Here is a 57671-nt window from a genome sequence, read left to right as displayed (position 1 = left end):
TTTAGTGGCGGTGATGCGAGTGTATTTTTTTAAAACTAGAACCAAAGGTTTTGTATTAACAGCTAAAAATTTGGGCGTACCAACTTATAAAATTATTTTTCGTCATCTTTTGCCTAAGGGTTTAATATTGACTTTGGCGCAACTGCCTTTTATGATTGCGATGAATATGACAGCTTTAACGACACTGGATTTTTTGGGTTTTGGACTGCCTTTTGGTCAAGCAAGTTTAGGGGAATTGTTGTATCAAGCAAAAAATCATCTGCAAGCTCCCCATTTGGCTATTGTTTCGGTTTTTGTGTTGGGATTTCTTTTGACATTATTGATTTTTGTTGGTGAAGGCATGATGCGAGCGTTGGAAGTTAAAGATGGTAGAAACGTTACTTGATGTTCAAAATCTAAGCATTTATACTCAAAAACCAATTGTAGAAAACCTAACATTTACACTTTGCGCAGGCGAGATGCTGGCTGTTATCGGACGTTCAGGCAGCGGAAAAACATTGGTGATGACGAGTTTTTTGGGGTTAAATGAACAGATTAAAATCACTGGAGATATCTATCTACAAAAAACCAAACTTCCCATTCACAGCACACAAACAAAAGATTGGCAACAGATACGTGGTAAAAAGATTGCGTATATTTTTCAAGATCCAAAACAAACATTAAATCCACTACATACCATCAAAAAAGCATTTTGGGTTATTTTTAAACAAATTAATGTTCCAAAAAGACAGCGTTTAGAATACATTCATCAACTGCTTGCTCAGGTAGGGCTCTTTGTTCCTTTAAATCGTTATCCTCATCAATTATCAGGTGGCGAAGCTCAAAGACTGGCAATCGCTTTAGCATTGGCATTTAACCCTGTCCTGATAATTGCTGATGAGCCAACCAGCAGTTTGGATGATAAACACAGTCAAGATATTTTAACGTTATTTCAAAAACTTGCAAATGATGGGCGTACAGTTGTGATTATTAGTCATCAGACGCAGTATTTGCAAAACTTCCATCAGATTTTATGGTTAAAAGATAATGCATTTATTTTAGGAAATTATAATTACATTTTACAGCAATTACCTCAAATAGATTTTGGAATGCCGTCATCATGGCGCAATGACAACGATATTGTTTTGCAAATCCAAAATTTAACATTAGGGTATAAAAAACCATGGCAGGGCAGACAACCGCCAATTATACAAAATTTTTCTTTAAATATACAGCACCAGCAAATTGTGGGATTGGCTGGAAATTCAGGAGCTGGTAAAAGTAGCATTGCCAAAGCAATAACCCGTCTGGATGATGATTTATGGATAAAAGGCGATATTTTTTTGTTACAAGATAAACGATACATTTGTTTAACAAAACTTTCAAAGCAAAAAATGAGCGTATGCCGTCCAAAAATTATTTGGGTTATGCAAGACATTACTGACAGTTTAAATCCAAACTTACTTATTTATCACAGTATTTTTGAAAGTTTTTTTGCTAAAAATTTGCCTTTTGAGCGTGAAGAGCTTGACGAATTTTTTGATTTACTGGGTTTGTCAAAAACAGTACTTTGGCGTTATCCACATCAATTATCAGGCGGTGAACAATCAAGAGTTGTGTTGCTGCGAGCGTTATTTTCTGAACCGAGCCTATTAATATTAGACGAACCAACGGCGATGCTGGATAATCAAACCACGCTTCAGGTCATAAATTTATTAAAAACCATCAATCAAAAACTAAAAATTGCAATGCTTATTATCAGTCATGACACAAAAATGCTGACCGCAATGTGTCATAAGATTGTTTATATTCAAATACAATAAAAAAGCCAGACAAGCTGGCTTTTGAGTTTATAAACCTAAATTAGAATTGATAGGTAAGGGCAACGGCGTAGTTACGACCAGGTGCGGTATAACGATTAAATCCATAACCAGATTTTCCACGACCGGTGTCGACCATGTTGTTGGTGTTGAGTTCGCTTGCTACAAACTGGCGTAATGTCTCCCAAGGAATGTATTTTTCATCAAGAATATTATACACACCCGCATTTAAAATCCAGTTATTATCGCGACCAAATTTTCTGCTGCCAAAAATATCAAACAATACAACCGATTTACTTAGATGAGAATGCTTGAAAGTTTCGACTACTTCATTGTAACTTGTTGATTCTGAAACGATTGTTTTAGAATCAGAGCAAATATCATAATATTTTTCATACCATGAACAATCTGGTCTGTATTTAGGATTGGGTGTAGGGCCAAAAGTGGTTACTTCTTCAATTCCTAACACTTTGGTCTCGTTTGCTCTTTTACGATGTGAAAAGTTGATACGAGTGCCAACATGCCATTTGCCATCAGCAGATTCATAATCACCGCCCAAAATCAAACTTCTTGGCACCGCCGCTAAGGTATTGATGGTTAACGTTTCATTTTTATCGGTAACGATTTTAGCCTTGTCTTTTGATGTATGAAAATCCGCAAAAACGTTTAATTTTCCACCCAGTTTCAGTGCGTTTGATAAATCTGCCTTTACGCCAAGTTTTAATCCGTGTACTGTTGCAGTGTCTAAATTGACAGATTGTAAACATAAACTTACCCCTGTTCTTGTACAACCATTAGTATCGCCTTCCCAGTAACGGGTATGGATAAAATCATTGTATTTGGTGATATAACCACCAGCAGTTAATAAAAGATTGTCTTTAACATTCCAGTTAAATTCTAATTCTTGGTTTAATGACGTTTCAGGTTTTAGTTGATAGTTAGGTACTTGTCTAGCGCCGAATCCTTGAAAGTTACTATAAATCTGAGTAACCGTTGGCGCCAAAAAGCCTGTACCTACTTTATAGCGCGCTGTTAATTTTTCAGGAATGATGGCGTAATTAAGTGCTGCACTCCAAGTAACATGATTAAATTTGGTTTTGGATAAACCTTCTCCCTTACGATGAAGCTCACAAAATAGCGTATTATTATAAGAATTTTTACACGGCTTAATACTTTCATCTTTTTCACTGATGCCAAAAACATCATCTTGGAAATAAGGCGAATAGCGAAAACTATCATAACGCAATCCAAGACTGCCCTGTAGACGCTGTGATAAATAAATATCATCAGTCAAGGTTAAATTAAAATTGTGTTTTTTAGCATCTGGGAAGGCATATTGCAAATATTGTCCAAACTTACCAAAGTAACTTGCAGAAGTCGTATAATCTTGTTTTGCATAACTGCTACGCACTCCAAACGTATGGTCGCCAAATTTATTTAATAAAATAGGCAAAGTTTTAAGCTGCACAGTAAATTGGTCAGTTTTGGTCTCAGTTGGACGATATTCTTTGTTACTAAACTCAATAGATTCAACTTGTTCTGTTGAGTTGTTAATTTTACGGTCATAAAGCCAAGTATCTGCCAACCCAAACACTTTATTATGAGTATAGTTAGCATCAACCATTTCAAGCCATGGCATATTTTCAGGTGTAAAGCGGTAGCTTACCCCATAACTTTGCATTTTTTCTTTGTCATGAGCCATACGCATACCATTGGTAGTTAAGCGAATGCCAGTAGATTGCATGGATTGAGCGTTCATATCATTGGTTTGTTTTTGATACATACCATGAATGCCAAGTCGGTGTTGGCTGTTTAGATTGTAGTAGAGCTTTGCAATGGCGCTATCGCGTTTAAAATTTAAAGGATTGGGGTATATTAAACTTTTGACAGTGTCAGTGGTTCCAGACATGGGCATTTCTTCAGCACTAAAAACATAGCCTGGATCAACTTTTGCCTTGTTGGCTTTTTTCATGTCATGGTTTTTGGTTTCATGACCTTCACGATGGGCATAATTTACCAAAAACTCCCATTTATCAAAATTGCCCGCCAAGCCAACCGCTTGCATCCATTCTTCATTTTTATTGGTGTAACCAGTTTTAACATAGCCACCCAGCTTATTGCCAGACCGAATCAGACTTTTTGGGTCTTTGGTGTTGTAGGTAACAGAGCCACCAACTGCTCCTGAACCATTTAATAAGCTATCTGAGCCAGCATGGATTCGGACGCTTTGCATCATTTCTATATCTGGATTAAAGCGACCCTCATACATGTATCCATAGGGTGAAAAAATCTCATTGGCTTCGGCTTCGGGCAAAGAAACGCCATCGATGTTCATATTGACACGGTTACCGTCTACGCCACGCACTGCAAAGCCTTTATTTCCAGAGCGGTTTCCTCCACCATAAGAAACACTAACTTCAGTATTATAACGTACTAAGTCCGAGGAGCTTTGTACCATTTGTTGATTTAATTCTTTGCGATTGACGATTTTTTCGCCAACTTCTTCCTTGGCTTTTCCGCTCACATTTACGGTGATGGTTTCTAAAGTTACCGTTGGTTCAGATTGCTCATCCGCTTGAGCTTGTTGAAGCATAATTGAGGGAACTAAAAAGGCGAGTAACGCTTTTTTGGTTTTAAGTGTATTTTTGATATTAAACATAATCAAACCACATAAATAAACGAAAGTTACACATCAACTGCATCAAAAATATATTTTGACACAAATTAGCAATAATTCGCGCAAATTATAAGATAGTTTATAATTATTGTAAATAAGAATTATTATTTTTTTATTTCTTAGAATGGATTTAAATCGCTCTCAAATCAGCTGGAATGGTAAAACTTTAGTAGTTGCAAGTCAGAAATTGACTGTACGCCGATGACTGCTGATACATTTTGTTGATTGTTTCCCTTATTGATTAGCTGCCAATCACCAAGCACTAAACGCCGTTTATTTTTAAAATTATGGCAGGCGGGTCTATGGGTATGTCCATGAATCAAAATGTCGCAGGTAGTCAGTGCTGATAAAACCGCTTTTTGGTTTACATCGGTAATTGAATTGGGTTTTTTGGTTTTTTGGTTATAAGACTGTTTTTTGATATTACAAGCAAGTTTTCGGCGAAAGGATAATGGAAGATGTAACAAAATAAAACTGATTAAAGGATTTTGAATCACTTTACGGTAGCGCTGATAAGAAATATCGTCTGTGCATAATAAATCACCATGTTCAAGCCTGATGGTATCAATAAATGCATCACGGATATAGTAGGGCTGACTGACCAGTTTGGCATTAAATACATCGCAAAATCGCTGACGTATTGCAAAATCACGATTACCATGCATGATGATAATCTGGCTTTTTTGACTAAGCTGAGAGAGTTTGTAAATAATTGGTGTTAGCCAATGTAGCTGTTTTTGGGTGTTTGTTAAGTTAAGATAATCATCATCGCCAATCCAGCCATCCAGCCAATCTCCTAAAATATACAAATATTTTAGATGTTCTAGATGAATTAATTTATCTAATAAAGAAATAAATGCTTGATTGAGTAAAATAGTATCACAGGACAAATGAAGGTCAGAAATAAAAACCGCACGGATATCATGCGGTTTTTTTAATAGCCATTCGTCAAAAGTTTGTGTGATTTTGTGCATGAGTACAGACTATTTTTGAATTACTTTAGCAGAATTAATCACAATAGGCGTAGTTGGAACATCAGCGTGATAGCCATAACGACCCGTTGGCACGCCCTTAATTTGATTTACAACATCCATGCCGTCAATGACTTTGCCAAAAACAGCATATCCCCAACCTTGTGGGTTCGGACTGGAATAATTTAAAAAATCATTATTCTTAACATTAATAAAAAATTGAGCAGTCGCTGAGTGGGGGTCTGACGTGCGCGCCATGGCAATGGTACCAACATCATTCTTTAAACCGTTATCTGCTTCGTTTTTAATTGGCGTGCCAGTGCGTTTTTCGTTCATATTGGCGTCCATACCGCCACCTTGAATCATAAAACCATCAATAACACGATGGAATATTGTGCCATCATAATGACCAGATTCCACATAATCAATAAAGTTTGCAACAGTAACAGGGGCAGCCTGTTCATTTAACTCTAAAGTAATAGTACCCATGTTGGTATCAAATTGAACAATAGGCATATCCATGACATGCTCCTTAAATAAATAAAAATAACTCTTAATTATAACATAAATCAAAAAATAAAAAACATATAATTTTTAATATTAATTTATTTAACATAATCCATTTTAAAAAAGAAAAAATAAAAAAATAAAACAGGAATAAGAAAAAAATCAAAATAGAAAATAAAATATAAAAAAACCATATCTATGTTAAAATAAACAATTCAATTACACTAATCACAACTGGAGAAAACATGAACGAAATTAAAAAAAATGACTTTATTCGAGCTATTATCCGCGATGACTTACAAACTAAAAAACACGAAACTATATTAACTCGTTTTCCTCCAGAACCTAACGGATTTTTACATATCGGGCATGTAAAATCTATTTGTCTTAACTTTGGTATTGCTAAAGAGTTTAATGGTGCGTGTAACTTACGATTTGATGACACCAATCCAACCGCAGAAAAACAAGACTACGTAGATAATATTAAAGCCGATGTAGAATGGTTGGGTTTTAAATGGAAGGGTGATGCACGTTATGCCTCTGACTATTTTGATAACTTATATAATTGGGCGATACAACTTATCAAACAAGGCGATGCCTACGTAGATTTTCAAACACCTGAAGAAATTCGCGAAAACCGAGGTGGATTTGGAAAACCAAGCATTGAATCACCTCAGCGAAATAACAGTGTTGAAGAAAACCTAATGCATTTTTTAGATATGAAAAACGGCAAATATAAGGAAGGTGAGGCTGTTTTACGTGCTAAAATTGATATGAATCACCCTAATATGAATATGAGAGACCCAGTTATTTATCGGGTAATGCATGCTATCCACCATCAAACGGGCGATACTTGGTGCATTTATCCTATGTACGATTATGCACACCCATTATCCGATGCTATTGAAGGCATTACGCATTCTCTTTGCACCTTGGAGTTTGAAGACCACCGCCCCTTTTACGATTGGGTTATTGAAAAAATTGGTTTTGAAAATCCTCCTCATCAATATGAATTTAGTCGCCTAAACCTTGACCATACTTTAACCAGTAAACGTAAATTAAAGCGCCTAGTAGAAATGGGGGTCGTATGTGGTTGGGATGACCCAAGAATGCCGACTATTGCTGGCATGAGAAGACGAGGCTATCCTGCCGAAGGTTTGCGCGATTTTTGCGAACGTATTGGCATTAGTAAAGCTGATGGGGTGGTTGATTTTCGTCAATTGGAATTTAGCGTTAGAAATCATTTAGAGCAAACAGCAACACGCGCGATGGCGGTTTTACGTCCTTTAAAAGTCACAATCACCAACTTTAATGACGCTGTTGCAAAATTTAATGAATATAAAAACCCAAAAACCATCGCCAGACTAGAAAATAATGTTTTATGGATTCAACAAGCAAAACATCCAAATCTTGATTTGGGTATGCGTGAAATTCCTTTTACTAAAACTATTTTTATTGATAAAAGTGATTTTGAGATTAATCCACCAGAAGGTTATAAACGTCTTACACCAGAAAATAATGAAATCCGCTTGCGTAACAGTTATGTTTTAAAAGTTGAAGAATATAAATTGGACAATAATGGCAACGTTTACGAATTAGTTGCAAGCATCGATGAAAAAACACTTGGCAACAATCCAGAAGGGCGCAAAGTAAAAGGTGTAATTCATTGGGTATCCGCAGAATTGGGCGTGCCTGCAGTTGTAAGAATGTATGAACACTTACTTTTAGAAGATGATGAAATTTTAAATCCACCAACTGATGATAGTGATGAAGCGTGGATTCGTGCCCATATTAACCCAAATTCATTAACCATTTATCAAGCAATTGTTGAACCAAGTCTACAAAATGCTCAAAAAGGTGAACGTTTTCAATTCGAAAGAGAAAGTTATTTTGTTGCTGATTTGGTAGAATTTGCAGAAGAAAATCTGGTTTTTAATCAAATTGTCAGTTTAAAAGACAGTTTTAAACCTCAATAGATGTTATCAAGATGATAAAAATCAATTTTTAACTTGAAATTACAAGTTAGCTGCCTTATATTAACTTGGCAAGCCTAGCTTGTAATTATTCATCATTCTCATTTATTTAAAGGATATATTATGTCTTATACTTTACCAGAACTTGGTTATAGTTATGATGCTTTAGAGCCACATTTTGACAAAGAAACTATGGAAATTCACCACTCTCGCCATCATCAAGCTTATGTTAATAACGCCAATGCAGCGCTAGCAAATTTACCTGAATGGGCTGATAAATCAGCTGAAGAATTGATTGCTAACTTGGATAAAATCCCTGAAGCAAGTCGCACAGCGCTACGTAATAATGCTGGTGGACACGCTAATCACAGCTTATTTTGGACTGTATTAAAAACTGGTACAACGCTTGGCGGCACCTTAAAAGATGCTATTGTACGTGATTTTGGTTCAGTTGAAGCATTTCAAGAACAATTTGAAAAAGCGGCTGCTACTCGCTTTGGTTCTGGTTGGGCATGGCTTGTAAAACAAGGTGATAAATTGGCAGTTGTTTCTACAGCAAACCAAGACAGTCCACTTATGGGTGTGGCGGTTGCAGGTTGTGAAGGCACGCCTATTATTGGTCTAGATGTCTGGGAGCATGCCTATTATTTAAAATATCAAAACAAACGCCCTGATTATATTAAGGCGTTTTGGAATGTTGTAAACTGGGACGAAGCTCAAAGACGTTTTAATGAAGCATGATTTATTTCATTTGATAAAGCTTTCAAAAGCACCTTTTTTGAGGTGCTTTTGTTATTTAATGTTTTAAGTTTAAATTATCTAAAATCAACTGTCAAAAACCTAAAATCGACCTTTAACCTTGTTTTGTTCTTTAATATAATTATGATTGATTATTCATCATAATTTTTTTAAATTTGGATTGAGAGTAAACAATAATGCAAACTATTGATGAAAAAGAAGTTGAAGATAAATTAAAAGAGCAGTTTGAGGCAGCGGCAAAAAATTTTGATAACACAATTAACATTGCCATTGTAGGTCGTGTTAGTACTGGTAAAAGTTCGTTATTAAATGCCTTCTTTAAACGTAAAAAAGGTGATGAATTAGCACCTGTAGGGGCAATATCAGGTGTTACTAAAACAACTAAAGCGTTTCGATTGAGTAAAAATGTTACTGTCATTGACTCACCAGGCTTAGGTGATATCAATAGTGATAATAGCGAAGTTACTAAACAAGCGATCAGTAATGGATTTGATGTAGGTATTTTGGTAGTATCAGGTTCTGCTGATTCATCCCAAAAACAGCATTATGAAGAATTAAAAAAAGGTTGCAAAAAGGTATTTGTTGTACTGAATAAAATTGATGAATATGATAATAAGAAAGCAGCTTTAGAAAGCGTTTGTCAACAGTGGCATGAAGTATTAGGTCTAAAGGACGATGAGCAAATTTTTAAAACTTGTACTGATGGATACGACCCTCAGTCAGATGCTGATGCTCAGCTCAATATACGAGGTGTTGATGAATTAAGAAAAGAGGTTCTTGATTTTCTTGAAAGATGTAACAAAGACTTGTTGGTAAGAAAATTGATAGAGAAAAAATCCACAATGGCTAAACGAGCTATTTATACCTGTATGATTGCTGTTGCTGGGTTTGCTTTTCTTCCAGGCAGTGCCATTCCTATTACGGCGGCTCAAGGGACGGCCATTATGACTATCCATTACATTTACACAAATGAAATTATCAGCAAAAATCATGTTTTGGCTGCCATTCCTTTATTTGCTAGTCAAAGTGTTGGATCAAGTGCATTTTTATTTGTTAAATCATTCTTGCCACCAACTGGTGTTGTCGATGTTGTTGCCGCTGGGGTAGCCGTATCAGTTACGCTTGCCATGCTTAGTACTGTTAATTGGATGTATGAAAACGGCTATAATTTTGATAATAAACAAGAAGTTAAAGAACAATATAAGAAATTCTATCAATTACTTAAAGAAATTGGACTAAAAGATATATTTAATACAGTTAAATCAGGAGATAAAACAGCTATCATGGCGTTAATTGGTAAATTTGTTAAGGATTAATTACTTCATTTGGATAATAAACTGATTTGAGCATATAATTGCTCAATCAGTTTATCTTTTTGCTCTATTATTTCAGTTTTATGTTGTAATTGTAAGGTTAGTTTTTCTATTTGAAAATCACGTTCATTATGCGTATTATAATAATTCAAATTACTGTAATTACCACTGCCATCACCGCTGATTAACCAAATTAAGCCTTGCTTATCAAGTGATAATAAATCAGCAATATTTACCTGAAAAACTTCAGCGATTTTCGTTAGTTTATCCAGGTGCAATCGACTTTCTCCTCTTTCTAATTTAGCATAACTAGTTAAAGACATATGTAGCTTATCAGCAACATATTCTTGAGTCCAATTATTGATTTCTCGCATCATACGAATTTTGTCATTAACATTCATGAATTATCTCATGTAATAATATTACAGTAAAATTTAAAAACACGGAACTATTTCATTGATATTGGTATTAGTATTAATTAAAAAAAATTATAAAATTGTAATAAGAATACAAAAAAACGCAAGCTAGGCTTGCGATTTAATTTAAAGTTTGTTTAAGGTGCATCAACACGTTCAATTATAACATTTCCTGTGCCTTTTTGGGTAATGCCAATGGCTTTGGCTGCACCGTAAGACAAATCAACAACGCGATTGCCATGGAACGGACCACGGTCGTTTACTTTTACGACGACAGATTTTCCATTGTCTTTATTGGTAACTTTGATATAGCAATTCATTGGCAAAGTACGATGTGCGGCAGTTAAGCCATTCATATCAAATGTATCACCACTGGCAGTTTTGCGCCCATGAAATTGGCGACCATACCAAGATGCTGTACCATTTTGTTTAAATTTACTAACTGTATTGGAAGCAACCGAGCTTAATTTGCCCAGCACGTTTTTTTCTTCTTTTTTATTAGAAACTTTTGGTTGATTAACCAAAGTACTGTTTAGTGCTAATGAAGTGGGCTGGCGAGCACTTTTTATAAGACTTGACGAATTGTTATGCTGATGAGTAAGTTCATCAAGTACTTTGTCAATATTAGCGTCTTTAACTGTTTCAGCAGCTGCTGATGTGTAAAATCCTCCAAATGCCATCGCGCCTGCTAATAATAAGTGTGAGCCATATTTGGTTTTCATGGTAATTACCTCTTAGTTAAAGCACAAACTCAAAGCTAAACCAACAAACTCTTGAGCGGTCATAAATGACTGTGTGCTGTACAAAATTTGTTCATTTTGAACAGTGAATAAGTAACGAACTATTTATACCAAATTCAAAAATAAAAAACAACAACTGCAACAAGCAGATACGATTTTTATTTTAAACCTTATCATCAAAGAAACGTAAATACAAAAAAATGACAATCGAAATTTGGTAATAAAATAAACATTGCAGATATTATGCCGTCTTTATTGGCAATCGTTAAAAAACATCCATTAAGATTAAAACAATTACCTAACAACAACTTATCTATAACTCTATGTTACCACTTTTTATAAAAAATACAATAAAAAACACCCCAACAGCAGTGAGGTGATAATTAACGGTACTTATTGATTGTATTTTATACAAATAAATCACTATGTGTAAATAATGCAATCTGAATAATATAAATCAATAATTAGAATTCGATTGATGTGTATGAATGCAGGTCAATAAACCAAAAGCTGCCATTAAGGTAATCACGGCCGTGCCGCCATAGCTGACAAAAGGAAGTGGAACACCAACAACGGGTAAAATTCCGCCTACCATGCCCATATTGACAAAAATATACACAAAAAACGATAACGTTAAAGCGCCTGCCAATAAACGGCAATAGGCATCAGGATTGACAAAAGCAATATAAAATGAACGCATCAATAAACAACAATAAAAAAATAACAATAGCAGCACGCCTGCCAAACCAAACTCTTCACTAAAAGCGGCAATGATAAAATCAGTATGACCTTCGGGCAAAAAATGTAAATGAGACTGAGTGCCTTCCAAATAACCCTTACCAGTTAAACCGCCAGAACCAATTGCTGTTTGAGATTGAATGATGTTCCAGCCTTTATTTAAAGCATCAGCTTCTGGATTAAAAAGAGTAATGACTCGAGTTTTTTGGTAATCGTGCATCAAAAATGTCCACATGACCCATAAAAAAGGAATCAAAGCCGCAATAGCTCCCCCAATCATCCACCAAGGTAATCCTGCCAAAAAAAGCACAAATAAACCACTTGCCGCCACCAAAATAGACGTGCCCAAATCAGGTTCTTTAGCAATTAAAAGCACAGGAATAACAATGATAACCAAAGTAGTTAAGACCGTTTTGATGTTAGGCGGCAACTCTTTTTTAGATAAATACCAAGCACACATCATAGGCATGCCTAGTTTCATAAATTCGGATGGCTGAACACTACCAAAACCTGGTATTTTAATCCATCTTTGCGCTCCCATACGTACTTCGCCAATAATTTCAACCAAAATCAGCAATATCAATCCAAACACATAAAAAATAGGCGTTAAAGTACGGTAAACATTGGGGGAAACTTGAGCCATTGCCATCATAATTCCAAAAGCAATGCCGTAACTGACCATCTGCCTAATCACCATATCCAAATCTTGAGTTGAAGCGCTATATAACACCGTCAAACCAATAAAACAGATACTGAGTAATAATAACAAAAGCCAAGGGTCAATATGCAAACGTTGCCAAATGTTAGGTTCTAAATCACGACTGACAAAATGGGAACTTTGGCGAGAAAACCGATATTGATGATTCATCAAATATTCCTTTTTGGTTGAAACTTCACCCTTTTGAGTGATAGAATCAAGATGTATAAAAAAGGTTTATTGCTTTTTTAGATGCTTGATGTGTTTTTATGTTTATGTAGTCAAAACCATTAAAACAGTCAACCCATCAATAAAAAACTGGGTTAAATTATGTTATAATATAACATTAATAGTGTCTAGCACCATTAGCTTGATAATTTTAATCCAAATTATCAAATTTTAATAGTGTCAATTTAAATCCAAAATTAATGGTAAGTTTTATGATAAACAATTTTTCGAATGATGTTGTGGTCAAATGCATTAAGGTTTCCTTATTTGCTCTGTCTTTATCTGCCGTTAGTGCAAATGCTGGTTTTTTATCCAAATTATTTGGCAATCACGACAATAAAACCAGCCAAGAAACCGCCAAGCCTGACCAAACTACTGAAACCAATCGTCGTGTAATTGTACGTACGGATACGGGCTATGGCGTAGTGTCTGGCGATGCTAATGTGAATTTAGACAATCATCATGGGCATGATCATAATTTTGGGGCTGAGCGTAATGTAGGAACAGAAGCTGATTACCAACGCTGGTTAAATCAAAACCCATCCAACCGGGTAAGTGCAACCAATTACGAAAATTTTCTCGTTCAGCAACTTGGCAAAGGTAGAGTTCCGCCCATGCGAGAGCTTTTAACAACCGCGCGGTCTTGGCAAAAATGCGGTTATGAACCTTATCAAGTTCCGCCTATGGATTTATGGGACAAAATGGTGCCAACCATTCGTTTATATAACGAATTGCGGGAAAAAAATATTTTACCGCCCCAAACTCAAATTCGCTCCGTATATAGAAGCCCACAATTAAATCAATGTGCAGGCGGAGCGCCAAGCAGTAAACATATGACCAATGGGGCAATGGACATTTGGATTCCTGATTATGAAATGGGAAGCTGGCAATTTAATAATGCGCAAAATAAATTATGTCAATTTTGGATAGACAATGGTAAAGCGCATAATTTTGGACTTGGGTTATATAGCACAGGCGCTATTCATTTAGACACTCAAGGCTACCGTAAATGGGGCGGGCAATATTCTCAAACAGGCTCACCTTGTCGTTATATTCCACCCAAAGCTGAAAGTTTATATATTGATGGGCAGGGTTGGGTAGAATAATTCAAAAACTAAACCAAAATTCAAATAAGGTTGAAATAAAAAAGATGGAAAAACATCATTCCATCTTTTTTTGATGAACGGTTACTCAATTTCTCCTAAAAATCCACCACTTTGTCTTGCCCAAAGACTGGCATAAACACCGCCTTGTTGAATTAGCTGTTCGTGGCTGCCCATTTCAATAATTTGCCCTTTATCCATGACCACAAGTTTATCTAAGCTGGCAATTGTCGATAAACGATGAGCGATGGCGATGACTGTTTTTCCAGCCATCATATTATCTAAACTTTGGGTAATGGCATATTCTACTTCACTATCTAGTGCCGAGGTTGCTTCATCAAGCAGCAAAATAGGAGCATTTTTAAGAATCACGCGCGCAATCGCAATACGCTGACGTTGCCCACCCGATAATTTTACACCACGCTCTCCAACTTCCGTATCAAGACCTGTATTGCCATTTTTATCTTGTAAAGTTTGAATAAATTCCCATGCATGCGCAGCTTTGGCGGCATTGATAATTTCTTCGTCAGTGGCATCAGGGCGACCATAAGCGATGTTTTCGCGAACCGTGCGATGCAGTAGGGCGGTATCTTGAGTTACCATGCCAATATTTTCACGAAGTGAATTTTGGGTAACTTGGCTAATATCTTGATTATCAATCAAAATTTTTCCATCACTGACATCATAAAATCTTAACAATAAATTGACTAAACTGGATTTTCCCGCGCCACTTTTACCCACCAAACCAATTTTCTCGCCTGCTTTGATGGTTAAATTAAAGTGATTAAAAAGCAGAATTTTATCATTACCTTGACCATAATTAAACGCCACATCATCAAAGCAAATTTCTCCTTGATTGATCAGCAGTTCTGAAGCGTTTTCTTTATCAGTAATCGCATGGGGCGTGGTTAAGGTTTTCATACCATCTTGAACGGTGCCGATATGCTCAAATAATCCTGCCATCTCCCACATAATCCACTGAATCATACCTTTTAAGCGTAAGGCAATCCCACTGGCAACGGCAATTGCGCCAACTGTAGTTTTTCCAATAAGCCATAAATAAACACCAATGGCAGTGCTACCAACAATCATCACCAAAGACATAAATTCTGTTGTTGTTCCCAAAATGGACACCCAGCGCATCTGGTCATGGACAGTATCCATAAATTCATTCATGGCAGATTTAGCGTAGGCAAGTTCTCTGCTAGAATGACTAAACAGTTTTACAGCTCCAATATTGGCATAAGCATCGGTGATGCGCCCAGTCATCAAAGCTCGAGCATTGGCTTGGCGGCTGGCAGAGCGTTTTAAACGTGGCAAAAAAAACTTCATAATCACAACTGTACATAAAAGCCACGCTAAAAATGGTAAAAATAACCAAAAGTCTAATTTTAAAAGAATAGCTCCACTAGTAATTAAATAAGCCGATACAAATGCTACCATCTGTGTGATCGTCATCATGGTATCACGAACAGCAAGGGCGGTTTGCATTACCTTTGCTGAAACTCGACCCGAGAACTCATCTTGATAAAACTGCATGGACTGCCCGAGCATGTGCTTATGAAACCACCAACGAAGTCGCATCGGTAAAACACCTTGCAATACTTGAAATTGAATTAAATTGCTGATAAATTCACCAAAGATGGATAAAACACACAATCCTAAAATAAATGCAATGGTTTGACCTTTTTCTTGCATTAGTGTCGCTGGTGTGTAGGTGGTTAACCAATCTACAACATCACCAACCCATGCAAATAACAATGAGCCAAAAACGCCTAAAGCAATGGATAATAATGCTCTTAAAAAAATCCAGCCTCTGGCTCCTTGACTACATGCCCATAAAAAAGCAAATAGTCCTTGATTTTTTGGAATAGGTAGATTAATTTTTGGATAAGGATTTAAACGATTTTCAAAGAAGGTAAAAATGGACATAAGCTATGATTATATTTTAAAAATGGATTAAGTATTTTTATTTAATGATAAATTAGATTTTTTATTTCACCATACCATGTGGATGATGATAAAATACTCGATTTAATATAAGTTAGTTTATGGATATTTGATTTTAATAATATTTCATTATACTCTTGATTTATAAATTCTTTATCTATTTTAGAAAATAATAGATGTGGTAAAGTATCATCAATTATTAATAAATTTGCATCTTTAATATATTCTTTTAATAATAGATCAAACATAATTTGAAAGAAAAAATAATGAGTAATATTATTTTGATTTTTCCAAAAATTTAAAAGTAATTGTAAGCAATCTTTTGTTATATTATTACTTTTTCTCGAAACGATAAAACTATTTAAAACATTAATATGGTGGTCGTTACTCCATTCAAAATAATTGGCATTAATACTTCTCCAAAAATCTCTATTTTGACAATTAAAATCTCTCTGAAACATAAAAAAATCTTGATTTAATATTCTATCATCAATTTGATTGGTTAGCAAAACGGTTGCATCAATCCAAATTCCACCATACAGATACAATAAAGTTAGGCGTAATAAATCAGCAAAAAACGCATGTTTAAATTGATGATTCTTTCTTTTTTTCCATATAAAATCCGGAAATTCTATATAATCAGCAACTGTTTCATCATCCAAGCGGATGATTACATAATCATTTTTAAATTTATCTACTGAATCAAAGCAAGTTTGTACAATTTCTGGAATATTGTTATTTATTCCCTGCCCCCAATACTGCCAAATAATTTTTTGAGTTGGAAAATTTTTTTTTGATTTTATGGTTATTTCTGGTAAATCATTATTAAAATAAAGTTTAGCTAATGCTTTCCAACATCCATATAAATGTTTTTGCTGACATACGTCAGCATTTTTTTCCATTAATAATCGCTTTTCTTTAGGAATAAAAATATGGTAAAAGTTTTTGATTATTTTTTGTTTATAGAATTTTATCTTTTCTAATTCCTTGGTTTCTTTTTCAAAATCATTAATTATTATGGATAATTCTTTGATATTTTTTTCTTTAATAGCATACATAAAAAATTCACTATATTAACCAATCTTTTATCTTTTGTAATAACGATATTTTTGAATATTTATCATATTTTTTAAATAATGAAAACCATTGCTCTTTTCCTAAATAATTTATCTGAAATCAATACTCTGAGATAGAAATATTTTATATATCCTATATTTTATATTAAATATATTATTAACAATGCGAATTAGCTCTCTTTTTATCTTTTTCGTTCTCTCTAATTTTTGTTTCTTCTCAAATTTTTCCTTTCGATTTTTCTCAAATCTTTCCCTTCGACTTTTCTCTAGATCACTATTATAAACTTTATAATCGTTGTTACTGTGGTTTTTTATTAAAAATAGTCTATCTGATTGCACGCAAAAAGCAGGAGTTATTTGATAAATATTTGCCAATCCTTTTTTGATAAAAACCTCAAATAACAAGTGATCAACAGGAACCAATTTTGCTGATTTAGATAAAAAATTTAATAAATTAAAGCAAGTATCTTTATTGATAATATAACCTGCCGAGCCAAATTGTATATCCATTGCTTTTTTTAGTTTTCTATCATCTAGAGTTGGTATAAAATTATGCTGCATAACAACAATTGGCTCAAAGATTTCCAATCTAACAATACCAATATTTTTTGGTATCCACTCTTTTTTTGTTAAGAATAAATTAGCATTTTCACCCAAGTAAACATCATCTTCAAAAACTGCGATATAATCCAAATCTTCATCAATACATTTTTTCCATAATTGTACATGGCTAAACAAGCATGCCAATTCTCCTTGTGTTAAATCTGCTCTCATAATATCTATCGAAAACTCCTCAGCCATTCTAGAAACTTGAGGTGGAGTAACGGCATCAAAAAATTTAAAATCAATACCTTGTTTACCAAATTCTTGTCTAATATGTTTGCGTCTTTCTATTGCGGATTCTAAACTAATGACATAACTTTGAATCATACAAACTCCATGATGGACACTGATTAAATTTATAACAATACTTGTTGTATTTAAAAAACAATCATTAATCACCAAAACTTTAATCTTTGCCATAAATTTTTTGGTGGATTAGAGACGCTATTATGTCCAATATGATAACAGATTCCATTTTGCGAATAAGCCATATAATACCCCTCTTTTCGTAAAAAACGTGAAATATGACGTTCTTTTTTAAATTGAGAGAAAGGGGCAAACTGCTCCCATAAAGATTTTCTAGCTAAATGTGGATTAAACGAATAACCATGCCATTGTTGATGCAATTTATTCATTTTAACATAATCACCGATTTTGGTATCTATTTTTTCAATCTTTTGTTTAGATTGTTCATCATAGATAAAATCATCAATTTTTCTAAAACCAACACAACTGATTTTATTATTTTCTTGCAATAATGAAATAGCATTATTTAGATTTGGGGCATCATCAAAGAACCAATCATCTTCGCTATGAAAAATATAATCCGTTTTCACATGATTATACATGTAATCAACCGCTTTATGATGACCAATATTTTTATGAAGATTAATGAGTTTTCCCTTTGGACAACAATCTAAAAATACTTCATCGGTTTGCTGATCACCAAAATCATTAATAGCGATAATTGCTTGAAAATCTAGATGAGACAAAAGGCTTTTCAGACTTTGCTCTAATTCCAGTGGTCTTTTTCCGATAGTTAAACAAAGAGTAATATTTTCTAGATCATTCATTTGATTCTTTTCCTATTTTATCATTTATGATAAGTTAAGATATCATTAATAAAAGGTAACTCTAGTTCGAAGAAGTTTACCCAATGTCTTTCGAAAAAGATTGGATAATTCTCCTGCTATCTTATCTAACAATGGGCGCTTTTGTTTATTTTGTTTACGCAATAAACGAGATTCTTCTATGCTGCTAGGCATATTATTTTGGTTTGGATATAAGATGAATTCTTGAGCAACAATAGCTGGAATCATCTGATAAATAGGTGAACTGGATTTATAATACAAATATTGCTCAAACATCATATGGTCAATTGGCAATAATTTCTCTTCCGGAAAGGATTTTACATAATTTAATAAGGATATAGCTGCTTTTTGGCTGATAATATATCCTGCTGTGCCCAAATGAGGTTCCTTTAACTCTCTAATTTTTCGATTATTTGGCAAATCTATTGAATTAAAAGCCAATTTTCTTTCTTGTAAAAAAGTTTCTGTTTTGATAAAATCAAATTGATTATTAGTCAGCCAATTATGATCCATAAAAAAACTATTGGCATCTTTCCCTAAGTAAACATCATCTTCAAAAACTGCAATGTAATCTAATTTTTTGTCAATACATTTTTTCCACAAACATAAATGACTGAGAAAACAGGCTTTTTCTCCATCAGATAATTGAGAATTTTCCAAAGAAATAGATAGTTCATTACAGGCTCTTTCTATTGTCTCTAATGTAATTGCATCAAAAAAATCAAATAAAATATGATGCTTAGAAAACTCTTGAGTGATATGTTCTCTTCTTTTATAAGAATTTTTTACACTAATTACATAATTATGCATATGTTTCTCATATTCCAATTTAAAAATCTGTTTTGTTGACTGAAATATATCTTTTTTCTCCCAAATAATTAGCATATATTGTGCGGAATGCTAATAAAATTTGAGCTAGAACACGATTCTTTTTTAAGTTTATTTTTTGTAATATGCTTAACTTAATGTTTTGTGTATTTTTTATATTCCCAATCATTGAATGAAAAGCATAATCTGAAAATGGTATATCATACCAGGAACATCTATCACTTTGTATTACTACTGCAGGTTCTATTTGATAACAATGCATGTTTGGACAATTGTGAATAATCGCATCAGCAAGCCATATTTGCTTTGATAGTTGTTCTAGCAGTTTTTTGGCGCCAGATGGATATAAAACATAACCAGCAGCACCACTTTTATCCAAAAATAGTTCATATAATTGATATTTTTTTTCTAACAAATCCATGTTTTTTTGTTTGCTAACTATTTTTTTTCTTCCATGGACTTCCAAGTTGATTAAATCAATTTTATTAAAATGAATATTTTCTAGCTCAGATAATAATAACTTAAAATCACCAGCAATCACAGCATCGTCTTCTAAAATGACGCATGGAGTTTTATGATCAAAAACATATTGCCATGCTTTTTTATGACTTAACAAACAGGCTAATTCTGTTTGCTTCATCAATCTTTGACTTGTTTTTAGACTTTTTTGATAAAATTTTTCAGAAATTTGCTGAACTGAAACTGCCTCTAAGCGCTCAAATTCCAAATTTAATTTTTTAAATTGCTTCAATTGCGTTTGCAGTCTGTCACAAGATTGTGATAAATTAATGAGAAGAATTTTTATCATGATGATTTTTTAAATTATAGTGCCATAAAAGCAAATATTTATTAAAAGTATAATATGTAAAGATTAAAGAATAAATTAAGCCATAACGACCCTGTAAAAATCTACCATCAAGCCAATATTGACGAAAAAATTGCCAAAGAGGATTTAATATTATTTTTGTAAAATTTGTTTTTTTGCCTTGTTCATATTTTTCTTTAGCCCAAATTTCAGCATAATTCAAACGTTTTTTTAATAAAAATTGCGGGTCTGGCGCAGTATGGTGATATAAAAATCCTTTCAATATTTTTAAAGTTGCTGTTCTAACATCCAAAGACTCATGGACAGTTAATTTATTAAATTGATATTTTTTAGGGTATAATCGCCAGTATGATTTTACGCCCCAATAAGCATTATCAATTTGATAATTAAAAATAAAATCAAGACGCTTTGTTCCATAAACTATATCTTCTGGTTTGGTTTGAATAACGTTTAAAATGCTTCTTTTTAACTCAGGTGTGATTTCTTCGTCAGCATCAAGTGCTAAAATCCAATCACCTGTTGCATAATTTTGAGCAATTTGACGCTGTTTTCCGAAACCTTGCCAATCAGTATTAACAAACCACTTTGCTCCATAACGCTCAGCAATTTCGCGACTATTATCTGTACTACCAGAGTCCAAAATAATAATTTCATCAGCCAAACCCCTTAAGGGCGGTAATGATATTGCTAAATTTTTAGCTTCATTCTTAACAATCATAACCACGGATAGGCGGTAAGTACCATTCATTGCCAAGCCTCCCTTATCCAATCGCTTGGTAAAACATGACGATACCATTTTCCACCACCGCCTTTTATAGCATCAGGTGGGTTGATTTCACCATGAAAAATCACAATTTTTGCCCCAATGGGTTTTTTGGGCGGGATAAAATAAGCAAACGGAATTTTTTGAAGGCAGTGATATTTATAACTGACACACCAAGAGCTATCCCAATATTCTAAATGATGATATTTTCGTAAATAATTGGATAGAAATGCCTGTTCATGACGGACTTCATTACGGATTGTTTCAAAATTTTTTTCAAAATAGCTCAGCAAATCAGGGTATGTATTTTGTCCGAGCTTAAACCGATATACTGAACTGTTCCCCACCATCCGCCATGGTTTTTTCCAATCACGAATAATCATAACACCATCTTGATGTTTGGTTTGGTGGGTAAAAAAACAATCAATATTATCCACAATAACAATATCAATATCCAAAAATAATGCAGTGCCTTTTAAGCCATATAAATCAGGCTTAAAAGTAGTCAGTTTCTTCCAGCCACGTTCGGGTAGATTGGCGGGTAGATTGAATTCTGGGATTGGATAACACTTAATTTGTGGATAAATTCCCGTTTTATCATCAGTTAGACACACCATCTCAAAAGGCAAACTCAAATGCCGACTAACCATACGGTACAGGCGATTAACATATTCAGCAGAATATTTATTTCCCCATTTCATACAAAGAATATAGTTAGTTTCGGTCATGACTTGGCTCGGATGGTGTGTTGGATTTGTAATTTTTTACTTGGGTGTGAAGTTCATCAAATGGTAATAAGTAAGGATTTTCACCAAAAGGCGTGGTTTTAAAGCGCCGATAACTCCACATATAATGCTCAAAATGCTTTTCAATCATTGTTTGCATAGCATGATTTAAAGCAGTGGTAGCGATTATATCATTTTTATTATATAAATCTTTATCCTTTAAATCATAACAAAAAATTTCAAAACCTGATTGATGAGGTGATTTTATACAAGTTAATCCTACTAATGCACAGTTTGTTTTACTAGCAAGTTTGGTTGCAAGTGTGCCTGTCATAGTTGGAATGCCAAAAAAAGGTACAATTTCGCCACCATTTTTATCTGGAACATGGTCTGGTAATAAAACACTAAAACCTTTATTTTTTAAGGTTTTAAAAATAGCCTTGACACCGCTTCCATCGGTTGGTACCAATGTTGCATTTAGTTTCTCGCGACCTTGGAGAACAATTTTATCTAATTTGGAATTGCCTGATGGTTTATACATGATGGTTAAATCGCCAAATCTACTTACCCAAGCATTCATCATTTCCCAAGTACCAATATGGGGAACAATAATCAACATGCCATTAGGGCAAGCCAAACCTTTTTGTAAAATTTCACCATGGTGAATGGTATTTATTTGAGCAATTGACCAATCAGGCGACATTACCCAACTTTTAGCACTGTATAAGGTGCTAGCAAGCTGATTTTGAAGAATGATTTTAGCGAGTTTTTTTCGTTCTTCGGCTGATTTAAAAGGTTGAACCAGCATTAAATTGGTACAAATTCCCCGATAAATACTAGCATTGGTAAGTATTGCAAAAAATGAAACCACTTGCGCCAATATCCACAAAACAGACATTGGCACAAATTTTAAAATAAAAAACATCAAACCAACTTTATATTAAGATTGAGGTTTTTCTTTTTCGCGTACACGAATGCCCAAATCACGAAGCTGTTTGCTGTCTACTGCTGCAGGCGCATCGGTTAATGGACATTCAGCGGTTTTAGTTTTTGGAAAAGCAATCACTTCACGGATGGAGTTTGCACCAACCATCAACATAATCAATCGATCAAGTCCAAATGCTAGACCGCCATGTGGAGGGGCGCCATATTTTAAAGCGTTTAATAAGAAACTAAATTTTTCTTCAGCTTCTGTTTCAGAAATGCCTAAAGCTTCAAATACCGCCTTTTGCATATCCAAAGTATTGATACGTAGCGAACCGCCACCAATTTCAGTGCCATTAAGTACCATATCATAGGCAATAGAAAGAGCAGTTTCTGGACTGTTTTTCATTTCATCAACTGTGTCTTTAGGGCGTGTAAATGGATGGTGTACGGACGTCCATTTACCATCTTCAGTTTCCTCAAACATCGGAAAATCAACAACCCAAAGTGGCGCCCATTGACAAATCAGCATATCTAAGTCTGTGCCAATTTTAACACGTAATGCACCCATAGCATCATTGACGATTTTAGCTTTATCAGCGCCAAAGAAAATAATATCGCCATTTTGAGCATTGGTGCGATTGATAAGCTCAAGCAAAACATCATCCGTCATATTTTTAATGATTGGCGATTGCAATCCTGATTCTTTATCTACACCATTATTGATTTTGCTTACATCATTAACTTTAATGTATGCCAAACCTTTTGCTCCATAAATACCAACAAATTTAGTGTATTCATCGATTTGTTTACGGCTCATCTCACCGCCATTTGGAATGCGTAGAGCAACAACGCGACCTTTGGGGTCTTGAGCAGGGGTGCTAAACACTTTAAATTCCACATTTTTCATGATGTCTGCAACATCAATCAATTTTAACGGAATGCGCAAATCAGGTTTGTCAGATGCATAATCGCGCATTGCATCGTTATATGTCATGCGTGGAAAGGTATCAAATTCAACGTTTAACATCGTTTTAAACAATTGTTTGGTCAAACCTTCGGCAATATCCATAATCTCGTCATCGGATAAAAATGACGTTTCAATATCTACTTGGGTAAATTCAGGTTGACGGTCAGCACGTAGGTCTTCATCGCGGAAACATTTAGCAATTTGGTAATAACGATCAAACCCTGCAACCATTAATAATTGTTTAAATAACTGAGGTGATTGGGGTAGGGCAAAAAATTCACCTTGATGGGTTCGTGATGGCACCAAGTAATCTCTAGCACCTTCAGGGGTTGCTCGGGTCAAGACAGGAGTTTCAACGTCTAAAAATCCATGTTCATCTAAATAACGGCGAATGACAGAAGTTGCCTTGGCACGAAACTTCATGCGCTCTTGCATCTCTGGACGACGCATGTCCAAAAAGCGGTATTTTAGGCGCAGCTCTTCAGATATATTGGTAAACTCATCATTTAGCTGAAATGGTGGTGTCTCAGATTTGGCAAGCTGTTCAATTTTTTTACCTAATAATTCTACATTACCACTTGTCATATTGGGGTTTTCAGTACCTGCATATCTGGCGCGTACACGACCAGTAATTTTTAGCAAAAATTCAGAACGAGCGGCGTTGGCGATTGCAAAAGCCTCAGGCGTATCTGGGTCAATCACAACCTGCAACAAACCTTCTCTATCTCTTAAATCTAAAAAAATAACCCCGCCATGGTCTCTACGACGATGAACCCAGCCTGCCACGGTAATAGTTTGGTCAATTAATGTCTCATTGACAAGTCCACAATAATGACTACGCATCATAATTTTGCCTTATGATTAAAATGATAATAATAAAATATGGTTAAACTGCACATTATGCCTGTTAATGTGTCATGGCGCAAGATTTCAACGAAAATTTTTATGTTTTTTATGTTTTTAATTACCCTTTGTAAGCCATTGACTTTTTAAAATCTAGCTGTTACGCTTTGGTTGAATTTCTGATTCCATCCTATTGATTTTACATTTTAAATTAACGGTTTATTTATTATTTATGAATACACTCAATGTGCTTTACTTGGTGGCATCTTTATTAATTTTTGCCAGCATTATGACCAGTACAATTTCTTCAAAGTTTGGCATACCGTTGTTAGTATTCTTTTTGGGTGTAGGCATGTTAGCTGGTGAAGATGGAATTTTAAGAATTGAATTTGCCAATTACCCACTTACCAATTTTATTGGACAGGCAGCACTGGCATGTATTTTGCTTGATGGTGGACTTCGTACATCATTGCGTTCTTTTCGGGTTGGTTTAAAGCCCGCCATTGTACTGGCAAGCTGGGGTGTCTTGGCAACGGTATTATGTCTAGGGGTATTTATCTCTTGGCTTTTTGGCATTGATTGGCGATTGGGTATTTTAATGGCTGCAATTGTTGGTTCAACAGATGCGGCAGCGGTTTTTAGTTTGTTGCGTAATGGTGGGGTTAAATTAAATGACCGCGTACAAGCAACGTTAGAGATTGAGTCAGGAGCAAATGACCCCTTGGCAATTCTACTGGTTACAGTAATGATTGCTTTAAATATCAGTCCAGAAAATCAAACGTTTGGTAGTACCATCTTTATGTTAATCAGCCAAATTGGCATTGGTTTGGTTTTGGGTCTTTTGGCGGGATTTTTATTATCACGCCTGCTCCCAAAGGTGCGTTTAGAAGAAGGTATGTATGCCATTTTAATTTTATCAGCAGGCATTGCAGTATTTGGTGCAACCAATATTTTAGGTGGTAGTGGTTTTTTAGCAGTGTATCTAGCAGGCGTGGTCATTGGCAACACTAAAGTGCGCGCAACTGAGCATGTGTTACGGGTCATGGACAGTTTTGCTTGGCTCTCCCAAGCTCTTTTGTTTGTTGTTCTGGGGCTTTTGGTAACACCAACAGAATTAATTGAAGTATGGCATTATTCATTGTTGGTATTTTTATTTTTATTGCTGGTTGCTCGCCCCTTTGCAGTGATAAGCAGTCTATTGCCTTTTGGTTTTAAAAAAACGGAGATTGGTTTTATCTCGTGGGTTGGTTTAAGAGGCGCTGTACCCATCACATTGGCTATTTTGCCCGTTATGAATCATGTTGAAGGGGCAAATTTGGCATTTAATCTAACGTTTGGTGTGGTGATTTTATCGCTACTTGTTCAAGGAACCAGCATTGCACTGATGTCTCGAATATTTCAAGTTTGGGTACCTACAGACAATGAACCCAAAGCCACTCAGGAAATTTGGGTTGGCGACCAAGCCAATATGACTCTTTATGAATTTGAGGTTAAAGAAGGTGCCTTTGCTATTGGTCGGCATCCAAAAAACATTTCCAATAAAGTCAAAGAATCCAACCTAAGTGTATTTGCTCTTGTTCGCAACCAAAGACTAGTTAATATTCAACAAGATACAGTACTTAAAGTAGGTGATGTGGTGTGGTACATTTTATCCGCTGAAAATGCCATGTCAGTTGCCCGTGTCTTTAATAACACCACCGCACAATATCAAAAAAACAGTGAATTTTATGGCGATTGGTTATTATCACCCCATGTACGCATCGCCGATTTACCATTTAATGGACTGGCTAACCAAAAAACCAGGCATGGTGAATTTGTAACCAAAAAAATGCCAACCGTTGCCTATGCCTTAGATGCTCTAACATTCTCCCAAAAAACTACCACGTTAGCAGGTGTGGATGATGAGCTTTTGCAAAAAATACAAACAGTAAAACACAAAACCATTGCCGAATTTATGAGTGAGCATTTTACCACCGAACCAGTTAAAGGTGATAAAGTGCGTCTAAATAACTCATGGTCATTGATTGTGCGTGACATTGACAACCAAGGCAGATTGCGCGGTGTTGGGCTAAAATGTGAAAACAAAGAAAACAAAAAAGAATAGGGCTTTTATTTTTGATGATTTACCCCATTATGATATTGCTTAATAAATCATACTGTGTATGATAACAATAACTTCCATTTGAATAAGTGAAGAGATTATGCTTTTTTATTCCCCAAAAAAACCTGCTAAATTGCGCCTTGTACATTTAAATCAAATTCAACAAAAACAGCAGCAGCGTTTTGACCATGTTTTTAAACAATCTGTTAATAAACCATGTTGTTTACAAAAATTTACCAAACTAAAATCCAAAAAATTATCACAAAAAAAACATCAAGATAGTGGTAAAAAAGTATTTGTATTAGACTTTTTAGGTAATATTAAAGCCGATGCTGTGGCAAATTTACGCGAAGAAATCTCCGCCATTATCAGTGCTGGAAAACAAGGTGATGAAGTGGTGGTTCGTCTTGAAAGTGGTGGCGGACAAGTCAATGCTTATGGACTGGCTGCAGCCCAATTAGTCAGATTAAAAGATGCCGGATTTGATTTGACAATCTGTGTGGATAAAATTGCTGCCAGTGGCGGTTATATGATGGCATGCACCGCCAATAAAATTCTTGCTAGTGAATTTGCGGTGATTGGTTCGGTAGGCGTGGTATCGCAATTACCTAATTTTCACGAATTTTTAAAACAACATAATATTGGCTTTGAGATGTTTACCGCGGGTGAATATAAACGCACGGTTACCATGTTTGGTGAAAATAGCGACAAAGACCGCGCCAAATATCAAGAAGACATTAATCGCATTCATCAATTATTTAAAGATTTTATTCAAAAACATCGTCAACATATTGATATCGATAAAATTGCTACTGGCGAATTTTGGTTTGGAGTGGATGCCAAAACCTTAAACCTAGTTGATGGTATCATGACATCAGATGCGTATTTATTAGAGCAAATGAATAAACACGATGTATTTTTATTACAAAGCTATACTGAACCAACCTTGGCAGAAAAATTGGGTCTTACTGAACATCTGGCTGTAAGTGGCACAAAAGCTCTTCAAAAAGCAGGTCAAATGGCAACACGGTTTTTAGCCAATCTATCAGACAGTAAAACTCAAAATTTTTTATAAGCTAAGGATTTTTGATGAAAAAATTAGAAGAATTATTTGCCAAAGCGGATAAATTTGGACGAGTTCTTGCCAACCGTTTTAATAAAATCAAAGACTTAAATGATATTCGCGGTGTTGGTGCGGGTAAAGTGGTGCTCATTACCGGGGCAAGCTCGGGTCTTGGAGCAATGATGGCAAGAAAATTTGCATTTTTAGGTTATGATTTGGCAATTTGCGCCAGACGTCTGGAGCGATTGGATGCTTTAAAGGCAGAACTACAAAAACAATATGGCATTAAAGTGATTACCAAAGCACTTGATGTAACAGTTTATGATGATGTATTTAAAATTTTTGAAGAATTTGCTGGTGAGTTTAGTAAATTAGATAAAATCATTGTTAATGCAGGTGTTGGAGACAGTCGGGTCATTGGGCATGGTCGTTTTAACATCAATCGGGCAACCGCTGAAACCAACTTTATTGCGGCTTTAGCACAGTGTGAAGCAGCTATGCAGATTTTTCGCCGTCAAAATAGTGGGCATTTGGTTGTAATCTCAAGCATGTCAGCCATTCGTGGATTGCCGCGGCATTTAACTACATATGCTGCCGCCAAAGCGGGTTTGGCGCATTTAGCAGAAGGCATACGTGCAGACGTCTTAAAGGAAAAATTACCCATTCATGTTTCTACCATCTATCCTGGGTATGTGCGTACTGATTTAAATATTGGCGCAAAATATTTGCCTTTTGAAGTAGAAGAAGAAGAAGGTGCTGATGTCATTATTAAAGCTATTGAAGCCAATGTACAAGAAGCCTTTGTTCCGCTGTGGCCTTGGTTACCAATCGGTCTTGGTATGAAATATCTGCCACTGCGATTAATTACAAAGTTTTTATAGTAGACTTTTAAATTTGAATTTGTGTGCTTTAAGTGCGTTTAATCAAAAGATGACAGTTAAATTAAAGTGCCTTTAAAAGCATTTAATAATAACTGTCATCAGTTGCTTTAATATAGGGTGTGAATGCGTCAATAAAAATGCATCGTTAGCTGATTTTATCTTTTAAACCGTCTAAAATACGATAAGGGCGAATGCCAGTTGGTGTATGATACACACAAGCAAGCACAATCTCTGCCGAACTTGCCACTTTTGCTTTGGTAAAATCATCTTGACTGCGATAAATATTTTGATGAATAATTAAGCTTGCAGCTTTTACCTGAACGTCTTGAATGCTTACTATGATGACATCATCAATCAAAAGGGGCAGATGATAGCGTATGACTGCTTCACTGACTACAAAATGAATTTTTTTGTCAGTGTCTTTATCTATAAAAAAATAACCATCAAACCCTAAAGAGGTTAGCCAATCTCGGCGACAGTTTTCCAAGAAAATCAAATGATTAGCGTGATAAACAATCCCGCCTGCATCGGTATGATTGATGTATATTTTATAAGTTGTACTAAATTTTGCGGTCATAATAAATATTTTAGCAAGTTTGAATTTGTAAAATAGCAGTATTGTACAAGGTTTTTTAAATTTACGCTTAATTTGTTTGGTTTTTTTGTTAAAATAGGGAGCAAATTTTTTGGAAGTCTGATATGACAACTTTTGTAAGTTTTAATATTAATGGAATACGTGCCAGAATTCATCAGCTGCAAATGATTAAAAACACCTTAGATGCTGATATTATTGGACTGCAAGAAACCAAAGTTCAAGATAAAGATTTTCCATCATCGTTAGTTGAAAATTTAGGTTATCAAGTCACTTATTTTGGGCAAAAATCCCATTATGGCGTGGCTATTTTATCCAAAACTGCACCTATTTTCGTCCAAAAAGGGTTTTTAAGCGATGGTGATGATGACCAAAAACGATTGATTCACGCTCGTTTTGATATTCATGGTAGGCAAATCGATGTAATCAATGGTTATTTTCCACAAGGCGAACATCAAAACCATCAAATCAAATATCCAATGAAACGTGATTTTTATACTAAATTAATCAATTATATTGACACGCTCAAACAACAAGGGCGAGAAATCATGGTCATGGGTGATATGAATGTTGCGCCCAGCGATAACGATGTTGGGATTGGTAGTCATGTTGCTAAGCGATGGCAAGATAATGGAATTTGTTCATTTTTGCCTGAAGAACGTTTATGGTATCAAGCGTTATTAGATACTGATTTGACTGATACTTACCGTCAGCACTACCCAGATACTCAAGAATACAGTTGGTTTGATTATCGCAGTAGAGGATTTGATGACAATCCCAAACGTGGTTTGAGAATTGACCATATTTTATGTACACCTGCTCTGGCAAAAAACTGTTTATCAGCTGGTATTGATTACACCACCAGAGCACAAGAAAAACCGTCCGACCATGCGCCTGTTTGGGCAAAGTTTGATATTTAACCTACCTTTGATTGATAAGGAAAATTTGATGAAAAATACTCTAAAAAATGCTGCATTGATTGTATTAGCGGCTAATTTTTTGTTTTTACAAGGCTGCGTTCATAAAATCGTAACCGTACCTGTTAAGGTTGCCTATAAAACCACCAAAGGTGTGGTCAAAGCGGTGATTCCAAATGGCGATAAGGATGATAAAAAAGAAAAGAAAAAGAAACAAGATAATGAAGAAAATTAATGATAATTAATAAAAAACCTACTGTAAGTAGGTTTTTTATTTAGGTTGTCTGATTTTAAACTATTTGGCAATCCATTGGCGGATTTTTTCGCGCTCTTCTTCACTGGCATTTAACCAAAGCTGCATAAAACTATCAAGTGTATTTGTTTTTACTGAAGTGGTTGTAGATGAAGTGTTAATAGCTGAAGTATTTAAAGATGGGCTTGCTGGATTTTGTACAGCAGCAACAACTTTTTGATTGGTTTGAACCGCTTTATCTCTACCAAATAAACCACTTAGTGATGACAAAATGCCTTCTTGTTTTTCTGATTGGCTTTCTTGAGCAATGATTTTGCCATTTTGGGCGAGTGCCAGTGTCGGCGCTTTAGCGTATTCTTTAGCTTGAGAATAGACCGACGGTTGATTTGGCATGATAAGCTGATAACTTTGATTATCTTGCAAGTCTACAGATAATGTTATGTTGCCAGATTTTAGATAATCATGGCTGTTATGAGTTAAATCAAACAGTCGGTCATAACGTGCAGTAATTACATGACGCCCTGGCTCTAGTGTAAATTGCTGCTTGGTCGGCAAAAATGGACTGTTTTTGATTTCTTGACCATTGATGGCAATTACTTTAACATTGTCTTCAATTGATAATTTAACGTCAGCAGACGCTCCTAAAGCATAGCAAGCTAAAAAAGCCAACAACATTGAAGAAGAGAGTTTACGCATAATCATTCCTATAATAAACAAATACAATCAATAATCCAAACTAACTATCTAATAAATCGTCATCAAAAACGTAGTCGCTAAGCTCTAAAAGCAAAGTTTCTCTTTCAATGACTTGTCTGGCTTTTTCAATAATTTTTTTAGGCACTTGCACTCGTGACAAATGCGTCAATAATGGCGCAATATTTTCAAGTACAATGGCGATATCACCCGAATTTTGAGGGCCTTCAGTAATTAAATGAGCTAAAATTTCATCAGGAAGTCGCCAATTTTTACGCTGAAGCATATGATTAATTAACGCGGAACGGTCAATCAAATCCTCAATCACTGGTAAATCAATCATTGGAGCAAGTGATAAACGAGTTACCAAATCCAGCAATGTAATATGAAGCTCGCCTGCAGGGTTATCTGCTAAAAATAAAAGCTGTTTTTGCTGGTTGCGTACTCGATTAATCAGATGAAACAAAGCTTCTTGCCAATAATCATTGCCTGATATTGCACCCACATCATCTAAAATTACTAAATCAAAATGCTCCAGCCCTGACAACGCATGTTCATCTTCTTCGCCCATCACCAATTCTGCAAAGGATATATAAATGGCGTCTAAGTCTTGGTTGGTGTATTCATCATAAATCGCCATTGCCAAGTGCGTTTTACCAAAACCTTTTTTACCAACCACGAAAAGTTCAGTCATTTGTCCAGAGCATAACTGATGCACAGCATTTAACAAAGGTTGATAACACTCCCCAACAAAATCTTCAAGACTGGCATCCTGTCTAATATCAATATTATCTAATGATGGTTGAAAGAATTTTTGGCGCTGATTGGGATTGGTCATTGGGATTGAAAACTTAAAATAGCAAAAAAACAACTTATATATAACACATTTTAGACAAATTTTGCAACCATAATTCAGACAGTGGCGTAGAATTTGTATTTTTTGGTTATTTTTAATTCAAATATAGAATTCATTATCTGTTTAAATAATAATCACTGCTTATGTATGCATCGTAAGTATGGCGAAACAATACATTAATCACTGCTGACACAGGCAAGGCAATCAACATACCAATAAAACCAAAAAGAGATGCGCCAGCCAACACAGAAAAAATTACCCATAACGCTGAAAGTCCGATTTTATCGCCAAGCAGTAATGGCTGAAGTACATAGCCTTCCATGGCTTGACCCACCAAAAACGCTCCAATAATCAAACCTAAATGTAACGGGTCTAGTCCAAATTGCACCACACCTACAATCAATGCTGATAAAATACCTAACCCAAATCCCAAATACGGTACAAAACTTGCCACGCCTGCACTGATGCCAATAATCAATCCAAGATTTAAGCCAATCAATTGCAATTGAATGGCGTAAATAAAGCCCAATAAAACCATTACGGAGACTTGACCTTTAGCAAAACTCATCAGTGCTTTATCGCAGTCTTTAGCAATTTGAGTAACCTTATTTTGATACGCCACAGGTATAGCTTGCTGCCAAGTTTTTAAACGATTTTGCCAGTCATATAAAAAGTAAAAAGTTAAAATTGGCACCATGACAATCAGTCCTAGTGCATTGACCGCGCCCAAACCTGATGACAGTACTTTTTTTAAAAACGTTTGGGCATCAGACACTTGATAATTGCTTTGTACATAAGAAACAAAAATATCAGACAACATATTAAAATCAAGTGTGTCCAAATTGGTTCCAGCATAGCGATTTATAAACATTCTACCTGTTTGATTATACCAATTTACCATTTGTGGCACAAAATCCCAAATTAGCAAAACTTGCCGATACAACATGGGAAGTAGCCATACTAGCAATCCAAAAGCCACTAAAGCGCCAAACACGTACACCAAAACAATCGCTAGACCTCGCCCAATAAAGCGATTTAGCCAACTAACCAGCGGATTTAACATATAGGCAAACACAAATGCCACTATAAATGGTGTTAAAACTGAACGCAGTAAAAACAATGCATACAGCAAAATCACCCAAAACAATAAAAATGCAAGACGGCGAAAAAAAGGGTCTATTTTTAACATTGGCTTAAAAATCATTAGGTTAAATGGCTTTAGCTATTGTAGATGATTTTATGGTAAAAGAAAAGTTATCAAAGTGATAAAAAACGCCATAATATTTGTATGATATTTTGTTATAATAAGCAAATTCTTCGACAGCTATTGGTTTTTATTTGTCCAACTTAAAACATAATTTATGCACTTATTTTTATAGGATTTTTATGAATGCTTCAAATACTTCTTTGAGTTATAAAGATGCAGGCGTGGATATTGATGCAGGGGAAGCGCTGGTTTCTCGTATTAAATCGGTTGCAAAAGCGACAACTCGCCCAGAAGTTGTTGGCGGGCTTGGTGGATTTGGGGCATTATGTAAAATCCCAGCTGGTTATCAGTCACCACTCTTGGTATCTGGAACTGATGGTGTTGGTACCAAACTAAAATTGGCTTTGGATTTAAATCGTCATGAAACCATTGGTCAGGATTTGGTGGCGATGTGTGTTAATGATTTATTGGTTTGTGGTGCCGAACCTCTGTTTTTTTTAGATTATTACGCTACGGGCAAATTGGATGTGGATACCGCCGAAGCTGTGATTAAAGGTATAGGCGATGGCTGTTTGCTGGCAAATTGTGCGCTCATTGGCGGGGAAACCGCTGAAATGCCAGGCATGTATCAAGATGAAGATTATGACTTAGCGGGGTTTTGTGTTGGTGTGGTTGAAGAAAGTGAAGTCATCACTGGAAAAAACGTACAAGAAGGGGATGTACTGATTGCCTTGGCATCCAGTGGCGTACATTCTAATGGTTATTCTTTGGTGCGAAAAGTGATTGAAGTTAGTCAAACAAACGTTCATACCGCCACACTTAACAATGGTGAAAATTTAGCCGATGCACTTATGAAACCTACTAAAATTTATGTTAAAGCCATCAATGCATTGCAAAAATCGTTAGGAAATACCAACATTCATGCTATGGCGCACATCACTGGTGGCGGCTTAACAGAAAACCTGCCACGTGTTTTACCACAGCATCTATCTGCTCAAATTGATTTGTCATCTTGGCAGATGCCTGCAGTATTTGACTGGCTACAACAAAAAGGGAACATTGCTCAAAGTGAAATGGTACGTACATTTAACTGTGGCGTGGGTTATGTGATTGTCGTTTCCCAAAAACACGCCCAACATACAATTGACTTTTTAAGTCAAAATGGTGAAACTGCATGGCAAATTGGACACATTGTTACTCGCAAACATGATGCGGTTGTTTATCAGGCTTGATTTAGACGTTGTATTGCAATGAAAAAACTTAAAATCGCAGTTTTGGTTTCGGGCAATGGCAGTAATCTACAAGTTTTAATTGACCAAATGCAAGATGGCACTTTGCCAATTGAGATTGCTTGTGTTATTAGTAATAAAAGCGATGCATACGCTCTAATACGCGCTAAAAATGCCCATATCCAAACTTTTGTAATTGATAAAGACGAAAACGGTAAACGGCATACACGAACCAGTTTTGAAGAAAAAGCACTGACCATCTTAGCAGATTTTCATTTGGATTTGATTGTGTTGGCAGGTTTTATGCGCATTTTAACGCCTGTGTTTATTGATGGTGTCACCACCAAAAACATTCCAATGATTAATCTGCATCCATCGTTATTGCCTTATTATAAAGGATTGGACACGCATTATAGGGTATTAAAGGCGGGCGAGCGTTATCATGGCTGCAGTGTGCATTTGGTTACTTGCCAATTGGATGCTGGCGATGTATTGACCCAGGCGCTGCTTTGTGTGTCAAACAATGATACTGCTGACAGTTTACAAAAACGTGTGCAAAAATTAGAACACGAACTTGTGCCTACGACACTTAAAATGATTGCTGGCGGTTTGATTGATTTATCCAATAAAAATCAGCCATCTTTACCATATCGTTTTTGGCATTATTGATTCAAATCATTGAAAATAAAAACACATATGACTTTAAATATGTGTTTTTATTTTATTGGTCTAAAATAACCACAAAGAAGTATTTTACTCTTGATAAATATCATTAATAATAAACGATTATAAGCAAATTTGAGTTTATTATGAGCGTTACAACTTTTAACCCAAAATCTCCAAATAACCACTCCCATGATTTTGACCCAGCCACAGACCAAACCCAAGAAGGCTGCGGTAGCGGTTCTTGTGGCTGTGGCGGTCATCACCAAATGCCTGTAGATGACGGCATTCGCGTCATGCCAACCAGTGATGATTTAAAGCGTTTATCATCTGATGCCAAATTAATTGAAGAGGCACTTGCAGAAGAAAAATCTGACCATCGTCATCTGATTGCATCCAGTCGCCAAACCGTACCAAGCATTCGCGTCAATGGTGTGGTTATCAGCGAACAAGCCATTGGTGAAGAAGTTCAATATCATCCTGCCAGCTCTCAAGAAGAGGCTTTATTTTTATCAGCACAAGCCTTAGTAATCAAAGAATTGTTAAAACAAGCGGTATTGGAAGATAAGGATTTGGGGCAAAAAGCATGGGATACTGATGAAGAGCAAGCCATCTCTGATTTATTGGCAAAACATGTTCAACCCAATCAACTCAGCCAAGAAACTTGCCAACAATACTACCAAGCCAATCCATCACAGTTTGTTTCACCACCTGTTATGAAAGTTCGCCATATTTTATTGGCTTGCCCGCCAGAAGAAGGTGAGGAACGTTTGGAATTAAAAAAACAAGCAACTGATTTAATTGAAAAATTACAAAAAAGCGATAATCTGGATGGTGATTTTATCAGCTTTGCCATGCAGCATTCTGCTTGCCCATCCAAAACTGATGGTGGTGATTTGGGTGTGCTGCAAAAAGGTGCAACCGTGCCTGAATTTGAAAAAGCAGTTTTTGCACTATCTAAAGGTTTGTGTGTTAATCCCATAGAAACTCGTTATGGTATACACATTGTAGATGTATTAGAAAAAGTTGATGGCAAGCCTTTGACGTTTGATAATGCCAAAGCCATGATTGAAAATACACTTACGCAGCAAAGTTTTCACCATGCGTTAGTAGATTATCTGTTTTTACTTAAACAAAATGCTCATATTGAAGGCATTGATATCAATGTTAATCAAGAAAATGTTTATCGAGGTTAAAGATGATTACAGTAGAGGCGCTTTATCAGGCAATTTATCAAGTTGCTAGCGAACATCATCAGCACATGAATCGTACTGTCATCCAAAAACAGTTGACAGATGCTTTAGGGTTTATTTTGGCACAAGATATCAAATCGCCAATGAACATCCCACAACAAAATTTATCAGCGATGGATGGTTTTGCAATCTGCGGGCAATTGGATAAAGCAACCATCGTCGGCGAATCATCGGCGGGCAAACCTTACTCAGGGGAGCTTAAACAAGGGCAAGGTGTGCGTATTTTTACAGGGGCGGTTGTTCCTGATGAATGTGATTTTGTTGTTATGCAAGAACACACCAACTGGCAAGAAATAAAGCAAAACTTAGACAAAAACAATGTTTACGATGTTCATTTGGTCACCATACCTAAATTAGGTGCCAATATTCGTAAACAAGGTGAGGAAGTTGCGACTGGTGAATGTGTGTTGGAAGTGGGTAAAAAAATCAATCCCACTGACATCAGTTTACTTGCCAGTCTAGGATTTGATAACGTGTACGTTTATCAGCCTTTGGTAGTGGGTATTATCGCAACCGGTGATGAACTAACAAACTTAGGTGAACCTTTGACAAGTTTGGCTAGTATCTATAATTCCAACACTCCAACGCTGAAATCACTATTAAATGATATGCCAGTTATCATAAAAGATTATGGAATTGTGCCTGATGATTTGGAAGCAACCTGTCACGCCATAAGTCAAGCAACACGTGAATGCGATGTACTGATTTCCAGTGCAGGCGTGTCGGTGGGTGATTACGATTATTTAACAACAGCCATCGATACACTAGGTAAGATTACCCATTATAAGGTTGCAATGAAGCCTGGTAAGCCATTTGTGTTTGGTGAACTTTATGGCAAAGATGGCGATGAAAACGACAAAACCATTTTATACTTTGGCTTGCCGGGTAATCCTTTGTCTTGTGTGGTTGGCTGTTTACAATTTATCAAGCCTGCTTTATGGCAGCTGTCGGGTGTTCATGAAGATGATTTTCCAACGCGTTTAGTGTTAAAAGCCAAATTAACCGATGATTTGTTCAAAAAAGATGGGCGTAAGGAGTTTGCTCGGGCAATTTATCATCAGGGTGAAGACGGGGTTTTTTATGTTAAACCTTTATTAAACCAAGACTCACACCGTATCAAACAACTCAGCCTTGCCAACTGCTTATTAGTTTTACAAAAAGATATTGGTCATTTGCAGGCAGGAGATTGGGTGGATATTGAGCCCTTTACTTGGCTTTTGTCCTAATATAAAACTACACTTGCACTTCAAAAAGCTGACTTTCGTCAGCTTTTTTATTTGCATTTAAATTATAAAAGCAAGTAAAACTATCAAAAAAATATATTAAAGATTCTTTAAACAAAATTAAGAAAGTTTTTCTTTCAAAAAAACTTGTTTTCTATATTTTTTTACTTTAAAATGAGAAAAATTTTATCATCAATGAGATAAAAATGACAGATGAACTAACCAATTTAGAAAATACGCCTCAGATGCAAGGACAACGGCTTAAAAGGTTGCGTAAAAGTTTGGGGCTTTCTGCTCAAATATTAGCTGATAAGCTAAGTCAAGAAGGTGCTAAGGTCAGCCGAGCAGCAATTACCAATTGGGAAGGGGGCAAAAATGGCATCGTGAGCAGTAAATTGCCAATTTTAGCTAAAATTTTAAATACCACAGAAAGTTATTTACTTACAGGCAACCACCCTAATCAAATTCAAACCACTTTACATGTCGCGCCTGCAACCGTTTTGGACACTACTATGAGCAATGTCAAACCTTTAAAAAAATCCAGCAAATTAAATAATGTTTGTTACGATATTCGTGGCGAGCTTTTACAAACCGCCAATCGTATGGAAGCTGAAGGACAAAGAATCATTAAATTAAATATCGGTAATCCTGCTCCTTTTGGGCTGTTACCGCCAGACGAAATCGTACAAGATGTATCAATGAATCTTGCAGACGCATCTGGATACTCAGATTCTAAAGGCATTTTTAGCGCCAGAAAAGCCATTTTACAATATTATCAAGCCAAGGGATTGTTATCAGCAACCGATGTGGGTGATGTATTTATTGGTAACGGTGTATCCGAGCTGATTGTCATGACTTTACAAGCCTTACTCGATGATGGTGATGAAGTTTTAATTCCAATGCCAGATTACCCATTATGGACAGCAGCAGCAAATTTAGCAGGTGGTAAAGCGGTTCATTATCGCTGTCAAGAAGACAATGGCTGGCAACCTGATTTGACTGATATACAAAGTAAAATTACATCCAATGCTAAAGGTATCGTAATTATTAACCCAAACAATCCAACGGGCGCTTTATATTCAGTTGAAACTTTAAAAGGCATTGCAGAACTGGCAGCAAAATACAACTTAGTCATTTTAGCTGATGAAATTTATGACCGTATTTTGTACGATGATGCTGTTCATACGCCGATGTGCACGATTACTGATAAGACTTTGGTTTTAACTTTTAATGGATTGTCTAAATCTCATAGAATTGCAGGTTATCGTTCAGGTTGGGTAATGCTGTCAGGTAAAAAAGACCATGCTGGTGATTTTATTGAGGGTTTGACCATGCTTGCTAGTATGAGGCTTTGTGCCAATGTGCCAGCCCAATATGCCATTCAAACAGCAATGGGCGGCTATCAATCCATGCAAGCACTCACCGCACCCACTGGAAGATTATACAAACAAAGACAATTGGCAGTCAGTCGATTAAATGCAATCAAGGGCATTAGCTGCACGATGCCACAAGGCGCGTTTTACTGTTTTGCTAAGATTGACCGTGATATTTATCCAATTGATAACGATATGCAATTTATGATGGATTTGCTAATTGAAGAAAAAGTCCTGATGGTGCAAGGGACTGGATTTAATTGGGATAAACCCGACCATTTTCGTGTAGTATTTTTGCCAAATTTGATTGATTTGGAAGACGCCATGGATAGGCTGGATCGATTTTTTGCCAAAAAACGCCATGAGTTTGGTACAGATTAAGCCAATTAAAAAAATACATCTCATCAAACATTCAATTTATAAAAAGGGCAGTGCCAATATTTGGTATCTGCCCAATTTATTGCATCTTTAGCTATCTTTATATTTAGATTAATTTTTAAACATTTAAAAATAAGCTTACCAGATTTAAAAGATTTTGCACTATTTGTATATAATTTATTGCATGTTTAGTTTGCATACAAACAAATAATTTAAAAATAAGCTTTATGTGTTTATTTAAAAAAATATTAAGCTAATCAAGTTGACTTAAGTTTAATATTGCTTGATAAAATAAGGTTTAATATAAAAAAATTATTTGATATTGTCATTTAGTTAATCAGTTTAGTTAATAAGTTTATCAATTTTAATTTTGCTTTATGCCTTTAGATATAATTGTACTAAACAAATATTCTTTATATGAGGAAATTTACTATGATGTGTCCAAATTGTCATTCAACCCACGTTCAAAAAAATAACTACGCACGCAAAGCAGGCGCAACCATTGGTTTTACTGCTGGAGGTGCAGCAGGCTGGGGCGGTGCTTCGGTTGGCGCTCAGGCTGGGGCAGCAATTGGACTGGTTGCAGGTCCAGTTGGCGCAGTTGCTGGTGGTATTGCAGGTGGTTTATTAGGAGCACTAACTGGAGCGGCTGCGGGCTTATGTCTTGGCGCTAAGGCAGGTGAAGTTGTTGATGAAAATATTTTAAATAACTATAAATGTTTATGCTGTGAATATGAATTTTCCAATTAAATTTTTTATCAATTAACAATCAATATGCATTATTACCAGATGTGCTAATCATTCTAAGTAACATTATTTTTAAATCTTATTAAATAATGTTTTTTTAAATATCTATAAAAAAACACTCATGACACTAAAATTTAATTTTGGTGATGGTGGCTTGTATTCAAATTTTTTATTTAATTGATAAGGTGATGATTATGGATCTTTATGAAATTGGTTCCCATCTTAAAGTTGCTCGTCTTGGTTATACACATCATGGTATTTATATTGGTGATAATAAGGTTATTCATTACGCAGGGTTTTGTGAAACGTTTAAATCAGGTCCTATTGAGATAGCAGATTTAACAAAATTTCAAGGTAAAGCGAAAAAAATTAAAGTTGTAAACTATCACGGAAATGAGAAATTTTCACCCGCTGAAATTGTTGAGCGTGCGTTCAGCAAACTGGGCGAGAACAATTATGATTTATTTCGTAATAATTGCGAGCATTTTGCTCATTGGTGCGTTACGGGCATTTTTCACAGCAAACAAGTAAGTAATGCAGTAAAAGCCGTCTGCGCTATTGGCGCTGCAGTATTGCCAGCTGTTTTTTCTCACATAAAGCGCAAATAAACTCAGCTTTTTGAATAAAAAAACCATCAATATAATTCTTTAATTAAATAGCCATTAAAAGTCAAATAATTAAGTATTAAAAAAATATGTAGAAAAAATTTTTCATTTTTGTATAGAATTTGTATTAAAAATAATGCTAGAATAACGTTACTTATTGATAAGTGATTGTTAATGTGCTAGATAAAACATTAACCAAAAGTAGGGATACCATGCCAAATATTGCCGTCTTTAATTTAACAGTACGTCAAATCGATGCACTAAAATTACCCAAACACTCAGGCTCGATGCTTCGGGGAGCTTTTGGTCATGCACTGCGGGAATTATGCTGTATTACCAATTTAGCAGACTGTAGTCAATGCCCGTTAAATCAAGCCTGTCGCTATACATATATTTTTGAAACTCAATTACTCAATATCGCCAATCGTCAAAAAGCATCCAATCCTTACATCATCATACCTCCAAAAATACACCAAACAAACATCAAACCAACGCAAATTTGGCGTTTTGGTGTTGTTCTATTAGGCGAGGCTATCAAAGATTATGTTTTGATATTAAAGGCCTGGGAACAAGCACTGCGAACAGGGCTTGGAAGTGGCAAAGAACGTGCTTGTGGTGAACTGACTAAGGTCAGCAATCAAACTCAAACAGTTTTTGATAAAAAAACCAATCCATTTAATTTGGCAGATTGGCAAATTAAACGCATCATCAAGCCACCATCTATTGGCAAACTATCTAAAATTACACTGCATTTTTTAACTCCGTTTCGTTTGCAACAAGAAGGCAAGATTGCCTTTCATAAAAATCAGCTTGTGCCAAAAAATTTATTAATCAATCTTTATAATCGCATCCAGCAATGCAATCAGCAGCACGATTTAGGGAAAAAATGGCAAACCAGTTATGGCTTATTTTCTGAGTTTTTAGCAGATATAGAACAGCTGACCATGTGCGTTGAAGTCGAACCAGAAAAAGTCATCCGCAGGTCAAGCCGTCAAAACCAAAAAATTCAATTATTTGGCTTGTCTGGTGATATACAGCTTATCGCAAGCAGCGAGATATTAGAGCGACTTTTGCCACTGCTTTGGATTGGGCAATATTTGCATGTGGGTAAAAGTACGACACTTGGGCTTGGGCAGTATCAACTTCAAATTTTTCAGTCAAGTTAAACCATAAGCTTACCAAACTAAGCTTTTTATCAAATCATCGGTTAAAATTGTCTTAATTATTTTTAAACACACGAGGTAAACAGTATGTCTAAACACAACATTTTATTTTTGGTTACAGGTATGACGCCACAAATCATCACTGAAACGCTATGGGCATTGGCTTGTGACCCAGCAAAACAAAAAAAATGGGTGCCTAATGAAATTCAGGTATTAAGCACAACAACGGGGCTAAAAAAAATCAAAGACAATTTGCTTGGCGATAATGGCATTTTTAAGAAAATGTGTGAAGAATACAATCTGCCAGAAATTAAATTTGACGAAAACTCTTTACATGCAATCGTAGACAAAGAAGGCAATAAGCTGGATGATTTAAAAACCCCCGAAGAAAATGAACTGGCGGCAGATATGATTTGCCAAAAAGTTCGTGAATTTACCCAAGATGATAATGTCAGCTTACACGTTTCGATTGCAGGCGGGCGTAAAACAATGGGGTTTTATGCAGGATACGCACTGTCTTTATATGGGCGTATTCAAGATCAACTGTCTCACGTTTTAGTAAGTGAAAGATATGAAACGTTACAAGGATTTTATTACCCTGCGCTTAAAAAAGGACAAGAACAAAATATCATTAAAAAAATACATAAAAAGATGGAACAAGGTCATGATGTATATGAAGAAGAATCATTGGACACTTTTGATGCTAAAGTTTGGCTGGCTAACATTCCTTTTGTGAGATTGCGTAAATCTATCAACTCAAAAAGTGAAGTTGTTAACAAAAGTTTCTCTACAGTAATTGAGATGGCTAACTTAAGCTTACAACCATTCGTTGTTATACTGGATGTCAATGATAAAAAGGTGATAATAGGTGATAAGGAATGTGAACTTGGTCCCAAGGAATTTAGTTTGTATTTACTGGCCGCAGAGCTAAAGCTAAAAGGTGAAACTTTGTATTATCCAGCACAGGATAAGCGACCAAACAAGAAAGAAAGAGTTACTATTGATGAAGAACATCAAAAACGATTTAATGAAATTTACAGCAAATACAAAAATGAGGAGAAAAAAGAAACGGTTGATGAACAATATTTGCGCTCTGGTTTAGCTAAGTTAAGGAAAGAATTTACCGAAAAGTTTGGTGAATCAATTTGTGAACAAATTGATATTGCATCCGTTGATGGAAAAAATGGTGGGCGTCGCTCTATCAATCTTGATAATCATAGAATTATCATTCGCCAATAAGGATAACATATGTTAAGAGAACCAACGTTTGAAGCACCAAATTTAGATAATTTAAAAGATGCAGTGCTACATTGGCATACACTAAGCTGTGAACTCATCACACCAATGTATGGGGGCGGTACCGTATCCACAAAAGTGGATACAAAAATGCCCATTCGCGCCAGCGCAATTCGTGGTCAATTGCGTTTTTGGTGGCGACTGCTAGCCAAACATGAATGGAAATTAAAAAACATTCCACAAAAAGAAAAAGAAATTTGGGGTGGAATTGGCAGTGGTGATGATGGGATTGCAGGCAATGTTTTGTTAAGAGTCAATAACTTATCAGGAAGAATCACAGAGAATCATTTAGTCAGATATGACGATGATTCATTAAAAGGTTTAAAGTATGTTTTATTTCCTGCATATAATGAAACGGATGAAACTAAAACACCTCATAGATTGCTAAATCAAGGACTGACGTTTGACTTACAGTTTGCATTTTGTGAAAAAATCGCCCATCAAAAGGAAATTAAAAATCAAGTTATTGAAACCTTACGGTGGTGGGTAAATTTTGGCGGTTTGGGTTTTCGCAGTCGCAAGGGCTTAGGAGCAATCTATGCCAATCAATGCCTAGATTATCCGCAAATTTGTGAACTTTTGAGTAAAGAGGACGTAGAAAAAGCAGGCTGCCGTTTGGCTATCAAACAAAATAACAGCAACAATTCTGCATTACAAGCTTTGCAATTTGCCATCAACAAACTATCTAATTTTCGCCAAGCTCCAGGAGTTGGACGCAATCCGGGTCAAGCGCCTAATAGACCTGGTCGCAGCCACTGGCCAGAACCTGATGCGCTAAGACGTATCCAGAAAAATTTGGGTTATGATAGAAGGCATGAGCCAAAACATCCAGCAGGTAATGTATTTGCTCGTTCGGTGTTTGGTTTGCCCATCAATTATCAATCTCGACAAGAAAAAGCTTTAAATATCATGCTTAAACCAGAATTTGGCGAGCGTTTGCCAAGCCCCTTAATTTTGCGACCGCGTTTGATAGACAAAAAGGGACAGCAAAAACAATATCAACCAATGGCGCTTGTGTTGCCTTATGATGACATTTTAAATATGAAGGTTTGTGTTGGTAAACAATCTTATCCTATTTGGCAAGATGATGCAGCAAATCGCATTGATCCAATTCAAAAAAATGGTGGAGGCGACCCAATACAGGCTTTTTTAAAATATTTTTCAAAATAAGCTTTATATGGGTTGATAAGATTAAGGAATGGATACATGTTAAAATACGTTGTTATATTTTCGATTGGACCTGTGCAGACATTTATTGCCTCTGCCCGTCGTAGTCGAGACCTATGGAGTGGCTCTTGGCTACTATCTGAGCTTGCTAAAGCTTGTGCTAAAAGCCTCAATGATTTAGGCGATACAAAAGCACAATTAATTTTCCCTCACGTGGACAAAAGCAATCAGGCTGATTTGGAAGAAAATTCGGATTTTTCTGTTGGGAATAAAGTTCAAGCTGTATTGATCGTTGATAGTGTTGATGAATTGAAAAACATCATTGACAATGCCAAAAAATCCGTAAAAAAACGCTTTATTAAAGAGGCTAGTAACGCTTTATCACGCCTGCCAAAAGACAAACACTATTTACGTGAAACCATTTGGAATAGCCAGCTGGATGATTATTTGGAAATTCAGACGGCTTGGGCAAGATTTGGTGATGATAATTCGTATCATGACGCTGCACAAAAAGCGGGTCAGACACTGGCTAGCCGCAAAGCAACCAGAGATTTTTCTCCTACCCGCACCATATCGGAAAAGGATTTTATCACCTCATTGGTTCAATTAGACGATGCAAGAAAAACAACCGATAAAAACCACAATGTCATAAAACAGCCTTATCAAGATTTGTTTATGTTACCCAAATCATCGCTAGATGGCATGCGTGAAACGGTTTTAAAAGAAAGCGGTCTTCAAAAAAACTCTTTACAAAGAAAATTATCACTGTCTAAATCTGAGCAGCTTGATACGGTTGGGGTGATTAAACGTTTGGGCTTTGAGGAGAAGGCGGAACAATTTACACCATTTACTCGCATCACTGCTCATGCATGGATAGAAGAGATTGCCCAAAAAGAACCAGATGCGTTAAACAGACTAAAAAACACTTATCATGAACTGTGTCGATTAGGCGTTGCTTCTGGTGTTACAGGAAACAACAAAGTTTATCAAGATTTTGCTTATGATGCACAGCTTTTATACCCATCGCGATTGGAGGTTACCTTAAAAGAATATCAAAATAGCGACGATAAAGAAGCTAAAGAAATTGTTGATAACCTAAAAGTTCTTAAAAAAACGTTAGCCCCATTATTTCAAAGCTATGGTGAGCCTTATCGTTACGGTGTACTGTTACTTGCTGATGGCGACCGTATGGGTGAGCTTTTGGATAAAGCTAAAACACAAGTTCAGCATCAAGAAATCACTCAAGCCTTATCAAACTTTGCAGGTCAAGTGGCTTATACCATGAGACAAAGCAGTGGGCACTGCATTTATGCAGGGGGTGATGACGTATTGGGGTTTGTGCCACTTGATAAGGCTTATAAATGCGCTGACGACTTACAAAAACTCTTTGCTAACAGTTTGTCTGGCGTTGCAAATAAACTGGGTGCAAAAAATTCACCAACGTTATCTGTGGGTTTGGCAATTTGCCATATCATGACGCCGCTTGGGGTGATTCGCGAATTGGCAAGCCAAGCTGAAAAATTCGCCAAAGGCGACCATGTTGATGAGAGTCAAAGCACGGAAAAACGTCGTAACGCTTTGGGCATTTTACTTTCTGTGCGTTCTGGCAACGATACCAAACTGCGCTTTAATTGGGATGATTTGGCTGGGTTAAATGCTTTTGAAACTATGGTGAATTATTATGTTGAAAAACAAATTCCAAGCCGTATTGCTTACGATGTAAGAGAAATTTATTTGCGTACCTGTGATTTTGCAATTGATGATAAGCAGCTGCAAAAGGACATTCAGTCTGCTGAATTATTGCGTATGTTAAAACAAGCTCGCACCAATCAATCAAAGAAAATTGCTGACCAAACAATTGATATGCTTAATGAACGTGCCAAGAAGATTGGTTTGGACAATTTAGCAAATGAACTGATTGTAGCTCGCTGGTTTGCTGCAAAAACACAAAAAGATTTGGGGAAAGAATAAAAAAATGAAAAGCTATTTAATACAATCCTTTGCACCGCTTGTTTTTCGTTCAGGAAAACCATTTGGTTCGCAGATGTCAGTATCGGATGTTATTTTTCCTTTACCAAGTGCAGGGGCGGGCTTGATTCGTTCATTGAGCATCGCTCAACAAACATTGCCTGCAATCAAAAAACGTTTTAGCAGTGTAGAAGATGCGCTAAAAGATGATGAATACAAGCAAATATTGTCTGTAAAAAGTTATGGCGTTTATTTGGCCAAATATGGAGATGATGGCAATCATACCATTTTGGTTCCAAAGCCTGCCAACAGTTTGTATGTTGAAAAAGACGGCAATATTGAACTGGTTCGTTTAGCTCCAAAAGCTATGGAGGGTGATTGTGGTAGTGATTTACCTGATGGGCTACTTTATGTACAAACTGTAGATAAAGAAGGAAAGGTTAAGGCTATTAAGGGCAAACCCAAATCAGGTGTCAATTTCTGGACCCTTGAACATCTAAAAAAATGGCAACAAGGGGATGATTTATCCTATGATGACATCAAACAAGATGGCATTACAAGCATACCAACCGATATTCGCACGCACGTTGCTATTGATGATGATACTTTGTCATCTGGGGAAGGGCGTTTATTCCAAACAGCAAGTTATGATATGGGTTATCAAATCAAACCATCACCAGAGATTCAAAAACGTTGTTTTGATGATAAAAGACTTGGGTTTGTGGTTGTGTCTGAACAAGACTTAAAGGAAGACTTGGCAACTTTTGGTGGTGAGCGCCGTTTATCTCAATTTTTACCAATCAAACAAACCGTGATTGAAACTGCTCAACAAGAACAGGTGGACAAGATTAATCAAGCCAAAGGTTTTTGTTTAACCTTTATCACCCCATGTGTGTTTGCTCAGGGCTATTTACCAGAATGGATTGACCAAAAGTCAATGACTGGAAAACTGCCAGACAGCGAAATCAAAGTGCGTTTAAAAGCCGTTGCAATTGACCGTTGGCAAGCTGTATCGGGATGGGATAGTTTGTTGTGGAAACCAAAAGCGATGCGAAAAGCCGTATCGGCAGGCTCGGTTTATTGGTTTGAACTGATTGATGGCGATACTATGGATTTACAAACGCTACAGCGGCTAAATCTATCTTTGGCTGATAATGAATACGACCAAAATGATGGTTTTGGCATGGCAAGCATTGCGCCTTATTCATTTGACTGATTGCAAGTTATTTATTGATTATTGATTTAAATTGAAGGAATGTATTATGCAAACTCGTATTTTTCATCTACAAAACTTATCAGCCCTACATCTTGGTACAGGTCAAGGTGTGGGAGTGGTGGACTTACCCATTGCACGTGCAAAAGCAACCAATTTGCCCATTATTCCAGGTTCTTCCTTAAAGGGAGTAATGCGCGATGAGCTAAAAACGCAAATTAATGATAGAGATATTAACACCTTATTTGGTAAAGATAAAGACGCAGACCATGCAGGCGCGCTTGCCTTTGGTGATGCCAACTTGCTGATGCTGCCCATTCGTTCATTTGCAGGAACTGTCGCATATGCAACATGCCCATTTATTTTACGCCAGTACAAGCGCGATTTGGCTTTGGATTTAAATGTTCCAACAATCGCTGACAACAGAGCATTATTAGCAAACGACAGCGTTTTATTGATAAATGAAAAAATCGCTTTAGAAGATTTAGACATTAAATCACGTTGCGACGATTTGGCTGAAAAATGGGCAAATAAAATCACCGCAGAACTTTATCCTGAAGATACACCCGATTTTAAAGATTGGCAAAACGAAGTTAAAAAACGTTTTGTGATTTTGCCAGACAGTATTTTTTCATTTTTGGCAGATACCGCCACCGAAATTCGCACACGCATTCGCATTGAACGTGAAACACGCACGGTGCAAACAGGGGCTTTGTGGACAGAAGAAAATCTACCTGCCGATAGTGTGCTATGGGGCGTGATGGGCGTGAGTGATTCACGAGATGCTAGCAATCAAAAATCTGCCAAAGAACTTGCGGATTTATTACCAATTGAAGAAATCCGTTTGCAAATTGGTGGAAAACATACCGTAGGACGTGGGCTGTGCCGCCTTTTGATTACAAAGCCTCAAGCCAAAAAAGGAGAGTAATATGCAAGTTCGCTCAAAAAAATACGCCGAAAATGCCTATCCTTTAGTGAATGGCATCAAAAATCAACAAGACGTTCCCGAAGCTAAATATCGTACGCTAGCACTGTCATTGCCAACGATGATTATGCAATCGGGCTTAGCTCAATCGGTTGGATTTTTAATGGCAAAGTCTGAAAAAGAGCATGCTATGATACTTAAGCATCTTGCCAGTTTATTGGGATTTTCTGATGTTCAGAAATTGCATGCAGAAGTGCTAGCAGTCGATATTGTTAAATATCAAACACTTACTCGTAATGCCATTGAAGCAAGCAGCTGGCTAAAGCGCTATACTCAAGCCTTATTGGAAAAGTAAATAAGGAGTCAAAAGATGACCGATTTAATGCGTAAAGATTTGCAGGCGCTGTTTGATGATTTGCGTTCTGCTCATGCAGGGTTATTAATCCAAAGAGGGTTAAAAACGTGGGATGGCGATAATGAAAAACCCACCAAAAAGAATTTAATTGGAAAAATCTCAGGCGTGGCTGCGGATGATTTGTATTCTTTGGCGTTTAAACGCTGGCTAGCACATACTTACGAAAATAGTAATACTAACTTTGCTTGTGTAAGTGCAACCATTAATGGTCGTTTGTTTACAGGTCTGCCATTGGGGGAGCGTTAGAAACTGGGGTTAGTACCCATCATACTTATGGTATGCCAATGATACCTGGGTCTAGCGTCAAAGGAGCGGTGAGAAATTACGCCGAGCATTTATTTGCCAAAAAAGACGCTAACAATCAAATACAATACGATAAAGGCAAAATTATCATTGCTGATGATAAAAAAGCAATTATTGATGTGCTATTTGGCTCAGACGACGATGAAAATCCCAATGCAGGCTATTTAATTTGGCATGATGCGTGGTGGATACCAAATTCAAGCGACGCTAATAAACCATTTATAGATGAAATCGTAACGGTGCATAATCAAGCGTATTATCAAGGTGATTTTGATGCCTTAGACACTGAAAACCCCATTCCAAACCAGCAAATTGCGGTGCAAGGAAGTTTTTATTTTGTGATTGAAGGCGTTCAAGGCTGGGCAAATTATGCAAAAAACCTGCTAGAACAAACCATTCAGCAACAGGGGCTAGGGTGCAAAGGCGGTTCAGGTTACGGCTATTTTGATTTGGATAAGACCAAAATTAATCCTTATCTTCAAAAGATTGAAGAGGAAACTAAACGGATACAAGAGGAAAAAAACCAACAAGAACTTGAACGCTTAATTTCTGATTTGAATGAAAATCAGCAGCTAATTTGCAAATTTGAAAATGAACTGAAAAAACTAGACGAAAGTTCTTGGCATGGCAAAGTAAGCAGTCCACCAAAAGTTAAAATTGATGGCAAGGAATATGATTTTCTTAGTTTGTATAAATTAGTGATAGAGTGGTCAAAAGACGATAAAAAATACGCTCTTGAAACGGTGTTTTTGCCATATTTACCCAAACTCATAGGTAGTAGTATCAGTAAAAACAAAAACTGGAAGGAGCGCATCAATCCACTTAAACAAGAGGTTGGCTTATCTTAATACACCAAACAAAAAGATGAAATCAAAAGTAGTTTGTACACAAAAATAAGCTTACCAAAAAATCAACTTACATAAAATCTTTGGCATAATAAACCCAACCAGTTAGTTATCAGCGGTTGATGTTTATTATACTGATTTATGTACTGGCAGGCGGGTAGGGCATTAAACAATCAGTGCATCCACACCGTACATTCAAAACAAATTGACTGATTTTGGTTTATCAATTTGGTTTATCATTCATTGTTAAGGAGTGTTATATGACAACATTAATTAGTTTTTTGGGCGTTGGCAACAAACAAAATGGCGGTTATCGTACCACTAATTATCAATTTTCAGATGGTGAGGTTTTTGAGCAAACTCGCTATATTGGTATGGCATTGGCACAAAAAATCAAACCAACTAAAGTGATTTTGTTGGGTACGTCTGGCAGTATGTGGGATGTTTTTTTGGAAAATGCTGGCGATAATGGCATGGAAGAAAAATGGCTGGATTTATCCGAAGCGGTTAATAGCAAAAACGTCAGTCCAGAACATTTACAGCCATTTGAAGATTATCTCAGTCAATCACTGCATTCAGAAGTGCATTGTGTGTTAATTCCTTTTGCTAAAAATCCTAAAGAACAAATTGAAATTTTATCCGTGTTAGCTGAGAATTTAAATGAAAATGAAGATGTGGTCATTGATGTTACTCATGGTTTTAGACACTTGCCAATGTTATCACTGGTAGCGGCAAGATTTTTAAAAACGGTTAAAAAAATTGACGTTCGACAAATCTATTATGGGGCGTTTGAAATGTCAAGCGATAACAAAACGCCTGTTTTAGAACTTGAAAGCTTATTAACCATGCTTGATTGGGTAGATGCCCTTAGCACCTTTGACAAAGATGGTGATTATTCAGTATTTGCTCCACTGCTGCAACAACAAGGCATGACAGATACAGATGCCAAGCAGTTATCGCAAGCGTCTTTTTATGAACGCATCAGCAATGCCAGCCAAGCCCGCCAAAAAATCGGAACTGTATTTAATAAAATACAGAAAATCAAAACCCCAATCGTTGATTTATTTAAACCCCAATTAGTGCAACGATTGAAATGGCATAAAGAACAAAATCGCGGTCTTAATGAACAGCACTTAGCAAAAGAATATTTGCACCGTCGCGATTATTTAAGGGCGGTTGTGTTTGCAATGGAAGGTATGATTACTGCCAAAACCATTCAAGCAAACAAAGACGTTGATAATTACGATGACCGCGAAAGTCAGCGCCATCATCTAAAAAATGATGAAAAATTCCGTACATTAACCATTATCCGCAATGCAGTGGTGCATGGCAAACAAGAAGAAAAGAAAAAAATTAAACAGATTTTAGAAGATGAGCAAAAACTAAAACAAAGTCTTCAAGAACGCTTTAAAAATCTACTGGAAGACTAATTGACAAGCTTATTATTTTATCTGTTTTTGTTATTTTTTTGCGATAATAACCCCAAATGAATGTTTGGGGTTTTTATTATGGTGCGTCATCTTTATTTGGTCGGTTATGATGTTGGTGATGATGACAGACAAGACACAATCCGCAATCAAGTCAAAAACTACGCTTTTGGTGGTCAATTATCTGCTTATGAATGTTATTTAACCAATCAAGATAAAATTCAATTACAAAAACAGCTCAATAAATATTTAGCTCATCAAGACGCTGGATGCGTCATTCAGGTTCATCAAACCTATTGGCAAACCAAACCGCGTAAGTCGCCAATTTTTAACCCAACAGACGATTTTTTGTATATTGGTTAAACTATTTATCTATAAGGAATTACGATGAGAAACGTTGTTATTGACCAAAAAGGTTCTCGGCTGACTTATGAGCGTCAAATTTTGCTGATACAGCATGATAGTTTTCAAAAACCAATCAGTTTGCCGTTTAACCAAATCCAAAGTCTAACCATTACCACAAATATAGACATTAGTACCAATCTTTTAACAAAATTATCAGAACATCAAATCGCCTTAACGATTTTGCCAAGTGGCACATCAGGTCAAGCCAGCTGTTTACATGGCAATTGGCATAAAGCAGTTACCAGACGCCAAATTCAGTATGAAGTCTTGCGAGATGAAGAATGTAAAGAGCAGTGGGCAACGTTATTAGTAAAGCTAAAAATTCATCGTCAAATCAACTTACTGCATCAGTTAGCAAAGCAAAATTGCTCATCTGGTTGCCAAGATGTTTATCAAACCATTGATAAATTACAACAAAACAGACGGCAATTAAAAACCTACTTTTTTCGTAAAAACAGCACCTTGGTTGCTCCTAGAAAAAATTTAGCCAGTTTACGTGGCATTGAAGGCTCATCAGCATCGTTATTTTTTGGAGCGTATCAATCGTTTTTTAATGAGGATTTACAATTTACAAAACGCAATCGCCGTCCCCCAAAAGACCCCGTTAACGTCTTGTTATCGCTTGGTTATACGCTGCTGCAAGGCATTTGTGAACGAGCGGTGTTTTTGGTGGGGTTTGCCCATTTTTAGGCATTTTACATGAAGTAAGTTATGGAAGGCAGTCTTTGGCGTGCGACTTTGCCGAACTGCAACGAGATAAAATTGAATGGTTTGTTTGGCAGTTATTTGCAAGTGGGCAAATTACCAAAGAAGATTTTAGCATCAAACCCAATCAAGATAAACCGTGCGAACTTTTAAAAGCAGGGCGTAGCCGTTTTTATCAGGCATTTACCGCCATTCGCCCATCTTTGGAAAAACAGGCAACCGCGCACATTTGGGCATGGTTACACCGATTAGAAGGGCAGTGTATTATCACAGGCGAAGAAGCGATTTTAAACGCATCATTAGACTATATGAATGATTTTTAACCATTTAACCCATTAACAACCAATCACACAGGAAAACGTATGAAAAAGCAACATTTTGTCGTCTGTTATGACATCAAAGACCCAAAACGACTAAAAAAAGTACATCGTTTAATTAGTAAAGAATTACTGCAAATTCAATATTCTATTTATTATGGCACATTATTTTTGCAAGATATGGACGCATTAATCGCCAAATTAGAGCGGATTATAGATAGCCATCACGACGATGTTAAAGTGTATCAAACCCAAAGTTTAGAAAGTGCATTTATCAAAGGAAAACGCTCAACAGACATTATGCTATTTGGTGAAGAAGGGCAACAAATTTTTTGGTAAATCTTTTGGTAAATCTATTGCAAAAATTCGGATAGGGTTTATAATACCCACACCAATGGTTATCATTGGTTCCCTTAGGGTAAGTGTTTTAGAGCTGGCTTGACAAAAGCAGTTTTGTTATTGACGTTTTGGACTGTTAGAAGTGTAAAATTTTGGTCAAAATTGGTTAAAATTACAACAACTTTTTTAGTGAAAAATTATCCCAAAAAATGATTGAGTAACTTATTGATTTTATTTAAAAATTTAAATCAACCGCAGTCTGAAACACTCCCCAATTTCTAGGGGATTAAGACCGAGGTTTTTGTGACGGAACCGTCGGGAGCGACGTCTGAAACACTCCCCAATTTCTAGGGGATTAAGACTACGTTTGAATAATTTAATACCCCATAACATGGGTGTCTGAAACACTCCCCAATTTCTAGGGGATTAAGACTGAGCTTAGAAGAGCCTCTATGGTAGCCTTAAGTCTGAAACACTCCCCAATTTCTAGGGGATTAAGACGCACTACCCATTCTGGCTGAAACCAATGAACTAATAGTCTGAAACACTCCCCAATTTCTAGGGGATTAAGACTACCAAAACGGCTAGTAATACGCCCATTTTGTAAGTCTGAAACACTCCCCAATTTCTAGGGGATTAAGACTTCTTATAATATAGATTTAATCTGGTTTTCGTATGAGTCTGAAACACTCCCCAATTTCTAGGGGATTAAGACAGACATTATGATGGGTTATCATATGGAATTGAGTCTGAAACACTCCCCAATTTCTAGGGGATTAAGACGGATAGAGTCATCGGTAATACGTACAGTCTTATTGTCTGAAACACTCCCCAATTTCTAGGGGATTAAGACCTTAGACCAATCAGCAGAGAAGTCATTTATAATCGTCTGAAACACTCCCCAATTTCTAGGGGATTAAGACTAAACCGTTTTTAAGTCGGTTCTACCCTCTGGTGGTCTGAAACACTCCCCAATTTCTAGAGGATTTTTTCTCGCCTGCCATAAATAAAAAATTTAAGACAGCACCAATGAATCAACGACATCAATCATCAGTTATAAACAAACTCCAATGATTGAACAACAATTCAAATAATGATATAATCAAGCCTATAAAAATAACTCCAATGAAATCAATCAGTTAATTAAGCAAAATCCATAAAACTTCGCATAATGGTTATTATGTTAAATAACTATTGTGTACGCACATATCGAGAAATTTATGTATAGATCTACTCTTACTGTTCTTTTAGGTTTATTCATTCAACAAGTACATGCACAAACTTTAGCTATGGAAAAAGATGGCGCCACTAACTGTGGGCGCTTTGGCGAGTATTCATCAAAGCGCGTATCACGTTGATGACAAAATCACAGCCGTCCCTTTATTGTTGTATGACAACAATCGTTTTTATCTTGAAGGTACCGATGTAGGTTTTTATCCTTATAAGGATAATAAACATTGGGTACGTGTAGGCATTAGTTATGACAGACAACACTATAATTCAAAAGATGCAAAAACAGCGGCTTTACAAAGTTTAAATAAACGCCAATCTTCAGTAAATGCTCAAGTTAGCTATATGTATATTTCAGCCATTGGTGGTATTGAAACAAAATTGGCAACTGACATATTAGGTCGCAGCAATGGTCAAACCGTTAGTTTGGCTCATCGCAGTAAATTTGAATTATTGGATAATAAACTAACTGTTTATCCTAAGGCTGGAATTACTTGGCACAGTAAAAAATATAATGATTATTATTATGGAATATCTGATAAAGAGTCATTACAATCAGGAATTCACTTTTATGATGCAAAAGCTGGTTTTTCACCTTTTGTTGCTGTTAGTGGTAAATACATGTTTACAGATAAAATTGGTAGTTTTGCCAATGTGCGTCATGACTGGCTATCCTCTAGTCAAAAAAATAGTCCAATGACGGATAGTAAAACTGAAACATCTTTTAATGTCGGATTAACTTACGATTTTTAATCGTTTTATGGTTTTACTTTAAATAAAATCTGGTGAAAAGTAGTCATCGCCCTATTAAAAATTTTCTACTTTTTACCAAAATTTGCGTCGGTTCAATGTCAAAAAAAATATCCACCTTATTTTAAGGCGGATATTTTTTTAAGCTAAGCTATAAAACGTAATTCAATCATCACTGGCTTTTAATTGAATGTAGTTTTGCACACCCATACTTTCAATCAATTCTTGTTGAGATTCCAACCAGTCTTCATATTCTTCATTGCCATCTTTGAATTTAACTAAGATTTCGCGAGATACAAAATCTCTCTTTTCTTCACAAACAGCAATTGCTTCAAGTAAAATCTCATGTTTGCGACGCTCAAGACGTAAATCGCATTCTAAGATTTCTTCGGTTGTTTCACCGATTAGCAACTTACCCAAATCTTGTAAATTTGGCAATCCTTCAAGTAATAAAATACGCTCAATTAACTCATCTGCCCATTTCATTTCTTTAATGGATTGTTTAAAAAACGCCTCGTTTAATTCTTCTACACCCCAGTTTTTAACAATACGAGCATGTAGAAAATATTGGTTAATTGCAATCAAAGATTGAGCTAATACTGAATTTAATGCCCGAATAACTTCTTTATCCCCTTTCATTTTTATACCTTTTTAATGTTGTTTAAAAAAATTAATGAGTGACTGAGGCTAGGTTTGGCTCAGCTGTTTGGCTTTGCAGGTAATTAGCAAGCCCCATCATTTCAATCAAACGTAACTGTTTTTCTAGCCAATGGGCATGGTCTTGTTCGGTGTCTTCTAGTTGAGCAACTAATAAATCGCGGGTTACATAATCACGTTCAGCTTCACAAAGTGCAATACCTTCTTTTAGGTGTTCTTGCACACTATATTCAAGCTCCAAATCACTTTTTAACATAGATGGAACGTCTGTACCAATATTAATGCTACTAACTTGCATATTTGGCACACCGCCAAGCATCAAAATACGATTGATAATTAAACGTGCATGCAATGTTTCATCTTCCATTTCATGATAGACGCGGTCATGAAGCTTGCCCAACTCCCACTCAGCATACATTTGTGAATGGATAAAATATTGGTCTCTAGCACCCAATTCACCGCCCAACAAAAAATTTAGATAATCAATAACTTTTTGAGAAGATTTCATTTTACACTCCAATAAACTAACTTGATTTAAGTTTTTAAACTAAATAACTTATGGGCTTTATCTTATCATAGCTTTTATGAATGACAAGCACCAAATTGTAGTACAAAAGAACCGCGAACGACTTGCAATTTAAGAACGACTATCACAATGACAAAAATTTTCACCTAAGGTTAACTTAGGTGAAATGGAGAAATTGAGGTCTGCTCCATGCTAACCAGATGATTTTATTATAATTATTATGTTGCTGTAGCAAATAAATGATAATGGTTTAAATTTATTAAATAAAACTAATATCAAAAAAGATAACTAAATAACAACAGTTAAAAATGATTTTCAATTAAAAAAAGAAATAATCCCTTAACAATTAAGCACTCATGGCGTCTACTGCTTTAAATTTAGCATGATGTTCATCAACCAAATCCTGAACCATAGGTACACAGCAACCACAGCAAGTACCCACTAATAATGTATCTTGTAGTGATTGAACTGTATCTAATCCTTGATTTAGAGCAGTTTTGATTTGGGTGTCTTTAACATCATGACAAATGCAAATGTACATGAGATAGTTCCTAAAAAATTACTTTGTGAGTTTTATTTTAAAACTTTTAATCAACATGATTGATTACTCTGAGTATAATAACAATAATTATTATTATTTGCAAGCTCTAGAATGAAAATCGTTTATATTTAACTGTGTAAAATAATCAACTTAAAGTTAGTTATACTACAAGGTTATTTTTCTTAATTATAGCTGAGCCGCCCCAAAAGTATCGCATTGACTGATATCGCCAGACTCAAAGCCACGATAAAACCAACGCTGTCTTTGCTGGCTGGTGCCATGAGTAAAACTGTCTGGAACGGTATGACCATGAGCTTGATGCTGCAAATAATCATCACCAATTTTTTCAGCCGCATCCAAGGCTTCTTCAATATCGCCTTTTTGCAAAAATTGGGTGCGTTTTTGATTGTGGTTCGCCCAAATACCTGCAAAACAATCCGCTTGTAATTCCAAACGTACAGACAATTGATTGGCATTTTTTTTACTGGTTTGAGCCTGCGCTTCGCGAACTTTTGAAGAGATGCCAAGTAACGTCTGTACATGATGACCAACTTCATGAGCAACCACATAGGCTTGAGCAAAGTCCCCTGCCTGGTCTTTTCTAGATAATTCTGAACTATTATTTTGGTCGCCACCAATGCCCATTTGTTTTTTCATATCAACAAAAAAGTTTGTATCCAAATAGACTTTTTGGTCGGCAGGACAGTAAAAAGGTCCACTGGCAGAACTTGCTGAACCGCAAGCAGAATTTACTTGACCTGTAAACATAACCAATTTTGGTGGTTGATACGTTCTACCTAAACGGTTAAAAATTGGTGTCCAGACGTCTTCTGTATCTGCCAAAATAGTTGCTACAAAAGCTTTGGCTTCTTGTTGGTCGGGGGTTTGCTGTGTTGGAGCAGTTTGGGTTGTGGTCTGAGTAGAT

Annotated in this window: 55 protein-coding genes, 2 pseudogenes and 1 CRISPR repeat array (2 of these 58 running past the window's edge); of the genes and pseudogenes, 33 read left to right on the top strand and 24 right to left on the bottom strand. The window is 36.0% G+C overall.

The window, feature by feature from the left end; genetic code table 11:
* Both ACZBKJ_RS00965 and ACZBKJ_RS00960 read left to right on the top strand, forming a co-directional pair.
* Nucleotides 1–385 carry the end of an ABC transporter permease subunit gene (locus tag ACZBKJ_RS00965; protein WP_463199024.1) on the top strand. Its footprint begins 635 nt before the window's first position, so 385 of the gene's 1020 nt are visible here — the last part of the coding sequence; its start codon lies beyond the left edge, outside the window; the stop codon is at nt 383–385.
* On the top strand, nt 366–1802 hold the full coding sequence (locus ACZBKJ_RS00960) for an ABC transporter ATP-binding protein (RefSeq protein ID WP_463199023.1): 1437 nt from the start codon (nt 366–368) through the stop codon (nt 1800–1802). The genes ACZBKJ_RS00965 and ACZBKJ_RS00960 overlap by 20 nt, the downstream gene beginning before the upstream one ends.
* Nucleotides 1803–1842: 40 nt before the next feature.
* Here ACZBKJ_RS00960 and ACZBKJ_RS00955 read toward each other — a convergent pair whose 3' ends face one another.
* The 3 genes from ACZBKJ_RS00955 to ACZBKJ_RS00945 form a co-directional block, all read right to left on the bottom strand.
* Entirely contained in the window at nt 1843–4458 is a 2616-nt protein-coding gene (locus ACZBKJ_RS00955) for a TonB-dependent hemoglobin/transferrin/lactoferrin family receptor (RefSeq protein ID WP_463199022.1), read from the bottom strand.
* 164 nt (nt 4459–4622) lie between these two features.
* Complete coding sequence (locus ACZBKJ_RS00950; protein WP_463199021.1) at nt 4623–5450, bottom strand: UDP-2,3-diacylglucosamine diphosphatase; 828 nt, start codon at nt 5448–5450, stop codon at nt 4623–4625.
* 9 nt (nt 5451–5459) lie between these two features.
* Nucleotides 5460–5969: a peptidylprolyl isomerase gene (locus tag ACZBKJ_RS00945; protein ID WP_463199019.1), complete on the bottom strand. Its 510-nt coding sequence runs from the start codon at nt 5967–5969 to the stop codon at nt 5460–5462.
* A gap of 230 nt (nt 5970–6199) precedes the next feature.
* Here ACZBKJ_RS00945 and ACZBKJ_RS00940 point away from each other — a divergent pair, with 230 nt between their 5' ends.
* The 3 genes from ACZBKJ_RS00940 to ACZBKJ_RS00930 all read left to right on the top strand — a co-directional run bounded on the left by ACZBKJ_RS00940 (nt 6200) and on the right by ACZBKJ_RS00930 (nt 10002).
* Entirely contained in the window at nt 6200–7930 is a 1731-nt protein-coding gene (locus ACZBKJ_RS00940) for a glutamine--tRNA ligase/YqeY domain fusion protein (protein WP_463199018.1), read from the top strand.
* A gap of 120 nt (nt 7931–8050) precedes the next feature.
* Nucleotides 8051–8668, top strand: coding sequence for a superoxide dismutase [Mn] (gene sodA / locus ACZBKJ_RS00935; protein WP_463199017.1), 618 nt, complete (start codon nt 8051–8053; stop codon nt 8666–8668).
* 194 nt (nt 8669–8862) lie between these two features.
* Entirely contained in the window at nt 8863–10002 is a 1140-nt protein-coding gene (locus tag ACZBKJ_RS00930; protein WP_463199016.1) for a GTPase, read from the top strand.
* Nucleotides 10003–10007: 5 nt separating this feature from the next.
* On the opposite strand, the gene ACZBKJ_RS00925 is transcribed toward ACZBKJ_RS00930, so the two are convergent.
* The 3 genes and pseudogenes from ACZBKJ_RS00925 to rodA all read right to left on the bottom strand — a co-directional run bounded on the left by ACZBKJ_RS00925 (nt 10008) and on the right by rodA (nt 12761).
* Nucleotides 10008–10400, bottom strand: a complete 393-nt coding sequence (locus ACZBKJ_RS00925; RefSeq protein WP_463199015.1) for a helix-turn-helix domain-containing protein — start codon at nt 10398–10400, stop codon at nt 10008–10010.
* Between the two features lie 152 nt (nt 10401–10552).
* Nucleotides 10553–10906, bottom strand: a pseudogene (locus ACZBKJ_RS00920) (septal ring lytic transglycosylase RlpA family protein); the annotation flags it as partial.
* Nucleotides 10907–11612: 706 nt separating this feature from the next.
* Nucleotides 11613–12761 (bottom strand): rod shape-determining protein RodA, encoded by a 1149-nt coding sequence (gene rodA / locus ACZBKJ_RS00915; RefSeq protein ID WP_463199014.1) that lies wholly within the window; start codon nt 12759–12761, stop codon nt 11613–11615.
* 269 nt (nt 12762–13030) lie between these two features.
* Here rodA and ACZBKJ_RS00910 point away from each other — a divergent pair, with 269 nt between their 5' ends.
* Complete coding sequence (locus ACZBKJ_RS00910; RefSeq protein WP_463199013.1) at nt 13031–13924, top strand: D-Ala-D-Ala carboxypeptidase family metallohydrolase; 894 nt, start codon at nt 13031–13033, stop codon at nt 13922–13924.
* A gap of 81 nt (nt 13925–14005) precedes the next feature.
* Here the strand turns inward: ACZBKJ_RS00910 and ACZBKJ_RS00905 are convergent, their stop codons facing one another.
* From ACZBKJ_RS00905 to aspS, 10 genes and pseudogenes are all read right to left on the bottom strand, one after another.
* The gene (locus tag ACZBKJ_RS00905) at nt 14006–15853 is read right to left on the bottom strand and encodes an ABC transporter ATP-binding protein (RefSeq protein WP_463199012.1); all 1848 of its coding nucleotides are present in this window, start codon (nt 15851–15853) and stop codon (nt 14006–14008) included.
* A gap of 41 nt (nt 15854–15894) precedes the next feature.
* Entirely contained in the window at nt 15895–16929 is a 1035-nt protein-coding gene (locus tag ACZBKJ_RS00900; RefSeq protein ID WP_463199010.1) for a capsular polysaccharide synthesis protein, read from the bottom strand.
* 108 nt (nt 16930–17037) lie between these two features.
* Nucleotides 17038–17877: a glycosyltransferase family 25 protein gene (locus ACZBKJ_RS00895; RefSeq protein WP_463199009.1), complete on the bottom strand. Its 840-nt coding sequence runs from the start codon at nt 17875–17877 to the stop codon at nt 17038–17040.
* A gap of 68 nt (nt 17878–17945) precedes the next feature.
* The gene (locus ACZBKJ_RS00890; RefSeq protein ID WP_463199008.1) at nt 17946–18623 is read right to left on the bottom strand and encodes a glycosyltransferase; all 678 of its coding nucleotides are present in this window, start codon (nt 18621–18623) and stop codon (nt 17946–17948) included.
* A gap of 45 nt (nt 18624–18668) precedes the next feature.
* Nucleotides 18669–19451 carry a glycosyltransferase family 25 protein gene (locus ACZBKJ_RS00885; RefSeq protein ID WP_463199007.1) on the bottom strand — a complete coding sequence of 261 codons (783 nt, stop codon included), beginning with the start codon at nt 19449–19451 and terminating at the stop codon, nt 18669–18671.
* 19 nt (nt 19452–19470) lie between these two features.
* Entirely contained in the window at nt 19471–20277 is an 807-nt protein-coding gene (locus tag ACZBKJ_RS00880) for a glycosyltransferase family 25 protein (protein WP_463199006.1), read from the bottom strand.
* Between the two features lie 22 nt (nt 20278–20299).
* Nucleotides 20300–21043 (bottom strand): annotated as a pseudogene (locus ACZBKJ_RS00875) (glycosyltransferase family 2 protein); the annotation flags it as partial.
* Entirely contained in the window at nt 21040–21786 is a 747-nt protein-coding gene (locus tag ACZBKJ_RS00870) for a glycosyltransferase (RefSeq protein WP_463199005.1), read from the bottom strand. The pseudogene ACZBKJ_RS00875 and the gene ACZBKJ_RS00870, both read right to left, overlap by 4 nt.
* On the bottom strand, nt 21773–22708 hold the full coding sequence (locus ACZBKJ_RS00865; RefSeq protein ID WP_463199004.1) for a lysophospholipid acyltransferase family protein: 936 nt from the start codon (nt 22706–22708) through the stop codon (nt 21773–21775). The genes ACZBKJ_RS00870 and ACZBKJ_RS00865 overlap by 14 nt, the downstream gene beginning before the upstream one ends.
* Before the next feature lie 15 nt (nt 22709–22723).
* Nucleotides 22724–24523, bottom strand: coding sequence for an aspartate--tRNA ligase (gene aspS, locus ACZBKJ_RS00860; RefSeq protein WP_463199003.1), 1800 nt, complete (start codon nt 24521–24523; stop codon nt 22724–22726).
* Between the two features lie 229 nt (nt 24524–24752).
* Here aspS and ACZBKJ_RS00855 point away from each other — a divergent pair, with 229 nt between their 5' ends.
* From ACZBKJ_RS00855 to ACZBKJ_RS00845, 3 genes are all read left to right on the top strand, one after another.
* Nucleotides 24753–26624, top strand: a complete 1872-nt coding sequence (locus ACZBKJ_RS00855) for a potassium/proton antiporter (RefSeq protein WP_463199002.1) — start codon at nt 24753–24755, stop codon at nt 26622–26624.
* Between the two features lie 97 nt (nt 26625–26721).
* Complete coding sequence (sohB, locus tag ACZBKJ_RS00850) at nt 26722–27696, top strand: protease SohB (protein WP_463199001.1); 975 nt, start codon at nt 26722–26724, stop codon at nt 27694–27696.
* A gap of 14 nt (nt 27697–27710) precedes the next feature.
* Entirely contained in the window at nt 27711–28565 is an 855-nt protein-coding gene (locus ACZBKJ_RS00845; RefSeq protein ID WP_463199000.1) for an SDR family oxidoreductase, read from the top strand.
* A 145-nt stretch (nt 28566–28710) separates the two neighbouring features.
* Here the strand turns inward: ACZBKJ_RS00845 and ACZBKJ_RS00840 are convergent, their stop codons facing one another.
* Nucleotides 28711–29142, bottom strand: a complete 432-nt coding sequence (locus ACZBKJ_RS00840) for a thioesterase family protein (RefSeq protein WP_463198999.1) — start codon at nt 29140–29142, stop codon at nt 28711–28713.
* Between the two features lie 122 nt (nt 29143–29264).
* Here ACZBKJ_RS00840 and xthA point away from each other — a divergent pair, with 122 nt between their 5' ends.
* Nucleotides 29265–30077, top strand: a complete 813-nt coding sequence (gene xthA, locus ACZBKJ_RS00835) for an exodeoxyribonuclease III (RefSeq protein WP_463198998.1) — start codon at nt 29265–29267, stop codon at nt 30075–30077.
* Nucleotides 30078–30105: 28 nt separating this feature from the next.
* A complete protein-coding gene (locus ACZBKJ_RS00830; protein ID WP_463198997.1) occupies nt 30106–30309 on the top strand; it encodes an NF038104 family lipoprotein in 204 nt (67 codons plus the stop codon).
* A gap of 60 nt (nt 30310–30369) precedes the next feature.
* Here ACZBKJ_RS00830 and ACZBKJ_RS00825 read toward each other — a convergent pair whose 3' ends face one another.
* The 3 genes from ACZBKJ_RS00825 to ACZBKJ_RS00815 form a co-directional block, all read right to left on the bottom strand.
* The gene (locus ACZBKJ_RS00825; protein ID WP_463198996.1) at nt 30370–31023 is read right to left on the bottom strand and encodes a DUF2057 domain-containing protein; all 654 of its coding nucleotides are present in this window, start codon (nt 31021–31023) and stop codon (nt 30370–30372) included.
* A gap of 40 nt (nt 31024–31063) precedes the next feature.
* The gene (locus ACZBKJ_RS00820) at nt 31064–31858 is read right to left on the bottom strand and encodes a DnaA ATPase domain-containing protein (RefSeq protein WP_463198995.1); all 795 of its coding nucleotides are present in this window, start codon (nt 31856–31858) and stop codon (nt 31064–31066) included.
* 133 nt (nt 31859–31991) lie between these two features.
* Nucleotides 31992–33065, bottom strand: a complete 1074-nt coding sequence (locus ACZBKJ_RS00815; protein ID WP_463198994.1) for an AI-2E family transporter — start codon at nt 33063–33065, stop codon at nt 31992–31994.
* Nucleotides 33066–33262: 197 nt separating this feature from the next.
* Here ACZBKJ_RS00815 and purM point away from each other — a divergent pair, with 197 nt between their 5' ends.
* From purM to ACZBKJ_RS00705, 22 genes are all read left to right on the top strand, one after another.
* Nucleotides 33263–34315: a phosphoribosylformylglycinamidine cyclo-ligase gene (purM, locus tag ACZBKJ_RS00810; protein ID WP_463198993.1), complete on the top strand. Its 1053-nt coding sequence runs from the start codon at nt 33263–33265 to the stop codon at nt 34313–34315.
* A gap of 12 nt (nt 34316–34327) precedes the next feature.
* Nucleotides 34328–34981, top strand: coding sequence for a phosphoribosylglycinamide formyltransferase (gene purN, locus ACZBKJ_RS00805; RefSeq protein WP_463199051.1), 654 nt, complete (start codon nt 34328–34330; stop codon nt 34979–34981).
* Nucleotides 34982–35244: 263 nt separating this feature from the next.
* Entirely contained in the window at nt 35245–36171 is a 927-nt protein-coding gene (locus ACZBKJ_RS00800) for a peptidylprolyl isomerase (protein ID WP_463199050.1), read from the top strand.
* A 2-nt stretch (nt 36172–36173) separates the two neighbouring features.
* On the top strand, nt 36174–37454 hold the full coding sequence (locus ACZBKJ_RS00795) for a molybdopterin molybdotransferase MoeA (protein ID WP_463198992.1): 1281 nt from the start codon (nt 36174–36176) through the stop codon (nt 37452–37454).
* Between the two features lie 203 nt (nt 37455–37657).
* A complete protein-coding gene (locus ACZBKJ_RS00790; RefSeq protein WP_463198991.1) occupies nt 37658–39205 on the top strand; it encodes an aminotransferase class I/II-fold pyridoxal phosphate-dependent enzyme in 1548 nt (515 codons plus the stop codon).
* Between the two features lie 429 nt (nt 39206–39634).
* Nucleotides 39635–39952 (top strand): hypothetical protein, encoded by a 318-nt coding sequence (locus tag ACZBKJ_RS00785; RefSeq protein WP_463198990.1) that lies wholly within the window; start codon nt 39635–39637, stop codon nt 39950–39952.
* A gap of 146 nt (nt 39953–40098) precedes the next feature.
* Nucleotides 40099–40557, top strand: a complete 459-nt coding sequence (locus ACZBKJ_RS00780) for a lecithin retinol acyltransferase family protein (protein ID WP_463198989.1) — start codon at nt 40099–40101, stop codon at nt 40555–40557.
* Between the two features lie 209 nt (nt 40558–40766).
* Entirely contained in the window at nt 40767–41720 is a 954-nt protein-coding gene (gene cas6, locus ACZBKJ_RS00775) for a CRISPR system precrRNA processing endoribonuclease RAMP protein Cas6 (RefSeq protein WP_463198988.1), read from the top strand.
* An 84-nt stretch (nt 41721–41804) separates the two neighbouring features.
* Nucleotides 41805–42956, top strand: a complete 1152-nt coding sequence (gene csm6, locus ACZBKJ_RS00770) for a CRISPR-associated ring nuclease Csm6 (RefSeq protein ID WP_463198987.1) — start codon at nt 41805–41807, stop codon at nt 42954–42956.
* A gap of 9 nt (nt 42957–42965) precedes the next feature.
* Nucleotides 42966–44183 (top strand): type III-B CRISPR module RAMP protein Cmr1, encoded by a 1218-nt coding sequence (gene cmr1, locus ACZBKJ_RS00765; RefSeq protein ID WP_463198986.1) that lies wholly within the window; start codon nt 42966–42968, stop codon nt 44181–44183.
* 36 nt (nt 44184–44219) lie between these two features.
* On the top strand, nt 44220–46151 hold the full coding sequence (gene cas10 / locus ACZBKJ_RS00760; protein WP_463198984.1) for a type III-B CRISPR-associated protein Cas10/Cmr2: 1932 nt from the start codon (nt 44220–44222) through the stop codon (nt 46149–46151).
* 4 nt (nt 46152–46155) lie between these two features.
* Nucleotides 46156–47364 carry a type III-B CRISPR module-associated Cmr3 family protein gene (locus ACZBKJ_RS00755; protein WP_463198983.1) on the top strand — a complete coding sequence of 403 codons (1209 nt, stop codon included), beginning with the start codon at nt 46156–46158 and terminating at the stop codon, nt 47362–47364.
* 46 nt (nt 47365–47410) lie between these two features.
* Complete coding sequence (cmr4, locus tag ACZBKJ_RS00750; protein ID WP_463198981.1) at nt 47411–48289, top strand: type III-B CRISPR module RAMP protein Cmr4; 879 nt, start codon at nt 47411–47413, stop codon at nt 48287–48289.
* 1 nt (nt 48290) lies between these two features.
* Nucleotides 48291–48641, top strand: a complete 351-nt coding sequence (gene cmr5, locus ACZBKJ_RS00745) for a type III-B CRISPR module-associated protein Cmr5 (protein ID WP_463198980.1) — start codon at nt 48291–48293, stop codon at nt 48639–48641.
* A 15-nt stretch (nt 48642–48656) separates the two neighbouring features.
* Nucleotides 48657–48947, top strand: coding sequence for a hypothetical protein (locus ACZBKJ_RS00740; RefSeq protein ID WP_463198979.1), 291 nt, complete (start codon nt 48657–48659; stop codon nt 48945–48947).
* 38 nt (nt 48948–48985) lie between these two features.
* Nucleotides 48986–49852: a type III-B CRISPR module RAMP protein Cmr6 gene (gene cmr6, locus ACZBKJ_RS00735; protein ID WP_463198978.1), complete on the top strand. Its 867-nt coding sequence runs from the start codon at nt 48986–48988 to the stop codon at nt 49850–49852.
* Between the two features lie 257 nt (nt 49853–50109).
* The gene (csx2, locus tag ACZBKJ_RS00730; RefSeq protein ID WP_463198977.1) at nt 50110–51279 is read left to right on the top strand and encodes a TIGR02221 family CRISPR-associated protein; all 1170 of its coding nucleotides are present in this window, start codon (nt 50110–50112) and stop codon (nt 51277–51279) included.
* A gap of 78 nt (nt 51280–51357) precedes the next feature.
* Entirely contained in the window at nt 51358–51639 is a 282-nt protein-coding gene (gene cas2 / locus ACZBKJ_RS00725) for a CRISPR-associated endonuclease Cas2 (protein WP_463198975.1), read from the top strand.
* A 24-nt stretch (nt 51640–51663) separates the two neighbouring features.
* On the top strand, nt 51664–52371 hold the full coding sequence (gene cas1, locus ACZBKJ_RS00720) for a CRISPR-associated endonuclease Cas1 (RefSeq protein WP_463198974.1): 708 nt from the start codon (nt 51664–51666) through the stop codon (nt 52369–52371).
* A 35-nt stretch (nt 52372–52406) separates the two neighbouring features.
* Entirely contained in the window at nt 52407–52709 is a 303-nt protein-coding gene (locus tag ACZBKJ_RS00715) for a CRISPR-associated endonuclease Cas1 (protein ID WP_463198973.1), read from the top strand.
* Between the two features lie 39 nt (nt 52710–52748).
* Nucleotides 52749–53042: a CRISPR-associated endonuclease Cas2 gene (gene cas2 / locus ACZBKJ_RS00710; RefSeq protein ID WP_463198972.1), complete on the top strand. Its 294-nt coding sequence runs from the start codon at nt 52749–52751 to the stop codon at nt 53040–53042.
* A 257-nt stretch (nt 53043–53299) separates the two neighbouring features.
* A CRISPR array of direct repeats spans nt 53300–54035; the repeat unit is 36 nt; unit sequence GTCTGAAACACTCCCCAATTTCTAGGGGATTAAGAC.
* 306 nt (nt 54036–54341) lie between these two features.
* On the top strand, nt 54342–55025 hold the full coding sequence (locus tag ACZBKJ_RS00705) for a MipA/OmpV family protein (RefSeq protein ID WP_463198971.1): 684 nt from the start codon (nt 54342–54344) through the stop codon (nt 55023–55025).
* 162 nt (nt 55026–55187) lie between these two features.
* On the opposite strand, the gene bfr (ACZBKJ_RS00700) is transcribed toward ACZBKJ_RS00705, so the two are convergent.
* The 4 genes from bfr (ACZBKJ_RS00700) to ypfJ all read right to left on the bottom strand — a co-directional run.
* Nucleotides 55188–55661 (bottom strand): bacterioferritin, encoded by a 474-nt coding sequence (bfr, locus tag ACZBKJ_RS00700; RefSeq protein ID WP_463198970.1) that lies wholly within the window; start codon nt 55659–55661, stop codon nt 55188–55190.
* 31 nt (nt 55662–55692) lie between these two features.
* Nucleotides 55693–56187, bottom strand: coding sequence for a bacterioferritin (gene bfr / locus ACZBKJ_RS00695; protein WP_463198969.1), 495 nt, complete (start codon nt 56185–56187; stop codon nt 55693–55695).
* Nucleotides 56188–56551: 364 nt separating this feature from the next.
* Nucleotides 56552–56746, bottom strand: a complete 195-nt coding sequence (locus ACZBKJ_RS00690) for a (2Fe-2S)-binding protein (protein WP_463198968.1) — start codon at nt 56744–56746, stop codon at nt 56552–56554.
* A gap of 186 nt (nt 56747–56932) precedes the next feature.
* Nucleotides 56933–57671: the 3' portion of a KPN_02809 family neutral zinc metallopeptidase gene (gene ypfJ / locus ACZBKJ_RS00685; protein WP_463198967.1), read on the bottom strand. It continues 164 nt past the right edge of the window; only the last 739 of its 903 coding nucleotides appear in the window; its start codon lies beyond the right edge, outside the window; the stop codon is at nt 56933–56935.

Source organism: Moraxella sp. I5G (assembly GCF_055193055.1).
Note: the sequence above shows the minus strand (reverse complement) of the source record. Positions and strands in the feature narration are given on the sequence as shown.

What these genes read in the sequence shown, in the direction of transcription:
- ACZBKJ_RS00960 (WP_463199023.1), top strand. Translation starts at nt 366, where the DNA reads ATGGTAGAAACGTTACTTGATGTTCAAAATCTAAGCATTTATACTCAA.
- ACZBKJ_RS00955 (WP_463199022.1), bottom strand. Translation starts at nt 4,458, where the DNA reads ATGTTTAATATCAAAAATACACTTAAAACCAAAAAAGCGTTACTCGCC.
- ACZBKJ_RS00950 (WP_463199021.1), bottom strand. Translation starts at nt 5,450, where the DNA reads ATGCACAAAATCACACAAACTTTTGACGAATGGCTATTAAAAAAACCG.
- ACZBKJ_RS00945 (WP_463199019.1), bottom strand. Translation starts at nt 5,969, where the DNA reads ATGGATATGCCTATTGTTCAATTTGATACCAACATGGGTACTATTACT.
- ACZBKJ_RS00940 (WP_463199018.1), top strand. Translation starts at nt 6,200, where the DNA reads ATGAACGAAATTAAAAAAAATGACTTTATTCGAGCTATTATCCGCGAT.
- sodA (WP_463199017.1), top strand. Translation starts at nt 8,051, where the DNA reads ATGTCTTATACTTTACCAGAACTTGGTTATAGTTATGATGCTTTAGAG.
- ACZBKJ_RS00930 (WP_463199016.1), top strand. Translation starts at nt 8,863, where the DNA reads ATGCAAACTATTGATGAAAAAGAAGTTGAAGATAAATTAAAAGAGCAG.
- ACZBKJ_RS00925 (WP_463199015.1), bottom strand. Translation starts at nt 10,400, where the DNA reads ATGAATGTTAATGACAAAATTCGTATGATGCGAGAAATCAATAATTGG.
- rodA (WP_463199014.1), bottom strand. Translation starts at nt 12,761, where the DNA reads ATGAATCATCAATATCGGTTTTCTCGCCAAAGTTCCCATTTTGTCAGT.
- ACZBKJ_RS00910 (WP_463199013.1), top strand. Translation starts at nt 13,031, where the DNA reads ATGATAAACAATTTTTCGAATGATGTTGTGGTCAAATGCATTAAGGTT.
- ACZBKJ_RS00905 (WP_463199012.1), bottom strand. Translation starts at nt 15,853, where the DNA reads ATGTCCATTTTTACCTTCTTTGAAAATCGTTTAAATCCTTATCCAAAA.
- ACZBKJ_RS00900 (WP_463199010.1), bottom strand. Translation starts at nt 16,929, where the DNA reads ATGTATGCTATTAAAGAAAAAAATATCAAAGAATTATCCATAATAATT.
- ACZBKJ_RS00895 (WP_463199009.1), bottom strand. Translation starts at nt 17,877, where the DNA reads ATGATTCAAAGTTATGTCATTAGTTTAGAATCCGCAATAGAAAGACGC.
- ACZBKJ_RS00890 (WP_463199008.1), bottom strand. Translation starts at nt 18,623, where the DNA reads ATGAATGATCTAGAAAATATTACTCTTTGTTTAACTATCGGAAAAAGA.
- ACZBKJ_RS00885 (WP_463199007.1), bottom strand. Translation starts at nt 19,451, where the DNA reads ATGCATAATTATGTAATTAGTGTAAAAAATTCTTATAAAAGAAGAGAA.
- ACZBKJ_RS00880 (WP_463199006.1), bottom strand. Translation starts at nt 20,277, where the DNA reads ATGATAAAAATTCTTCTCATTAATTTATCACAATCTTGTGACAGACTG.
- ACZBKJ_RS00870 (WP_463199005.1), bottom strand. Translation starts at nt 21,786, where the DNA reads ATGACCGAAACTAACTATATTCTTTGTATGAAATGGGGAAATAAATAT.
- ACZBKJ_RS00865 (WP_463199004.1), bottom strand. Translation starts at nt 22,708, where the DNA reads ATGTTTTTTATTTTAAAATTTGTGCCAATGTCTGTTTTGTGGATATTG.
- aspS (WP_463199003.1), bottom strand. Translation starts at nt 24,523, where the DNA reads ATGATGCGTAGTCATTATTGTGGACTTGTCAATGAGACATTAATTGAC.
- ACZBKJ_RS00855 (WP_463199002.1), top strand. Translation starts at nt 24,753, where the DNA reads ATGAATACACTCAATGTGCTTTACTTGGTGGCATCTTTATTAATTTTT.
- sohB (WP_463199001.1), top strand. Translation starts at nt 26,722, where the DNA reads ATGCTTTTTTATTCCCCAAAAAAACCTGCTAAATTGCGCCTTGTACAT.
- ACZBKJ_RS00845 (WP_463199000.1), top strand. Translation starts at nt 27,711, where the DNA reads ATGAAAAAATTAGAAGAATTATTTGCCAAAGCGGATAAATTTGGACGA.
- ACZBKJ_RS00840 (WP_463198999.1), bottom strand. Translation starts at nt 29,142, where the DNA reads ATGACCGCAAAATTTAGTACAACTTATAAAATATACATCAATCATACC.
- xthA (WP_463198998.1), top strand. Translation starts at nt 29,265, where the DNA reads ATGACAACTTTTGTAAGTTTTAATATTAATGGAATACGTGCCAGAATT.
- ACZBKJ_RS00830 (WP_463198997.1), top strand. Translation starts at nt 30,106, where the DNA reads ATGAAAAATACTCTAAAAAATGCTGCATTGATTGTATTAGCGGCTAAT.
- ACZBKJ_RS00825 (WP_463198996.1), bottom strand. Translation starts at nt 31,023, where the DNA reads ATGCGTAAACTCTCTTCTTCAATGTTGTTGGCTTTTTTAGCTTGCTAT.
- ACZBKJ_RS00820 (WP_463198995.1), bottom strand. Translation starts at nt 31,858, where the DNA reads ATGACCAATCCCAATCAGCGCCAAAAATTCTTTCAACCATCATTAGAT.
- ACZBKJ_RS00815 (WP_463198994.1), bottom strand. Translation starts at nt 33,065, where the DNA reads ATGTTAAAAATAGACCCTTTTTTTCGCCGTCTTGCATTTTTATTGTTT.
- purM (WP_463198993.1), top strand. Translation starts at nt 33,263, where the DNA reads ATGAATGCTTCAAATACTTCTTTGAGTTATAAAGATGCAGGCGTGGAT.
- ACZBKJ_RS00800 (WP_463199050.1), top strand. Translation starts at nt 35,245, where the DNA reads ATGCCTGTAGATGACGGCATTCGCGTCATGCCAACCAGTGATGATTTA.
- ACZBKJ_RS00795 (WP_463198992.1), top strand. Translation starts at nt 36,174, where the DNA reads ATGATTACAGTAGAGGCGCTTTATCAGGCAATTTATCAAGTTGCTAGC.
- ACZBKJ_RS00790 (WP_463198991.1), top strand. Translation starts at nt 37,658, where the DNA reads ATGACAGATGAACTAACCAATTTAGAAAATACGCCTCAGATGCAAGGA.
- ACZBKJ_RS00785 (WP_463198990.1), top strand. Translation starts at nt 39,635, where the DNA reads ATGATGTGTCCAAATTGTCATTCAACCCACGTTCAAAAAAATAACTAC.
- cas6 (WP_463198988.1), top strand. Translation starts at nt 40,767, where the DNA reads ATGCCAAATATTGCCGTCTTTAATTTAACAGTACGTCAAATCGATGCA.
- csm6 (WP_463198987.1), top strand. Translation starts at nt 41,805, where the DNA reads ATGTCTAAACACAACATTTTATTTTTGGTTACAGGTATGACGCCACAA.
- cmr1 (WP_463198986.1), top strand. Translation starts at nt 42,966, where the DNA reads ATGTTAAGAGAACCAACGTTTGAAGCACCAAATTTAGATAATTTAAAA.
- cas10 (WP_463198984.1), top strand. Translation starts at nt 44,220, where the DNA reads ATGTTAAAATACGTTGTTATATTTTCGATTGGACCTGTGCAGACATTT.
- ACZBKJ_RS00755 (WP_463198983.1), top strand. Translation starts at nt 46,156, where the DNA reads ATGAAAAGCTATTTAATACAATCCTTTGCACCGCTTGTTTTTCGTTCA.
- cmr4 (WP_463198981.1), top strand. Translation starts at nt 47,411, where the DNA reads ATGCAAACTCGTATTTTTCATCTACAAAACTTATCAGCCCTACATCTT.
- cmr5 (WP_463198980.1), top strand. Translation starts at nt 48,291, where the DNA reads ATGCAAGTTCGCTCAAAAAAATACGCCGAAAATGCCTATCCTTTAGTG.
- ACZBKJ_RS00740 (WP_463198979.1), top strand. Translation starts at nt 48,657, where the DNA reads ATGACCGATTTAATGCGTAAAGATTTGCAGGCGCTGTTTGATGATTTG.
- cmr6 (WP_463198978.1), top strand. Translation starts at nt 48,986, where the DNA reads ATGATACCTGGGTCTAGCGTCAAAGGAGCGGTGAGAAATTACGCCGAG.
- csx2 (WP_463198977.1), top strand. Translation starts at nt 50,110, where the DNA reads ATGACAACATTAATTAGTTTTTTGGGCGTTGGCAACAAACAAAATGGC.
- cas2 (WP_463198975.1), top strand. Translation starts at nt 51,358, where the DNA reads ATGGTGCGTCATCTTTATTTGGTCGGTTATGATGTTGGTGATGATGAC.
- cas1 (WP_463198974.1), top strand. Translation starts at nt 51,664, where the DNA reads ATGAGAAACGTTGTTATTGACCAAAAAGGTTCTCGGCTGACTTATGAG.
- cas2 (WP_463198972.1), top strand. Translation starts at nt 52,749, where the DNA reads ATGAAAAAGCAACATTTTGTCGTCTGTTATGACATCAAAGACCCAAAA.
- ACZBKJ_RS00705 (WP_463198971.1), top strand. Translation starts at nt 54,342, where the DNA reads ATGGCGCCACTAACTGTGGGCGCTTTGGCGAGTATTCATCAAAGCGCG.
- bfr (WP_463198970.1), bottom strand. Translation starts at nt 55,661, where the DNA reads ATGAAAGGGGATAAAGAAGTTATTCGGGCATTAAATTCAGTATTAGCT.
- bfr (WP_463198969.1), bottom strand. Translation starts at nt 56,187, where the DNA reads ATGAAATCTTCTCAAAAAGTTATTGATTATCTAAATTTTTTGTTGGGC.
- ACZBKJ_RS00690 (WP_463198968.1), bottom strand. Translation starts at nt 56,746, where the DNA reads ATGTACATTTGCATTTGTCATGATGTTAAAGACACCCAAATCAAAACT.